Genomic DNA, 55,124 nt, shown 5'->3' on the forward strand with positions numbered 1-55,124 from the left:
GGCTGCTGTTTTTCGACGAGGTGCCGAAGATCACCACCGTTCTCGGCGCAGTTTTGATCTGCGGAGCGGGGCTGTTCACCCTAAGATCTGCGAGGTGAAGCGCTGTGCCCTAGGTGGCCGCAGGCTCCCCGATGGCCCTCGCCTGGCCGGGAAAGACGCTCGCCGCGACGCCCGCCCCGCTGACGCGCACCATCCCTTCCACCGGCGAGGCGATTTCGGCGGTCGGGCTTGGCACCTGGATCACTTTCAAGGTTGGCGACGACCCGGTGCAGCCTGGTGGTTGGTTCTACGCGACAATTGTCGACCTCCCGCTTGAAACCAGCTGCGGTCTTGCAGGGCAGCAGCGCTTCCTCTGGGGAATTATCAACTGCAGCGCTTTTCCTTTTCGCCACAGACTGTAGCTGTGGTGCATGCTGCTTTCGATCGAAGACCTGCTGAAATCCTATCCCGGCCCGGAAGGCCCGGTGCCGGTCCTGCGGGGCGTGACACTCTCGCTCGACGCCGGCGAGACGCTGGCGCTGACCGGCGAATCCGGTTCGGGCAAGAGCACGCTGCTCCACCTCGTGGCAGGACTGGACGCTGCCGACGGCGGGCGCGTCGGGCTTGATGGGCAGGAGGTCACCGCGCTCGACGACAGTGGTCGCGCCCGGCTCAGGCGAAGCACGGTGGGCATCATCTTCCAGCAGTTCAATCTCATCCCCTCCCTGGACGTCGCCGCCAACATCGCCTTTCAGGCACGTCTGATCGGCACGCCGGAACCGCAGGAGCTTTCACGACTGGCCCACGCACTGGGCCTGGAGCCGCAACTGCGGAAATACCCCGAGCAGTTGTCCGGCGGCCAGCAGCAGCGCGTGGCGATCGCCCGCGCGCTCGCGGCGCGGCCGAAGCTGATCCTCGCGGATGAGCCGACCGGCAACCTCGACGAGGCGACGGCGGACGGGGTGATGGAGCAATTCCTCGCGCTCGTGGCGGAGACCGGCGCAGCGCTCCTGATGGTCACCCACTCCCCGCGTCTTGCAGCACGTCTCGGGCGCCGGGCGCATCTCAGCCAGGGCCGCCTTGCATGACCGGCGCTGTCCTCGAGGCACTGGCTTCGCACTGGCGACGCAACCGGCTTCAATTGCTGACGCTGGTGCTCGGCCTCGCGCTGGCGACGGCCCTCTGGTCAGGCGTGCAGGCGATCAACGCCGAGGCACGCGCGAGCTATGATGCAGCTGCCGCTACGCTGGCCGAAGGCCGGTTCCACCAGCTGATGCCGCGCGAGGGGGATTCCATGCCCCAGGCGCTTTTCGTCGCGTTGCGCCGTGCCGGCTGGCTGGTCAGTCCGGTGGTGGAGGGAAGGCTGCGCGTCGGCGGCACCGCCGTGAGGCTGGTCGGCGTCGATCCGCTGACCGCGCCGCCAAGTTCCGCTGCAAGCGAAGCACTGGCCCGCACCGACCTCAACCGCTTCTTGCGCGCGGAAACGCTGGTCGCCGGCCCGGAAATGGCCGCTCTCCTTGAGGCGAACATGCCCAACCCGGTTCTGGTCGATCAGGCGGTCGCGCCGGGCAGCGTGCTCGCCGATATCGGCGTCGTCCAGAAGTTGCTTGGCCGCGCCGGGCGCATCAGCCGCCTGATCGTCCTGCCGGAGCAGCCCTTGCGGCAACAGCCGCTGGCGGATATCGCACCGGACCTCGTACTCCAGCGTGCGGGCGGTGCGACCGATGTCGGCCGGCTCACCGACAGCTTCCATCTCAACCTCACGGCGTTTGGCTTCCTCAGCTTCGCGGTAGGCATCTTCATCGTCCACGGTGCGATCGGCCTTGCTTTCGAGCAGCGGCGTGGCGTGATCCGCACCCTGCGCGCCCTCGGCGTGCCGCTCCGCCGCCTGGTCGTCCTGATGATCGCCGAGCTTGTCGTCCTGGCGACGCTTGCCGGCGCGCTCGGCATCGCGCTCGGCTATCTCATCGCAGCGCTCCTGCTGCCGGACGTGGCCGCGACGATACGGGGCCTCTATGGCGCCGACGTTGCAGGCACGCTGCAGATCCGCCCGGCATGGTGGCTTTCGGGAATCGCCATGGCACTCGGCGGCGCATTGCTCGCCGCCGCGAGCGCGTTGTGGCGGCTGGCGCGGATGCCAGTCGTTGCGAGCGCCGGCGGCCGCGCCTGGGCGCTGGGCTCGGGACGGACGCGAACGCTCCAGGCTGCAGCCGCGGTCGTGCTGCTCGCGGCGGCGGGCGTGCTGGCCGTCACTGGGGGCGGGCTGGCCGCCGGCTTCGCGCTGCTTGCCTGTCTACTGCTCGGCGCAGCACTTGCACTGCCGCCTTGCCTGGCGGCAATCCTTCGTCTTGGCGAAGCACAAGCCGTTCGCGCCATGGCGCAATGGTTCTGGGCCGATACGCGTCAGCAACTGCCCGGCCTCGGGCTTGCACTGATGGCCCTGCTGCTAGCCATGGCTGCGAATGTCGGCGTTTCCACCATGGTCTCGAGCTTCCGCCTGACCTTTGTCGGCTTCCTCGACCAGCGCCTGTCAGCCGAACTGTACGTCGATGCGGACGCGGTCGCGGACCGGGCGGCTCTGGAACGTTTTCTCGAGGCGCACGCTGACGCCGTGCTGCCGATCATGTCGGTCGAAGCGACGCTCGCCGGCCTGCCGGCGGAGATTTTCGGGGTGCGTGTCGGCTACACCTACCGCGAAAACTGGCGCTTCCTCGACGCAATCCCCGCCGTCTGGGACGAGATCGAAGCGGGCAGGGCGGTCGTAATCAACGAGCAGCTCTCGCGCCGCGCCGCGTTGCACGTCGGCCACACGCTGGCGCTCGGCCCCGGGCTGTCGCTGCCGGTCGCGGGCGTCGTCGGCGATTACGGAAATCCCATCGGCCAAGCCATCGTCGGCGAGGCGCTGTTTCGCCAGACGTTCCCGGCCATCGAGCCGAGCCGCTATGGCGTTCGCACCGGCAATCCTCAGGGCCTGCGCCGGGCGCTCACGGAGGCGTTCGACGTTCCACCCGCGCGCATCATCGACCAGGCGGCGATCAAGGCGTTCTCGCTGTCGGTGTTCGAGCGCACCTTCTCCGTAACTGATGCGCTGAACGTGCTGACGCTGGCGGTTGCCGCGTTTGCAATCCTGATGAGCCTGCTCACGCTGGCGGCGATGCGACTGCCGCAGATGGCGCCCGTATGGGCGATGGGGACCACCCAGCGCCGGCTTGCCGGGCTAGAAATCCTGCGTACCGTCCTGGTTGCCGCGATCACGGCCGTGTTGGCCTTGCCGCTGGGCCTGGCGCTCGCCTGGGTCTTGCTTGCCATTGTCAATGTCGAGGCGTTCGGCTGGCGCCTGCCGATGTACCTGTTTCCAGTCGAATACATCCGCCTGATGCTCTTCGCGCTCGCCGCCGCGCTGCTCGCCGCGCTCTGGCCAGCGTGGCGGCTGTCGCGCATGGAGCCGACCGGGCTCCTGAGGATATTCGCCAATGAACGCTAGGCCGCTCATTTTCCTGCTGCTGGGTGTCGGCAATGCCTTCGCCCAGGGCTTTGCCGGGCTCGGCACAGACGCCGAAGGCTTCGCCGTTCCGGAACCGGGCAAGCGGTTCGAGTTCCCGCAGGATCATGGAGCCCATCCGGACTACCGGATCGAGTGGTGGTATCTGACCGCGAACCTCACCGGGCCCGACGGCGCGGACTACGGCCTGCAATGGACGCTGTTCCGCTCGGCGCTCGCGCCGGGCGAGGCCGAGGGATGGGAGAGCCCGCAGGTGTGGTTCGGCCATGCCGCTGTGACCAGCGCCGCGACCCACCTCTTCACGGAGCGTTTCGCGCGCGGCGGCATCGGCCAGGCGGGTGTGATTGCCAAGCCCTTCGCGGCCTGGATCGACGCGTGGCAGATGGGGGGCGACAGCCTGGACCGACTTCGGCTCAGCGCGACCGGCAATGACTTCGCCTACGACATCGCGATGCATGCCGAAGGCCCGCTCGTCTTCCACGGCGCCGGCGGTTACTCGGTCAAATCGGCGAAAGGGCAGGCGAGCTACTACTATTCCCAGCCCTTTTTCTCAGTTGAGGGAAAGATTATTCTGCCGGAAGGTGAGATCCAGGTGCGCGGCACCGCGTGGCTCGATCGCGAATGGTCGTCGCAGCCGCTGGCGGACGACCAAAACGGTTGGGATTGGTTCTCGCTTTCCTTTGACACAGGCGAGAAGCTGATGGGTTTCCGCCTGCGCGATGCCGCTGACAGCGGCTTCACTTCCGCCACCTGGATCGCGGCGGACGGTGCCGTGACGCCCTACGGCGACGGCAAGCTCGTTGCGACCCCGCTGGAGACGAGCTGGGTGGAGGGACGCGAAATTCCTACGCGCTGGCGTCTCGTCTTACCCGACCGTGCGCTCGACGTCACCGTCGTCGCGCTCAACTCTCAGGCCTGGATGGGTCTCAGCATACCCTATTGGGAAGGTCCGGTGCGGGTGGCCGGCGCACACCCTGGCAAGGGCTATCTCGAGATGACGGGCTACCAGCGGCGATGACCGTGGACCCCGGCTGTGCCTGCGCGTCAGATCGTCATGGACAACTCCCGGGATACCAAGTCGCGGCAGCGATAGTTAGCGATGCGATATATCGGATCACCCAGCATTGGCTATTGTTGTCGCTTGGCAGTTTAATTGTAAGAATGCGGCGATTTGGTTGAGCCTTGGCATTTAATTGTAAGAATCCAGGTGATCTGATTCTCAAATTAACTGCATTTTAGACGAGACTCTCGACCTGCGGGCTTGGGCTATCATGTTCTCGGCAGCGTCAGTGAATCGGACCTTGTTGTCACCCGTCATGTGACCACGCAACATTCGGAGCATCTCCGGTCCGGCACGCTCGACGATGGCCACCCCGGCCAGCAGAGCTGGCCGCAGATCGGGATGGATTACGTCCGTCTCATGCTGCCGATGGAGTTCGAGCCCGAGCGGGCCTGCGAGACCGAGATCGGGTTTAAGGATCCTCCCAAGCATGATGGCGAGTTGCTGGATCCTGCCAGGTTCCCGGCGGATGCCGTTGCCAAGCTCAAGCGCGACATGGGGTCATATGCCTATGCCGGTCAGTACCAGCAGAGGCCAGCGCCGCGTCGGGCGGCATGTTCCAGCGCAGCGACTTCGAAGTCGTTGACGCGGTTCCCGCCGGCGCACGCCCGCTGCAGGGCGTGGGACTTCGCGGCGTCGAAGGAAAAGCCAGGCAAACAGCCGGACTGGACCGTCGGGCTCAAGATGGCTCACTATGCCGGCATCCTTTACATTGAGGACGTCGAGCGCGGCCGCTGGTCTCCTGGCGAGGTCGAGACCAAGCTGAAGAACATCGCGAGGCACGACGGTTTGGAAGTCACCATAAGAACGCCGCAGGACCCCGGATCGGCTGGCCTGGCGGATGCAGCGACCAAGACAAAGCTGCTGGCAGGCTACGCCGTAAAAGTCGAGACCGTCACCGGCGACAAGGCCACGCGGGCGAAACCGGCATCGGCCTAAGCGGAAGCCGGCAACGCAAAGCTCTTGCGAGGCCGGTGGAACGAGACATTCCTCGACGAGGTCTGCTCGTTTCCGAATGGGCAGTTTGACGACCAGGTCGATGCCTTCGCCGATGCTCTGAACGAACTGGCGCTGGGGTCGACCTTCACGCTCGACAATGTCTGACGGTTAGGCTGCTGACGTCAGTCAATGTGCTCGGGCAACTGCTTCAACTGGTCCGTGGTCATTTGCGTGATGGCATGCACGGTGCCGTCTTCGTCCCGCATGAAATCGAGCTGGCTCGCATATAGCGCGACGCGCTTTGAGCCAATGCCGAGGAACCCGCCAACATCGAAGACGACCTGGGCCTGGTCTCCGGTTCCATGGACGTGGTCTACGGAACTGATTTCCTCATCATCGCGACCGTAGATGGTCGCCCCTTCTAGCAAGTCCGCGCGCAGTTCAGCCTTCGTAAGCCGTACGTGATTGGTGTGATCCATCTGTGGGGTTCTCCTCTCATATGGTCTGAGGTAACCCCCGGCAGGGCCAACCGTTCCGAACGATCATTCAAAGGATAGGCCGCGGCGAACGTCATTGCGCTGTTTTCGCGACAGCCTGACCAATCTCGTCTCTCGCATGGGGACGGAGCGAGACAAGGCGTCGAGCAGCTACTATGGCGTGCCGCTCCTAGATGACGCGTCGAGTTGGTCATGAAGGATTAGGCGGGCGGTGTGCCCGGTGCGCAGAAACATTACGCACCCGGCGGCGCACGTCTACCCAACTCAGTTGGAACGACTTCCTGCCGTCGAAGCTTGCCGTCATCCCGGATCGTTGCCGGCCGAAACTAGACGGGTATCGGAAGTGGTTGCGGATGTGCTCGTTGAAATAGCGGCCCTTGGCAAAGGCGGCTTTGAACGAAGGTCTCCGGCGGCACGTCCTCCTCAAATTCGTGGCGTTTGCCGCTGGCGACGAACCACACCGAAAGGACTTTGCGCTCCGGATCGAGGTGTTGGCATGACGGGTCGCTCGATTAAAAGCCGCCAGCGATCGGAGAAGCCGTCGCGTTCCTTTGATAGGGCTATCTTATGGGACTCACCTTGAGGGCCGCCGCTAGCGCGGCTGTCGCATCCGGCGTGGTGAGCGACCGCGACCAAACTTGGTGGCCGAGCTAACCACCCTGAATGCGCGGCTACAGCGTTTATCCGCGGCCGATCAGAACGATCGTCCTTATAATAATATTCGCGAGGGGATGTGGATTGTTGAAAGGAAACGGATTATTTGCTTGGCGGAGCGGGTAAATCACACTTCTTTAGTGAATCCGGTAGGTTAGTGAATCCGATAAGACAAGGAATATTCGATGACCAATTCTCCCGAACACGATGGCCAAACGGATATCGTGTCGATTGCCGCCGACATTGTTGCCGCCTATGTGTCGAACAATCCACTGCCGGTCGTCGAGTTGCCGAAGCTAATCGGCGACATCCATGCCGCTCTGCACGGGATCGGCACGCCGGCAACGAAACCTGTGCTCAAGCAGGAACCGGCAGTCTCGATCAGGAAGTCGGTCACAGCGGATTACATCATCTGCCTGGAAGACGGAAAAAAGTTCAAATCCCTGAAGCGCCATATCGGAGTTAACTACAATCTGAACCCTGACGAATACCGGCAAAAGTGGAATCTATCGGCCGACTATCCAATGGTGGCGCCGAGCTACGCGGCCGCGCGCTCTGCGATGGCGAAAGCAATTGGACTCGGGCGCAAGGCCGCGGTGCCGGCATCGGCACCGGCAGCAAAACCAAAACGGGCTGCTCGGACGGCGGCAGCAGCAATCAAGTCGCCGGTGAAGAAGGCGCGCAAGGCACCCGTAAAAGCGTAGCGGCTGAACCTGATAGCGGTGGCGAACCTGAATATAGCGGCCCCCGTCGTGCGCAGAACGCTATGCTGAGGGCTACTACACCGATGATGGTCGTCTGATGTACGCGGGCGCGCCGGCACGGGCATCACGGTTGCAGAGCGTCAAGCGATTGGCTGGCCGGGGCTTGAACCACTTCAGGCAGCTCGAATGCCCCCTCGAGGCCCCACCGCCACGTGAGAGCCGGGCTCGCCGCTTGAGCTGTCGCGCGTGCATTGGGTCAGGCCTGAAATGGCGGTCGAGGTCGCCTATCTCACCTGGACGGAAGACAATCTCCTGCGTCAGGTCTCGTATCGAGGTGAGCGGCAGGACAAGCCGGGCCGGCAGGTGGTGCGTTCCGTGCCCCATCCCTGATCGGCATCGGTCGCCGATCGCTTCATTTCATCCGACTTGCTCCACGTCCTGGCTCCATCGTCAGCATGGTGAATGCCTCGCCGATCTCAGGCGTTTCACGCCAGATGCCGGCGATGCAGAAGATCGGCTCCTCCTTCTTTGTGAAGAGCCACTTGTCCTTGCGCTTCTTCTTGGGGTCTTCCGGATCAGTGAACTCGTAGAAGCCGTCCGCCACGATGAGGCACCGGTTCGACGAGAACTCCCGGCCCTCTGAACGGAAATTATAGACGGGTCTTTGTTCGGTCCGGCCAGCTCCAACGCCGTTGCACCAAGTCGCCCTCGCCGAGCACGCCCTCGATCGTCCTGATGATCGGCGCCATGTCCGTGATCTTGATGTCTTCGCGCGCCTCGATGTTCGGCGCGCCTTCGCCGAAACGGATCTTGATCTTGAGGTCGGCAAAGTCCTCCACGATCGAAGCGACATCCACCATCAATCGATAGTCGTTGCACATCGGTCCTCCGTCCGACCGCATTGCAGCGCGGTCGTGTTCCTGTTATGTTCTAGCGCGAAGGTTTTCGATTGGCCCAGGGAGCCCGCTGAGGGAAATTGCCAGAAATCGTTCATGCCCGGATCATCTTTTCTGGCCTAGTTTCGTTATTCCATCCCAGCAAGCCTGACACGCGATCAGCAAGCAAGTGGGCAAGTCCGCGTGCGCTATACACAAAAAAATTTAGCCAGCTACCGACAATACGAGCTAAGGTCTCAGCGAAAATGGATGGCCGGGCGTTTGAAGAAAAGGAAGCTGGGAAAGCGAGCGCGCCGTGGTAAGCCCATCGCACAGGTTGCCGCTTTGCCTTATCGCCGCGCTGCAGACGGAGACACTGAAATCTTGCTGCTAACGTCTCGGCAAACGGGCCGCTTCATCTTGCCCAAGGGGTGGCCGATGAAGGGTCGACCAGACCGCGAGGCTGCAGCTCAAGAGGCGGGTGAGGAAGCCGGAGTAGTGGGCACTTTGCATGAGCAATCCGTTGGCAGCTTCCATTATTGGAAACGATTGAAGGACACGTTTGTCCCGGTAACCGTTGAAGTATACCCGCTTCACGTGCAGCAGGAGCTGGACGAATGGAAGGAGCAGAAGTATCGAAGACGGGCCTGGCTCAAGCCGGATCAAGCAGCACTCCTGGTCGATGAACCTGAGTTGGCTGCCCTACTGGAATCTATAGCGCCTGAATTGGCTCATTTCTGAACGCTACAGGATAAAACATGCTCAACTGGTTTCGTGCGCTGTTGCCCCGCGAGGACAAGTTCTTCGACCTCTTCGAGCGCCATTCCCGCATCCTGGTCGCCGGCGCCGAGGCGCTGCAGAAGCTGCTCGATGGCGGCGAGAACGTCGAGCACCATTGCCGTGAGATCGTCGAGCTTGAGGACCAGGCCGACGTGGTCACCCGCGAAGTGCTGCTCGCCGTGCGCAAGAGCTTCATCACCCCTTTTGATCGTGGCGACATCAAGGACCTGATCCAGTCGATGGATGACCCCATCGACATGATGCACAAGGTGGTCAAGATGGTGAGGCTGTTCGAGCAAACGAGCTTCGAGCCGCGTATGCGCGAGATGGGCGCCGTCATCGTCGAGGCCGCGCATCTGACCGCCGAGGCGATTTCGCTCTTGGAAAAAGTCGGTGCCAACGTCACACGGCTCGGCGCCCTTGCCGAGGAGATCACCAAGGTCGAGGAGCGCGCCGACGGGCTGCACGACGCTGGCCTGAAGGAACTGTTCCAGAGGCACGGCAGGACCGACGCCATGGCGTGGATCGTCGGCAGCGAGCTCTATGGCCAGCTGGAAAAGGTGGTCGACCGCTTCGAAGACGTCGCCAACGAGATCAGCGGCATCCTGATCGAGAACGTTTGAGCGGATGGACCCCACTCTCGCCTTTCCGCTTCTCGTCGGCCTTATCGGCGTCGCTCTGTTCTTCGATTTCCTGAACGGCCTGCATGACGCTGCGAACTCCATCGCCACCATCGTCTCGACGCGTGTGCTGCGCCCGCAATATGCGGTCTTCTGGGCTGCCTTCTTCAATTTTATAGCCTTCATGTTCTTCGGTCTCCACGTCGCCGAGACCATCGGCAGGGGCATCGTCAGCGCCGACATCGTGACGCCGCAGGTCGTGTTCGCGGCGCTCGTCGGCGCAATCGCCTGGAACATCATTACCTGGCACTACGGCATACCCTCGTCGAGCTCGCATGCGCTGATCGGCGGGCTGGTCGGCGGGGCTGTCGCCAAGGCGGGAAGCGTCGCCATCGTCTGGTCGGGGCTGCTGAAGACGGTCGCGGCCATCGTGCTGTCGCCGCTCACCGGCTTCGTGCTGGCTCTGGTGCTGATACTCACCGTCTCCTGGATTTTCGTGCGCCAGACGCCGTTCGCGGTCGACAATACCTTCCGCACCCTGCAATTCGTGTCGGCGTCGCTCTATTCGCTCGGCCATGGCGGCAATGATGCGCAAAAGACGATGGGCATCATCGCGGTGCTGCTCTACTCGCAGGGCATGCTCGGCGGCGAGTTCTACGTGCCCTTCTGGGTGGTGATCACCTGCCAGGCAATGCTGGCGCTAGGCACGCTGTTTGGCGGCTGGCGTATCGTCCACACGATGGGCTCGAAGATCACTCGGCTCAATCCGATGCAGGGTTTCTGCGCCGAGACCGGCGGCGCGATCACGCTGTTCGGCGCGACCTGGCTCGGCATCCCGGTCTCCACCACGCACACCATCACCGGCGCGATCGTCGGCGTCGGCGCGGCACGGCGCATCTCTGCCGTCCGCTGGGGCATAGCCGGCTCGATCGTGATCGCCTGGGTCATCACCATGCCCTCTACGGCGCTGATTGCTGCTTGCTGTTATGGAATCGTGGCACTCTTCAGTTAATGCGGAGCCCGGAAGTTTGACTGACGATCGCGAGATTGACGCGACAGTTGAGCGATTGGTTGAGACTTGCAGGCCGACCTGAGCGAGGCCTCCTGGCGCACGGCGACCGACCGTCTGTTCTTGGGCGATGCAGTCGCCACGGGCTGCTCCGGCGGGGCCAGTCGCACCAGCGACGTGGCGAGCTTGTGGTTGATTGGTCCTTTGGCGAGGCTGCCGTGAGAAGGCCAACGTCGGAGCGCTCGACTCTACGAAACGGCCGCTCGAGGCAAACGGTGCCTCAATCAGGCCGCACAGGACGTCGTCGCCGGCACCGACGCTGGCCGTCCAGTGCTGCGAACGCGGCTATTGGTGCGATGGCTGCCAAACGCTTCGCGCAAGGTCTGAGACGCCTTGTCGCGATAACGGTTCCTCATGGACCCATGCGATGTACTTATTTGCCGTAGTGCTTCCACCAAACTAGCGTTTTGCATCGGCCAAGGCTCGCTCAGAGGAAGTCGGCGCCGAGTTTCCAACCAATGGGAGTGGCGGAAATGAGATATCGCTTAATACGTCGCGTGCTGGGTTTGTCGCTGTTGGCGCTTACAGCGCTTTGTTCGAATGCAGCGCGGGCGCAAGACACGCTTTCGGTCATGAGTTTCGGTGGCGCTTACCAGGAAGCGCAGCGCAAGGCCGTGTTCGAAACCTACACCGCCAAGACTGGGGCCAAGATTGACGAGCAGGAGTACGGTGGCGAAATCGCCAAGATCAAGGCGATGATCGAATCTGGCAATACCACCGTTGATGTCGTCGACGTCGATGCGCCGACGCTGCTGCAAGGATGCGACGAGGGCATTTTCGAAAAGATCGACTGGTCGAAAATCGGACCAGAGGACGACTGGATCAAGGGCACGACCTCGGAATGCGGCGTCGGCACGATCGTCTATGCGACGATCCTTGCCTATGACGGCACTAAGCTGCCGGACGGGCCTAAGGCGATCAAGGACTTGTTCGACACCAAGAAGCTTCCGGGAAAGCGCGGCCTCTGGAAGAACCCGGCAACCAACCTGGAATTCGCATTGCTTGCCGATGGCGTAGCGCCTGACCAGGTCTACGAAATGCTGTCGACACCGGCGGGCGTGGATCGGGCCTTCGCCAAGCTCGACACGATCAAGGACAGCATTGTGTGGTGGGAAGCTGGCGCCCAGGCGCCGCAGTTGCTCGCTTCGGGCGAGGTGACGATGACGACCGCGTGGAACGGCCGCATCTACAATGCCAACAAGGAAGGCAAGGATTTTCGCATCGTCTGGGACAACCAGATCCTCGATTCAAATTACTGGGTAATCCCCAAGGGTGCCAAGAATGCCAACGGATCGCTCGCCTTCATCAAATACGCGGTCGAGCCCAAGGTGCTCGCGGGCATCACCAAATACATTCCTTACGGCCCGGTGAGGAAATCGGCGGCCGAGTCCGTGGCGCCGGAGGATGCCAAGAATCTACCGACCAGCCCGCAGAATCTGACGGTTTCGCTAACACTCGACAATGGCTTCTGGGCTGACAGCGGGGACGAAATACGCAAGCGGTTCACGACCTGGCTCGCGCAGTAGTGAGGACTTGCGGAGGAGAGCATCGATGAACTTTTCGCAACGAATGTCACTTGCGGCGGACAAACCAGTCGATGCCCTCGTTCGGTTCGCGGACGTAAAGAAATCCTACGACGGCATCAACTTCGTCGTGAAGAACCTCGACCTCGCCGTCTTCCGCGGCGAGTTCCTGACGATGCTGGGGCCGTCCGGCTCCGGCAAAACCACGACGCTGATGATGCTGGGCGGTTTCGAGCAGCCCACGCTCGGCCATATCCTGCTCGACGGCAAGCCTGTCGAGCGGTTGCCGCCGGAGAAGCGCAACATCGGCTTTGTATTCCAGAACTATGCGCTGTTTCCACACATGACAGTGGCGGAGAATGTTGCATTTCCGCTGCGCTATCGTGGCATCATCGGCGCGACCGCGAAGGAAAAGGTACGTCAGGCGCTTGGCCGCGTCAGTCTCGAAGCGCTCGGCGATCGTCGTCCGGCGCAGCTTTCCGGCGGGCAGCAGCAGCGTGTCGCTTTGGCTCGCGCTTTGGTGTTCGAGCCCTCGCTGGTGTTGATGGACGAGCCCCTCGGGGCGCTTGACAAGCAATTGCGCGAACGCATGCAGATCGAAATCAAGCAACTCCAGACCTCGCTCGGCATCACCATGGTCTACGTTACCCACGACCAGTCGGAAGCGTTGACCATGTCGGACCGCATCGCTGTCTTCCACGACGGCCGTATCCAGCAGCTTGCGGATCCGAAAACGCTGTACGACGAGCCGTCCAATCGCTTCGTTGCCTCCTTCATCGGCGAGAACAACACGATGCCATGCACCTTGCTCGGGCGAGAAGGAGGCGTGGCCATCGTTCGCATGCCCGACGGCACGACGTTGAAGGCCGCCAGCGCCAATGTGTCTGGCACAGGCGCGGACATGAGCATATCGGTGCGGCCCGAGAATATTTCGCTGGCCGGCGAGGCTGTTCGCCCCGATTTCAACCGCTTCTCGGGCAAGGCCCGCGACGTCTTCTTTCTCGGTGACCATATCCGTCTCTCGGTCGAGATGTTTGGTGGCCATTTCGTAACAGCGCGCATCCCGGCGCGGCAGGCGCGACATTTCGCGTTGGGTGAGGATGCCGTCCTCGAATGCGGCATTTCCGAATGCCGTCTGCTGGAGATGTGACGCCATGACCGTAGCGGAAATAGACAGCGTCAACGTCTTCATGGCCGTACGTCGGGCCGAGAGACCCGCCCGGCGTGCCGCGCTTTCTTTAGCCCTGCCGCTGATCGTCTTCCTGGTGGTCGCCTTCGTCGCTCCAATCCTTTACCTGCTGGTCACGGCGGTAGGCAATCCGGAGACACGAGAGGTGCTGCCGCGCACGTTGGGGGCTCTCGAAAGCTGGGATGGCGCTTCGACACCGGACGAACCTGTCTACGCCGCGCTCACCGCCGACCTCAAGGTCGCCAAGGACAACAGCACGGCTGCCTTGCTAGGCAAGCGTCTCAACTACCAGATTTCCGGCATGCGCAGCCGCGTGCTGGCGGCAGCACGGTTGGTCGAGAAACTGGATACGGGTCCGTACAAGGAGAAGTTCCTCGCGTTAAACCAAGATTGGGGCTCGCCGGAGACCTGGGCGATCATCAAGCGCAACGGTGCCTTTTTCACACCTTACTATCTGCTGACCGCGCTCGACCTCAAGCAAGCCGCTAACGGATCGGTCGAGCTCGTCCAGGGCGACCAGGCGATCTTCCTCGACGTGTTGGGGCGGACGCTTTTCGTAGCCGGGTTGGTGACGCTGTTTACCCTTATCCTAGGCTATCCGGTCGCTTATGTGTTGACCATCGCGCCCAAGGCGATTGCCGGCATCATGATGCTGATGGTGCTTCTGCCGCTGTGGACGTCGCTGCTCGTTCGCACAACTGCATGGGTGGTGCTGCTGCAGTCCGACGGCATCATCAACGACGCGCTGATGGTCTTGCATCTGACAGGCGAGAGACTTCAGCTCATCTTTACGCGCGTCGGCACAGTCATCGCGATGACGCATATCCAGTTGCCCTTCACCATCCTACCGATTTACAGCGTGATGCGTTCGATCCCGACCACGCAGCTCAGGGCGGCTCGCTCGCTCGGGGCTCCGCCATCCTCCGCCTTCTGGCGGATTTATGCGCCGCAGACGCTGCCTGGCGTCGTTGCCGGGTGCCTCATGACCTTCATCCTGTCGCTCGGCTACTACATCACGCCGGCACTGGTTGGCGGGCCGCGCGACCAGATGGTCTCCAACTTCATCTCGACCTACATCAACCGCGATCTCAACTGGGGCCTGGCCGCCGGTCTTGGTGTGGTCCTGCTGGTCGTGACACTTGCCATCTACATGTTGTTCCTGCGCCTCGTTGGCGCCGACAAGATCAAGCTCGGGTGACGCCATGTGGCTGCCTTCCTATGCGACTCCCTCTGAACGGATGATGCGCACGCTGGTGGTGGCGTTCGCCGTTGCGGTGCTCTTCTTCCTGATTGCGCCACTGTTCATCATCGTGCCGTTATCCTTCTCAAAGGACCCGTTCTTCACCTTGCCCGTGCGGGAGTATTCCCTGCGCTGGTATGCAGACTTCTTCGGCAATGCGCGCTGGATGAACGCCATCTTCAACAGCGCCGTCGCGGCGGTGATGACCACGATGCTGGCCACCACGCTCGGGACGCTGGCGGCACTCGGCATCTCGCGTCCGGATTTCCCGGCGCGGCGGCTGATCATGGCATTGCTGATTTCGCCGATGATCGTGCCGATCGTTATCGTGGCTGTCGGCAGCTATCTTTTCTTCGGTCAGTTCGGCCTGACGAACACGCGTACCGGCCTCGTCCTGGCGCACACCGCGCTGGCGACGCCTTTCGTTGTCATCACCGTGACGGCGACGCTGTCCACTTACGACACAAATCTGACCCGGGCGGCATTGAGCCTCGGCGCGCCGCCGTCGGCGGCGTTCTTTCGCGTCACGCTGCCGAACATCATGCCGGGGGTCATTTCCGGCGCGATCTTCGCCTTCGCCACCTCGTTCGACGAGGTGGTCGTCGCGCTGTTCATGACGGCGGCCGAGCAGCGCACTCTTCCAGTGCAGATGTTTTCCGGCATCCGCGACCAGATCAATCCGACCATCATGGCCGCTGCGACGCTGCTGCTTGCGCTGTCGATCATCCTGTTCGCGATGCTGGCGCTGCTGACCCGACGCAGGGTGAAGTAGCCGACCGGCCGCCCGCTTTCTTTGGGCTGGAATTCGCCGTCCTCAGCTGATCTTGGCGGTGCCTTCGCCAGCGACGAACATATCGGCGAATCGGGCGGCAAAGCTCTGCGCCACGGAGGACCGCCTGCGGTCGGGACTGACATAGATGCCGACGACGACATCGGCGAGCCGGGGCAGATGGCTCGACGGTTCGATGATCCGCAGCTTCGTCGGAATGATGCGGCGCGCCAGCACCGTAACGCCGAAGTCGGCGCCTACCGCCGCCTCCAGGCCCGAGAGGCTAGGGCTTGTGTAGACGATTTCGAAATTGCGGCCGTCGCGCTGCAGCGCGGTCAGCATGTTGCGGCGGTAAAGGCACCCCTCGGGGTAACAGACGATGCGCAGTTCCCCCTGTCTTGCGACTTCCTCCGGCAGATCCGGGGACTGGGCTCCGGAGACCCAGGCCAGCGTCTCTTTCCAGGTCATGAACGCGCCTTCGGAAGGCCCGTCGGGCGTCATCGCCACGACAATGTCGAAGAGACCATTGCGCAGGCCCTGCAGCAAATTGTGCGATAGGTCGCAGACGACGTCGAAGGTAAGTTCGCCGCCGTCGCGCGCCAGGCTTGCCATCAGCTTAGGCAGGAAATGATCGGCGTAGTCGTTAGGGATGCCGAGTCGTAGCCGGCCCTTGTTGTCGCGCTTTGAGAGCTTGAGCATCATGTCGTCGTTGAGCGCAAGGATCTGGCGAGCGTAGCCGGCGACGAGTTCACCCTGTTCGGTGATCTGTGCGCCGCCTTCCTTGGCGAAGAGCGAGACGCCAAGCAACTCTTGAAGCCGCTTCATCTGCAGGCTGATCGCCGGCTGCGTGCGGCCGAGCTTTTCTCCGGCCCGCGTATAGCCGCGCAGGTCGATGACGGTGACGAAGGCGCGGAGAAGGTCGGTCGGGATGCTGCGCATGGTTAGCTCCACCTTGCCGATTAGATCACGCCGCTCCAAACAAACGCAAGCGAGCCTTCCTTTCCAGGAAGGCCCGCCAGGATTGGAGACCGTCGGCGGTTATGCCTTGACGAAGTTATGCTCCGGACCAAACGGGAACTTGGTGATGTTTTCGGCGCCGTCCTCGGTCATGACAAGAATGTCGTGCTCACGGTAGCCGCCAGCACCAGGCAGCCCCTCCGGGATGGTCAGCATCGGTTCCATGGAGACAACCATGCTCGGTTGCAGCACCGTATTGATGTCTTCGCGCAGTTCGACGCCGGCTTCGCGGCCATAATAGTGCGACAGCACGCCAAAGGAGTGGCCGTAGCCGAACGAACGATAGCCGAGCAGATTGTGGCTGCGGTAGATTTCGTTCAACTCCGTCGCCACATCGCCGCAGCGTGCTCCGGGCCTCAGGAGTTCCAACCCACGACGGTGGACATCGCAGTTGATCTCCCAGATCCGCAAGTGTTCGTCGCTGGCATGGTCGAGGAACAGCGTGCGCTCAAGCGCTGTGTAGTAGCCCGAAATCATCGGGAAGCAGTTGAGCGACAGGATGTCGCCCTTCTGAACCTTGCGCGAGGTGACCGGGTTGTGTGCGCCGTCGGTGTTGATGCCCGACTGGAACCAGACCCAGGTGTCCATCAGTTCGGCATGCGGAAAGGTCTTGGCGATATGCCGTACCATGGATTGTGTGCCGGCCAGCGCGACTTCATACTCGGGAACGTTCTCGCGAATTGCATTGCGAATGGCGTCGCCGCCGATATCGGCGGTGCGCGCGCCTTCCTTGATCAGGACGATCTCCTCGGCCGATTTGATCGTGCGCAGCCACATGGTCGGCGCACCGACATCGACGAACTGGACGTCCGGGAAGGCCTCCTGCAGGAGCTTTCTGAACTCGAGATTGACGTGATCGAACTCGATGCCGATACGCTTCACGCTGGGCAGCGTCTGCTGCAAGGCATAGAAATAGTTGTCACTCTGCCAGTCGGTGTAGGTGATGTTGTCGCCGAAGGTACGGCGCCATGGCTGGCCGGCATCGATGCCGGCCGAGACCGACACTGCCTTCGCCGGGGTGACCACGAAGGCATAGCGGCGGCCGAAATAGCAGAACATAAAGTCCGAGAAATAGCAGATATTGTGGTAGGAGGTCAGCACCGCCGCGTCGAGCTTCAGCTCGGCCAGAATGCTGCGCAGCCCATCCTGACGGCGCGTCATCTCGGCGGCACTGAAGGTGGCGACAGCCTTCTCGCCATTGTGCATCTCCTGCAAACGCAGCAATTCGTTAGGCATGCCCTTGGCGTAGACGTTCATTCTTTCCTCCGCATCCAAATCGGGTTTCAGTTGGAAGCGGACTATAAGAATACGGTCCAGCCGCTGGAAATTAGAAGTCAATATCGGGGGATTAGTATTCCTAATCGAGGTCAGAGCCCCGCGCCCAGCGATTTCCATAACTTCTCTTAATGCAGGCATCAGGTGATTAAATTGTCCTTGATGCTCTCGCTGATAGTAGCTTCCTTGCATCAATATTGCAGGAAGCTCCCAGATGACCGACGACATGTTGCATGTGATGGCGTGGCACAATGGCGAAAAGGAGTATTCGCCCTTCTCGGACGCTGAGATGAATCGCCGGCAGGCAGACGTTCGGCGCTGGATGGCCGACAACAATGTGGACGCGGCCCTATTCACTTCCTACCATTGCATCAACTACTATTCCGGCTGGCTCTACTGCTACTTCGGCCGCAAATACGGCATGGTCATCGACCACGACAACGCCACGACCATTTCGGCCGGCATCGATGGCGGCCAGCCCTATCGCCGCAGCTTCGGCGACAACATTACCTACACAGACTGGCGTCGCGACAACTACTACCGCGCCGTGCGCCAGTTGACGGCGGGCGCCAAGCGCGTCGGCATCGAGTTCGACCATGTCAACCTCGACTTCCGCCGTCAGCTCGAAGAAGCGCTGCCAGGTGTCGAATTCGTCGATATTGCTCAGCCCTCGATGTGGATGCGCTCGATCAAGTCGATGGAAGAGCAGACGGTGATCCGCGAGGGCGCGCGCGTCTGCGACGTCGGCGGCGCGGCCTGCGTGGCGGCGGTGAAGGCCGGCGTTCCGGAGCACGAGGTGGCGATCGCCACCACCAATGCGATGGTTCGCGAAATCGCGAAATCGCACCCCTTCGTCGAACTGATGGACACCTGGACCTGGTTCCAATCGGGCATCAACACCGATGGCGCACATAATCCGGTCACGAACCGCGTCATGCGGGCCGGCGACATCCTGTCGCTCAACACCTTTCCGATGATCTTCGGTTATTACACCGCACTCGAACGGACGCTGTTCTGCGACTACGCCGACGATGCCAGCCTGGGCGTCTGGCAGAAGAATGTCGCCGTGCATCGCCGCGGCCTCGAGTTGATCAAGCCTGGCGTCCGTTGCAAGGACATCGCAACCGAGCTCAACGAAATGTACCGCGAGTGGGATCTCCTTAAATACCGCTCCTTCGGATATGGCCACTCCTTCGGTGTGCTCTGCCACTATTATGGCCGCGAGGCTGGCGTCGAGTTGCGTGAGGACATCGAAACAGTGCTGGAGCCCGGCATGGTGGTGTCGATGGAGCCGATGGTTATGCTGCCAGAAGGCACGCCAGGTGCGGGCGGCTACCGCGAGCATGACATCCTGATCGTCAAGGACCACGGCGCCGAAAACATCACCGGTTTTCCCTTCGGGCCGGAACACAACATCATCCGGAACTGACCAGGATGCACTACATCCCCCATGATTGGCATCGGGAGTGGTCGAGCCGGCGTGTCCGGCCCGACCCTTGTGCGACAGCACCGATCTATGGCCTGGCCTGTGAGATGATTGCCTTTCTCAGGCGAACATTTTTGGTCACAGCCCTGCAAGGCAAGGCGGCTTCCTCCACGCAACCAGTGCTCGCGCCACTAAATAAAGATGATGCCTGCCACAGGCCGGCCGACGTGCCGCGGAGCCCGCCCTTGGAGGGCTAACGAAGCGACAAGCTACGTAGCAGTCGCGGCGTCCTCGACCCCAGTCGATCTTTCCAGATGGAGACTGGGGTGGCCACAGACGGTTCCCACACCATCGATTGCTGGAGTTGCCGCAGCCTTGGCTTTGCGGTGCGATTGCCTGTCTCGGCCATACAAAGTCGGGCATCCGGAAACTCGTCTTGCGGGCCGGCAAGAACCTCAGCGCGGGAACTCTGTGTTAAGTGCCTCTACGATGCCGGCGACGCAGACATCCAGGAGGATCTCTCCCTTTTCCCGCGACGCTTCCTTGGGCGAAGACAGTGTGCCGCTCTTTGGCGTCCACTCCGGCTTGGGCGGATAGACGTCATAGGGCGGGAAACTGGCAGGGGGATGGTCAACGGCGCGCTCGAGATGGACAAGGTCCGGGTACAGCGCCAACATCAACGAGGTCTCCAGCACACCGCCGTGTTCCAGATCCCAACCGGTGAAGCCGTTCGGATAAAGCCGTGCGATCGTCGCCTTGTCGACGAAGTCCCAATAAGACAGCACCACGATCTTCATGTCGTCGATGCCGCCCCAGCGCAATTCGCGCAACGCAAGATCGATACCCTCGACGATGAACCATGAATTCTCGAAATGGCCATTCATCAGGCAAAGCCGCCGCACGCCGTGGCGGGCGAATTCCTTGATGACGTCGCGCAGTGCCGCAACCAGAGTCGCGCCGTCGAGGCTGGTGGTCCCTGGCAGATGGTTGCCGCCGCCCGATTTCTGATGCGACTTGTAGCCATAGGTAAAGGGCGGCGCGACGAGGGCGCCAGTCTGGACGGCAACCCGGCGTGAGAACTCGGTGGGCAAAAGCACATCGACATGCATCGGCATGTGGCATCCATGCTGCTCCATCGAACCGATCGGAATCAGGACAGGCACCGAACCGTCACGCACTTTGGCGTCGTAGTCTGGCCAGGTCAGTTCGGCAGCAAAGACCGTATCATTTTGCATTTTCATCTCCGCTTTCGAACGTTTGGGTTGATGATTTCGCTCAATTCATGCGATATGGAAAATTTATAATCGTCATTCTTCCATAAGGAATGGAAATCCGTGCGAAACATCGTCAACTTCCAGACCGACCTGTTGCGGACATTCGTCTCGGTCATCGATCTCGGCGCCTATACCAAGGCCGGCGAGGCGCTCGGCCGAACCCAACCGGCCATTTCGCTGCAGATTCGCCGTCTGGAGGATCTGGTCGGTGCTCCAATCATCAAGCAAGTCGGCCGTACGCTGCTGTTGACCGGCGAAGGCGAGATGCTCTTGAGCTATGCTCGCGAGATGCTGCGTCTCAATGACGAGGCAGCTTCCTATTTCAACCGCTCGAAGATCGCCGGCGTGCTACGCGTCGGCTTGCCCAACGACTATGCCGTTTCATTCCTTCAGGGCGTCATCACCGAGTATACGCGCCAGCACCAAGGCATTTCGCTGGAAATCCATTGTGGCTGGAGTGCCGAAATCCTCGATCGGCTTCGCGCCGACGAACTCGACCTGGCGGTGGCCATGGTCAACAATGAGCGTGCCCAATATCTGTCCCGCTCCTGGATCGAGCGGCCGATCTGGGCTGCAGCCGCCTCCAGCGAGCTCGACCTCGCCAAGGGCATTGCGCTTGCAGCCCACCCGGAAGGATGCGCATACCGCGCGCGCATGATCCAGGCACTCGACGCGGCGCAAATCCGCTGGCGCGTCGCTTACACGGGCTCCGGCATCGGCGGCTTGCAGAATGCGGTCGTCAACGGGCTCGGTGTCAGCGCGCTGACCCGGTACACCATGCTGCCCGGCATGCGAGCGCTCGACGACAGCGACGGCCTGCCGCCGCTCGCGGAAATCCGCGTCGGGCTGTTCTACAAGCACCCGCGCCTGTCTGACGCTGGCATCCGACTGGTCAACCACATCATCGCGCGGCTGGATGAAGCAGGCGTATCCGGCGACCCGGTGCGCCGCCCCATCGAACTCGATCGGCAATAAGGTTTGCAAATGCATTTATTATAAGAATTAATTTTTCAAATACATAGGAGCTTCTACCTTAGCGGAAACCAAAGCGCGAAGGGGAACCCCATGACAATAAGCAAGACCTTATCCGGCGTGCGTACGCGCCGCGACCTTTTGAAGGGCGCAAGCGTTCTCGCTGGTGGCGCTCTCGCTCTGCCGTACCTGAGCCGGCTGGCCTTTGCCGAACCTGTAGAGCTCAACATGCTCGCCTGGTATGGCCACGCCGAACCCGACGTGGTGGCGGAGTTCGAGGCGGCCAACAACGTCAAGTTCAAGCCAAAATACTATACCGGTGGCGACAACATGCTGGGCCTGATCTCGCAGTCGCCTCCCGGCACGTTCGACGTCATTCTGTCGGACGCCGAATATGTGCAGCAGCTAAACGCTGCCGGTTATATCGAGAAGCTCGATCCGGCTGACTATCCGTTTGACGATTTCTTTCCCGAATTCCAGCATTTCCCCGGCCACTGGCAGGGCAAAGACCTCTATTCGGTCATCACCCGCTTCGGCTTCCTGGGGGTCGCCTACAACACCGAGGCGATTACCGAAAAGGAAGCCTCGACCTACAACGTGTATTGGGCCGACAAGCTGAAAGGCAAGGTGGGTCATTTCGACTGGCACTTGCCCAATCTCGGCCAGATCAGCCTGTTGAACGGCAACACCACGCCCTATGACATCGACAGCGATGCCTGGGGCGCGCTGCAGGAGAAAGTGAAGACCCTGCGCCCGCAGATCGGCGGCTTTTTCGACTATGGCGGCACGTTCTCCTCACTGCAAAATGGCCAGATGTTGGCCATGGCCGGCATCGGCGACTGGATCACCGGCGCATTGGAGAAGGGTGGGGCGAAAGTCCGCACCGCCATTCCAGAGGAGGGCGGCCTGCAGTTCACCGAGTCCTTCTCCATCGGCAAGGGCTCCACCAAGGCCGACCTGGCCAAGAAATGGATTCAGTACATCACCTCGGCAAAAGGCCAGGTAAAGTCGGCCAATATGGCCGCCTATCCCTGTCTCATACCCAACAAGAAGGGCTGGGAATTGCTGGCCAAGGAAACACCGGCGGAAGCCAAGCGTCAGGGCATGCTGCTCAACGAGAGCAACGCCATGGATCTGATCCGCGCCGGACGCATCAAATACCGGCAGCTTCCGGTCCAGCAAAGCCTTGAGGACTGGAACGATTTCTGGTCCGATTACAAGGGCGCCTAGAATACTGAACCCGCGGTTCGGATAAGTTCGTCAAGCAGGAGGGGCGGGCCAATGCGCCCGCCCTTCACATTTGCGGTCTGTTGTGACCGCCCCATCAGATCAGCCATATTCAATCGGCAAAGCTCGCTCTCATGCGCAAATCGATCACCCTCTATGGCCTGACATTCTCACTGCCGATGCTGGCCTGGCAGGTGCTGTTCTTCCTTGCGCCGCTTGTCTTCCTGATCGCGCTCAGCTTCTGGACGGTCAAGAACTTCCGCATGGAACCGGATTTCAATCCGGACAACTGGACGAGGATGCTCGGCCGCGGCGTCTTCTGGGATGCCTATTTTCGCACGCTGTGGCTGTCTACAGTCGCCGCAATCATCACCAGCGCACTGGCTTTCCCCTGCGCCTATGGGATTGCCTTCAAACTATCGGAAACGGCACGGCGCTGGGCAGTGTTTCTGATGGTCATCCCGTTCTTCACGTCCTATCTCGTGCGGGTCTATTCCTGGCAAATCTTCTTGTCCGACAACGGCATCTTCAACGCGCTCTTTACCTATGTCGGCCTCGGCCCGTTCGGCATGCTGAATACGACCTTCGGCACGATGATCGGTTACCTGACCTTGAGCTTTCCGCTGGTGGTGCTTTTGCAATTGTTCAGCCTCGTTTTCGTCGACAGAACGCTGATCGAGGCTGCTCACAATCTGCGTTGCGGGCGGCTGCGCACCGTGTTCGAGATCGTCGTGCCTGCGGCAAGGGTCGGACTGGTGATCGCAGCCCTGTTCTGCTTCATTCTGACGTTCGGCGATTTCGTCACCCCGCTTTATCTCGGCGGTGGCGATCCGCCGACGCTCTCGATCCTGATTACTGATACGACCAAGTCGGGCCAGCAATGGCCGCGTGCTGCCGTCATCGCCCTGACCATGATCACGACCCTGCTTGCGGTGGCGTTCGCGGTCGTGACCTACGCCTACAGGGAGCGCGGACGATGAACGACTTGAACCGCAGCCGGCTGGTCGACTGGGCCTTGAGGCTCTACATCGTCCTGTCATTCGCCTTCATCTTTGCACCAATCGCGGCAAGCTTCGTCTTTTCGCTCAATGTCGACCGCTTCCCGTCGCTGCCGCTTGGTGGCTTCTCGACCATCTGGTACGAGGCCGTCTATGCCGACCCGCTGGTCTGGGAAGGTCTGCGCAACACCTTGATCGTCGGCGCCACAGTCTCGGTTTTGGCCACTGCGATCGGCTTTGGGGCGGCTTATACGGACTTCCGCTACAAATTCTTCGGCAAGCCGCTTTATGTGGCATTGGCGCTGCTGCCGCCGACCATTCCGGTGGTCATCCTCGGTCTCGCGATGCTGGCGTTCCTGTCGAACGTCCATCTGTCGGGTGAAATCCACTCCGTCATCATCGCCCATGTGGTGATGTGCGCCCCCTTTGCCATGGCGATCTGCCGGCTGCGCCTGTCGCAGATGGACCCCTCACTGGAAGCGGCGGCCTGGAACCTCGGCGCTTCCGAATGGATGGCCATGCGGCATGTCATCGTCCCCTTCTGCCGGCCTGCGATTTTCGCCGCTTTGTTCATCACCATGGCGGTGTCGTTCGACGAATTTGCCGTCGCCTGGTTCGTATCCGGCCTGCACGAAACGCTGCCGGTCAAGGTGCTCGGCTTCCTGCAAGGCCAGGTCAGCCCGCGCATCAACGTCATCGGCACGTTCGTCTTCCTCGCTTCGATGACGCTGGTAGTTCTCGCCCAGCTCCTCCTCATGAAACGCAATCCCGCCAAGACCGGCGGCAAAGCGGAGTCCAAGACATGACCGAAGAAGCACTTGTTGTCTTTGACGGCGTGGTCAAAACGTTTGGCAACTTCGTCGCCGTCGAACCTATGGACCTCGACATCCGCAAGGGCGAATTCCTGGCCATCATGGGCTCGAGCGGATGCGGCAAGACGACGACGCTCAGGATGCTCGCCGGTCTTGAGGCACCGACCGAGGGCGAAATCCGCTTGGCCGGCAAGCGCATCAACGACCTGCCGACCTGGCGGCGCGACACGCCAATGGTGTGGCAAAGCCTCGCGCTATTTCCTTTCCTGACCGTGCGCGAGAATGTCGAGTTTAGCCTGCGAATGCGCGGTATCGACAAGATCGAGCGTGGCCGGCGTGTCGACAAGTGGTTGGAGCGCATGCAGATCACTGAATTTGCCCAGCGCAACGTCGCGCATCTTTCCGGCGGGCAGCGCCAGCGCGTGGCGCTTGCCCGTTCGCTGGTGACAGAGCCGGAGATCCTGCTGCTCGACGAGCCACTGTCGGCGCTCGACGCGCATCTCAAGGTGCGCATGCAGACAGTGCTGTCGAACCTGCAGAAGGAGCTCGGCATTACCTTTGTCTATGTCACACACAGCCAATCCGAGGCCTTCTCGATGGCCGACCGCGTCGTTATCATGAGCCGTGGCCGTATCGAGCAGATCGGCAATCCGCAGGAAATCTACCGCGCTCCACGCACGCGCTTCGTCGCGGAATTCCTCGGCTCTTCGAATGTCTTCGCCGGCAAGGTGTCTGAGATCACCAGCAATTCTGTCAGGATCGCCACGTCGGCCGGACAGTTTGACGTCGCACCGAACCCTACCAAGGCGTTGGCGAAGGGCGACAAGGCGACCTTCGTTGTGTCGGGCGATCGCGTGCAGCTGAGCAATAGCCAGCCGAGCACCAGCAACGCCATGCGCGCCTCAGTGGTCGGCGAGGAATTTGTTGGCGCTACCGCCGTCATCCATCTGGAGGGCGACGACGGCCTGGAACTCAAGGCGCAGAAGAGCCACGACGAGTTGGAGCAGATGAACCTGACGCCCGGTGCCACGATCTGGGTCTCTTGGCGCGCTGAAGCGAGCCACATCCTGCCCGGAGAATAGGAGGCTGGCATTGCGGTTCGGATTCCTGCTCGCCCGAAATTTTACACTTTCGCCAATGTCGCTGTTCGTCGACACCCTGCGACTTGCTGGCGATGATGGCGACCGCAGCCGACGGGGTCGATTCGACTGGCAAATTCTCGGTGAGAAAGGCCTTCCGATCCGCTCGAGTTGCGGTGTGGAATTACTGCCCACCAAGCAAATCACCGATCCACAGGAATACGACAATATCGTTGTCGTCGGAGGGCTCCTCGACGGGCCCCCGAGCCTCAGTGCGGAAAAAGAGACCTTCCTGCGACGAGCGGCGCAGCGCAACATCCCGCTCACAGCTTTATGCACCGGCAGTTTCATACTGGCGCACCATGGTCTGCTCGACCAATATCGAGCCTGCGTGAGCTGGTTTCACATCAAAGAATTTCGGAATTCTTTCCCGCACGTTCGAGCGCATGCGGACACGTTGTTTTCAATCGACGGAAACCGGGCCACCTGCGCTGGCGGCGCTGGAGCAGCCGATCTTGCCAGCCACTTTGTGTCGAAGCACGTGGACAATAGAGCTGCCGAGAAGGCTGCAAAAATATTGGTTCTCGACAGAATCAGAACAGGCCGGGACGTGCAGCCAAACGGCGAGCTGTTCCCCAAGGCCAGAAGCCGCCACATAAGGCGCGCCTTGCTTCTGATGGAGAGCAATCTGCAGGAGAAAATCACCGTAGAAGGCTTGGCGGCCAAGCTTGGGATCTCGCGCCGCCAACTGGAGCGGCTGTTCGCGACTGAGGTGCAAACCAGCCCTATGGTGGCATATCTCGCGATACGTCTGCAGTATGCAAGAACGCTTTTGGAGACGAGCGATCTCCAAATCGGCGACATAGCTTACAGGTGTGGGTTTCCAAATGCCGGTCATTTCAGCCGGGTATATCGTCAGTACAAGGGGGTTGCGCCGTCAGAGCTTCGACGAGCCTAGGCCGTGTGCTGAGAAACGATGTCCGGCCTACAAGCGTCAGTTCGGTGGCCGGTAGCGTCCGCTTTAAGACAGTGGCACAGCTAACTTTGACGACCGAGTTCCGGCGCAGAGCTGCCATTCGCAACGCGGACAATGAATGTCACCGTTGGGTCACGGATTGGCGCTACCCGAAACAGAACCAGTGCGGCGTGTGCCTTTTCTCAGCGGATTTTCAAAACAGGTCCGTGACGCCTCCTGCGGTTAACCTCGCCTCGAGTGAACAAAATGAGAACAAATTTGTCAAGCCAGCCTTGACTGACGAGGAATATGTTCCTTATCTCAGATGCATCTGAGCAGGATGGGTTATGGGCAAGCGCCAAAACACGCCGGCCGGCGAAGCTATTTGTGAATTGGAACTAGTTGCCCAGCAGGCCATAGCTGCGGCAGGCGGAGATGCCGTGATTGCCCTGCTGAACGTGCTCATCCGGAATGCCGAACTCGAGCGCGAGCTTGCCTTGTCGCGGGCAGCTGTCTCGAGTGGCTTTTCTCGCGGCTGGCATAAGGCGCGACCCTAGCCATGGCAACAACAGCAGAGGACAATTTCCGGATCGAGGTTTGGGACCGCGAGGAGAAGGCGCTTGTCGAGACCATCTGTCGATCACCGGACTCATTTGTCAGCCAAACGGCCTGGCAAACCGCCATCCGACGTCGACCCGGTATGCTCCTGATCCACTACAACAGCCGGCATGTGATGGAAAAGATCATCACGCCGGGCGAGCCTACAGTGCCGCCGCAGACGATCGTTGAGGGCAGCGTACATGCCGGGCTGGACGTATCGCTGGGCGATCTTCGCGAATGGCACACATTACGCGCCTGGTGCAGAAACTGCTCACACCATGCGGAGGTAAAGGCGCCGGCCCTCATCGGGCGATACGGCAAGGACGCGCTGTTCAGCACCGTGGAAAGGGCGCTGATTTGCAAGAGCTGCGACCGAGGCGGCCCGGTGCGGCTGGAGATTCACAAGCTGCCGAGGAACTGAAAGGGATATGAGAGATGCAGAACCTGATCGTTTTTCTACAAACGAATTCGGCGCTTGTGCTGGCTAACCCAATAGCGTTTGCTACGGTCGCGGTCCTCTTTGGAGGTGGAGGCTTCCTAGTCGGGCGCTACTTTTTGACGGAGCGCATCGCAAATCTGGAAAGCCGCATTGCCAGGCGGGATGACGAGATTACGGCTCTCAAAGAGGGACGGTCATCCGCAGAGGAATCCAATCTGCCGATGGTGCCCATTATAGCCACCAAAGCCATGTGGGGAGAGGAAGAGATTACGTCGCTCACTGGGAGTCTATTCACCCACACTGAAGACAAGATACGTCTAAGTCAGTCGTGATAGGCAATTTGTTGCAAGTGGCCCGGCACTCCCTGCGATCCTGCGAGGATATGCGACAGGTGGATGCGCGTCTGGACGGAGGCTGCATTAGGGCAGCGTCGTCAGATCTGGTTAGGCGAACGATGCTGCCGACAAGCGCCAGTCGGCGACAAGCTCGACCCGAAAGCCGACCCGCTCGCCCGATGAGCGCAACGCGTTCTGGCGCATCGGCTTATGCCTTCGGCCCGAGAGATCAGCGACTCGCGGCCTGGCATGAATGGCTGCATACGGTCGGCAGTGAAAAGGGACGCCGTGCACTCCTCGCCTGGGTCCAGTCTAGAGGGCCGGGTTACTTCATGCGAACCTGTGCCACGCTGTCCCTGTAGTCCGCTTTCGGGTCGCCCATCCCGAGGAAAAGTTTCACCCCGGCGACGACGCTGGATGCATCTTTCCAGATTTCGGCGACCGCACGATCGAACCTGAGTAAGCACAGCTTCGGCTCTTCCTTGCCCCCTTCGAACCAAGCGGCGACAAAGCGGTTCCACAAGCGGTCGATGACTGCCCGATCATTGTCGATCCTCAGTGTGCCTTCGACAGTGGCGAATAGGTCGTGTCCCTTGGCGACATAGACTAGTGTCGCATCCTTTTCAGCTGCAATGGTTTCGGCCAGGTCGGTGTCCTTCGCCGTGAAGAAATAAATGACGATGCGGTCCCCATCGAACTGCGCTGTCATGGGACGAGGGCGGATGCCGGGGACGCCGATCGTTGCCGTCATGTCCGAACGGATCGAGTCCCAAAACTAGCTTTTGAATTCCGGATCTTTGTCGGGCATGGCTTCTCTCCTGTGAAATGCCAATCGCCGCGCGTCTGCCGTGGTTCCAAGCGTCTGCAGGCAACAGGCAGATCTGGCCCGACGCAGACGTACATGCGGCACGAGACTTCTGGTGCAGGGAAGCGGCCTGACCGGTTCCGCTACGCGTTTTATTCCATCCTCTCCGCTACCTTTCTCCGCACAGTGAGCATTGGTTCTGTATTGACGCGTAGTCGAGCGTATGCAGCAGCGGAAGGACGCGCTGCGGTCGCCAAACCCAAGCGGAAGATTCCTATGCTCTTCGACACAGCCGCCGCACTGCTCGACTGGCTTGGCTTGATCGTTTTTGCGATTTCGGGCGCGCTGGTCGCCTCGCGCAAGCAAATGGACGTAGTCGGCTTTGTCCTGCTCGGCACGGTGACGGGCATCGGCGGTGGCACGCTGCGCGACCTTCTTCTGGGCTTGAGCCCCGTTTTCTGGGTGCGGGAGCCTGCCGTTCTTCTCGCATGCGTCATCGTATCATGCGCAGTGTTTTTCACCGCTCACATCCCGCAGAGTCGCTACCGCTTGCTCCTGTGGCTCGATGCCCTCGGTTTGGCGCTCTTCGCGGTCACGGGTGCGGAGCGCGCTTTGCTTGCAGGCTCAGGCGCGGTGGTGGCGGTGGCTATGGGTGTGGTCACGGCCACCTTCGGCGGAATCATTCGTGACGTGCTGGGCAATGAAAGTCCAATAGTGCTTTCCCGTGAAGTCTATGTCACGGCAGCCCTTGCTGGGGCGATCGTCTTTGTTGTGCTTACGAATATCGGCTTAAGTCGCGAGGTCGTGCTCGGGGCAGGTCTCATTGCCGGGCTGCTCGTGCGCGGAATGGCTTTGCATAAGGGATGGTCGCTGCCACGCTATCGCGAGCGGCGGGGGCGAACGCCCGATGAGATCGACCGCCTGGATCGAAGTGCATAACGTCTCGAGACCTGAAGTCCGCCCCGGTCGTGCCTTCCCCAACGGGTCGAAACCCTCAGCCCACGTTGTCCGTGCTGTCCGGATCGATCGTCGTGATTGTTCTCTGGCACCGATCACGCGCCCTTGCTCGGCCCTTATCTGGCCGCACAACGCGAGATTAAGGGCGACGAATCCGCCCCACATGCAAAAGAAAGCGAACATCGGAGGGAATTGCGCTGCTTGTACTATCCGATGACGGCTTCAGGTGTTATCGACGCCTAGATGGATGACAGCAGCTTATGTGCGGCGCATCCCACCCGCCAAGATATATCTATAGCCGTGCGTCCTGCGAGATCGGATTGTCCGCGTCCTCTTGCCCTCCCATTTTCGATCGCCGAACTTTTCCATCCTGTCGGGCAGGAATGGAGACCATCCTCGTCCGGCGTCGGCGAAGGAAACGGGCCGAGCTGATCGTGACCGGTATAGCGGGGACCGGCACGCTGGCCCAGTTGCTGATCGGCAGCACCATAACCGCTCCTGTGCGGACGTCGCCGGTGCCGGTCCTGGTCGTGAAGAAGGGAGTGCTGGAGACGGAGGGCCGAGCGGCCGTGGCTACCGACCTATCGGACTCGTCAAAGCCTGCCTTGGTCGGGCTGCGATGGTTTGGGTTTCGACGTCTTGAGCTGTTCAACGCGTTCGATCCGCCCTATCGCCGTTTGGTGGACGACAAGGCAGCTTACGACAGCCGGTTCGAGGAGAGTGCGGTCGAGCAGTGCCGGGATTTCGTCCGAGATGTAGCAGGCGCGGATGCAGTCTCCATGACTGTGGTCATTGCCCGGTGGGGGGACCCGGTGAGTGGACTCAAGGCCCTGACGAATGAAGCCGATACCGATCTCGTCATCGCAGGCACGCACGGACGAACCGGCTTGATGCGCGCCCTTTTGGGTAGCGTCGCCTCACGCATACTGCATGATGTCCCCTGCGATGTACTGGTCGTGCCGAGCCGTGCGCGTTAACACTCCCGCTGCGCTCGACGCATGATGCGTGCGTCCAGCTTCTCATCTTGCTACTGAGGATGGTTCCCACGCGGGCGTTGATGCCTGAACCTCCGCGCGGCTAGCTCATCTGGTAGCCGCTGGAGGGATGGCGCGCCGACCTAGGACGCAGCTAGTCTCAGGAAGTTGTGACATTGCCTTCACAAAGGTCCATAGTCGGTTGCGGGCGTGGGAAACACCGAGCGCAATGGATTGCTCCCATGGCTAAATTCGATGTCGGCTACCTCGTAGGCAGTCTTGCCTCCCGATCGATCAACCGTCGGCTGGCATCAGCTCTCGTCAAGCTGGCTCCGCCAGATCTGGCGCTCCGGGAGATCCCCATACGGGACCTGCCGCTCTACAGCTACGACTATGACTCCGACTATCCAGAGGTGGCCAAGCGTTTCAAGGAAGCTATCACGGGCGTCGATGCCGTGCTGTTCGTCACGCCAGAATATAACCGCTCTATACCCGGCGCTCTGAAGAACGCGATCGACTGGGCGAGCCGCCCGTACGGCCAGAACGTGTTCACGAGAAAGCCTTCCGCCGTGATCGGAACATCGCCTGGCTCGATCGGCACTGCCGTCGGGCAGCAGCACCTTCGCAGTATCCTCAGTTTCTGTAATTCCCCGCAGATGAACGCGCCGGAAGCCTACATCCAGTTCACGCCAGACTTGATCAGCGATGACGGGCAAGTGTCCAAGGAATCCACGGCCGAGTTCCTGAGAACGTTCATGGCGGAGTTTCGCGTCTTCATCGAGCGGGTGCTTACTGTGCTCCCGCGCCAGAGCTGAAGCGGCCGACCCGTCGACAGGGCGCGGCAGATAGCCACGTGCGGCGGCACGATGATTTCGTCAAAGTCACCACCCGCCACGGTCGTAGCCGGAATCCGAGTCGCGGGAAACGGCACGACAGCGGCCACCCACGAGCATCATGGCGCGAGCGGTATTGTGGCGCTTGACTTTCCGTCCTCGCCACCCCACGTTCTCAGCATGTCGACCGAGCGCTTCACACTTTTCTTTACGCGGGTGTGCCCCATCGCGGGCTACTGACCCCCGGCTCGGTCGCGTCGCGATCCGGCCGCGGGGCATAGGTTCCTTGCTACCGTACTCCGGGACGCGACGAGCTTCACACGGCGACACCAATCCAACGACGAAAATCAATACCGCGGGCGCGCTGCGCACGGCGGTGGAATTCTTTAGGAGGCCGAGATGGCTCCCGATAACAAGAGACAGCGCAAGCCGGCGATTTCGATAACGCGCTCCGACTACGAGCGGCTGTCGCGTCTGGCCCAATCCTATGCCGCGAGAAATCCAGATGTCGCGGATGAACTTCTGGCCGAACTCGATCGCGCGCGTGTCGTGGGAGATGGGCGGATCGCCTCGGAGACGGTTCGCATGGGCTCGACCTTGCGCTTCACGAGCGATCTTGGTGAAGACATGCGCGTGACGCTGGTCTTCCCCGGCGAGGCGGATATCTCAGAAGGCAAGATCTCGATCCTCACGCCCATTGGCGCGGCGCTGATCGGCCTTTCGGCGGGGCAGTCAATCGACTGGACCGCTCGTGACGGGCGTATCCATCGCCTGAAGGTGGAATCCGTCGAGGCTCCGATTCAGCCTTCGGCGCAACCAGCCGCCATCGAACTGCGGCCGGCGACATGACGAAGGTCCGGCCGACCTGCCGCCTCTCGCTGTTCGGAGGCTGCCTCATCGCAGGATCGTAACCCCTGCGCCGCCAAGGGCGGCCAGGGGATTCTCCGTTCCGTTTCAATGCAACCGCTCCCGGCAAGGAGCGATGGAGAACTGCGATGTCGACCGAAACCTGTATTCTCACCACGAAAGATCTCACCATCCTCGAGGTCATGCGGGATCGCTGCCTTGGCAGGGATGACCCGCTGGCACCGATCCTGAAGAGGAAAATCGAGAGCGCCCAAGTGGTTTTCCGCGATGACGTTCCCGTTGACGTCGCCACGCTCAGCAGCCGCGTTACGTTCAGGGTTGATGGGCGCGACCCCGATACGCGCATTCTCTCGCACGACCGCATGAACGGGGCAGCCGGCCTGTTCCTGCCTATCACCACGCCGAGAGCGCTGGCCCTCCTTGGACTCACCGAGGGTCAGGACTTCCTTCTGACAGACCGCGAAGGGCGAGAGGAGCGAGTCTTGCTCCAAAAGGTGCAATACCAGCCGGAAGCAGCGAGACGCGAAAGAGAAGCTTTGGCCAGCTTCTCCGCTCCAGCGCAGCGCGAGCCGTCGCTGAAGCTGATCCGTGGCGCCATCTACGACCAGCCCCGGCTGGAGCGTATCGGACCGGACGGTTTCGACGATCCAGGGCCCTCCGCAGCGTGACGTCGGCCCGAGGGGCGGGCCCACATGGCCCGTCCCTCGGCTGCCGTTTCGAGCAAGAGAGGGCATCTGGAGCAAACGGGTTTCTCTATCCCAGCCGGAGGCGAAGTGATGAACAAGCCGAATCTGCCCCCCGTCACATTGTCTAAAGGCGACCACAAGCGCCTGCAGATGATCGCGCGTTCACTTGCCGAACAGTGGCATCCGTTGGCTACTGCCCTCCTGCAAGAGCTTGGCCGCGCGGAATTGCGCGAGCCGGATGACATCCTGGAAGGGACGGTGGCCCTCGATGGCCTCGTTACCTACAGGATCGATGGCGCGGATCGTGCTGAACGGCAGTACCTGATTCACCCCGAATACAGGATGTGGCCGCCTGCGGAGATATCCGTGACCACGCCGCTCGGAATCACGCTGCTGGGGCTGTCTACAGGCCACCGCATGCCCATCATCGGCAGCGCACTTCGAGAGCCGCCTTGGGTGGAGGTGGTCGCGGTTGGTCGTGCGGCAACGAGTGGCCTCGCGCGCCGGCCAGCCTTTGCGCGAGTATCGTCTCGATCGTTGGCGGATTGGTGTCGATAGCTTAAAGAACCCTATAGTGCCGCCCAGTCACAAGGAGAGTGATGGAGCTTTACACGCTACTTGTGATCATAGCCCTACCATTCGTGGCAGGCTTGGCGTCAATTCTTCTTCCGGCGGATTCGCGCACGCCTGCGACCTGGCTCGCAGGAGCGACGACGGCGGCTTGCCTCGCATTGACCCTTTCGCTCTATCCAGCGGTCCGTGGCGGAGGGATCGTAAGGCATCGCCTCGAATGGATCCCCTCGCTTGGTCTCGAGTTCACGCTGAGGATGGATGGTTTCGCGTGGATCTTCGCATCTCTGATCAGCGGCATAGGCTTCCTCGTCGTGCTCTACGCGCGATATTACATCTCGCCAGAGGATCCGGTCCGCAGATTCTATTTTTTTCTTCTTGGCCTTCACCGGCTCGATGCTCGGTGTCGTACTTTCCGGCAATCTGATCTTGCTGGTCGTTTTCTGGGAACTCACCAGCATCTTCTCGTTCCTGCTCATTGGCTATTGGCATCATAGTCAGGCGGGCCGTGACGGTGCCCGCATGGCGCTGACGACAACCGCCATCGGCGGCCTGGCGCTGCTGGCGGGCATTCTCGTGGTTGGCCACATCGTCGGCAGCTACGACCTCGACGCCGTTCTGGCTGCCGGCGACCGGGAACGTCGCCATGACCTGTATGTTCCCGCCCTCCTGCTGATCCTGCTCGGCACGTTCACCAAGAGCGCGCAGTTCCCTTTCCACTTCTGGTTGCCCAACGCCATGGCCGCGCCGACGCCCATATCGGCATTCCTCCATTCGGCGACCATGGTCAAGGCGGGAGTGTTCCTCATGGCACGACTATGGCCGGTGCTCTCGGGCACGCCGGAATGGTTCGTGATCGTGGGCCTTGCGGGCACGATCTCGCTGGTGCTCGGGGCCTATCTCGCCATGTTCCAGCAGGACCTTAAGGGACTGCTGGCCTATTCCACGATCAGCCACTTGGGGTTGATCGCACTGCTCTTGAGCCTTGGCAGTCCGCTCGGCCTGGTCGCTGCGATTTTCCATTGCTCAACCATGCCACTTTCAAGGCGTCATTGTTCATGGCGGCCGGGATTATCGACCACGAGGCTGGGACGCGGGATCTCCGGCGACTCTCCGGCCTGTTCCGCTACACGCCGGTCACGGGCACGCTGGCCATGGTGGCAAGCGCCGCCATGGCGGGCGTCCCACTGCTGAACGGCTTCCTGTCGAAAGAGATGTTCTTCGCGGCAGCGGTCGAGACCCATGCCGACTCGTGGGTAGACACTATCGCGCCGTATGCGGCCGTGCTCGGAAGCGCCCTTGCGGTCACGTATTCCATCCGCCTGATCCATTCGATCTTCCTCGGCGCGCCTCCTCCGGAGAGCTTTCCGCGCGCGCCGCACTGCGACTCCGTCCTTGCGACCCTGGACCACTTTCCGGTCGCCCGTTCAAAAGGCTCGGTCGGCCGACGAACGCGACCCATTGCGGTTGCAAATCAATACGGTCACCAAAGTGTCGCGACTGGCTCTGTTGTTCTCAGGTCCGCAGATCCGAAAATTGGCTGAAGGTGAGGAAGATATCTCCTGTCGTGCCGCTTGCGCGCGGCCGTCCGTCTTGAGGGAACTAAGCCTTTAGCTTCAGTGTCAAGTGCAAGGTCGACGGCACGGAGGGAGTTCATGGTCAACCCATTCTTTACGGTCGGACATTCAAACCTGAGCCTCTCCGCGTTCCTAGGTATCCTTCGCGCGGCTGAAATCGGGATCGTGGCGGACGTGCGTCGGGCTCCCGGGCTCGCGAACCAACCTCCAGTTCGACCAGGATCGACTCTCCCGATCGCTGGCCGAGTCCCAGATCGCCTATGAACACGTCCCGCTTCTTGGTGGCCGTCGAGGGAAGGCGAACTCCGCGCCGCCCGAGCTGAACGGGGGATGGCGGAACCGCAGCTTCCACAACTATGCCGACTACGCCCTCTCCCCGGAGTTCCGGAAAGGGCTCGCCATCCTCATCGAGCTGGGCAGAGCCCGGAGGTGCGCCATGATGTGCTCAGAGGCGGTGTGGTGGCGATGCCATCGACGTAGCGTTGCCGACCACCTTCTCGCTCGCGAAGAGGACGTTTTCCATTTGATGCACGGAGGCCGAGTCGAAAGGGCAGTTCTCACCGTCAGGGCGGTCGTCCGTGAAGACGCGTCGGTGGTCTATCCTGCCAACTCCTCTGAATGCCGCGGAGATTGAACGCCCTTTTCAGCGGGAGGGACCGGTATGGTGCAGATAAATTGCACTCAAACCGCAATAACATTCGTTGGACGTATGCGGCGCTCACTCCATTTCAATGGGATGAACATCGCACATCGGTGGCAAAAATGTCCCGCAAGGGCAGCTCACTTTCGCGATCATGCTTCAAGCTTTCGCCTGCGCCGGGCGGCCGCATTGCCTCGCTGTCGCGACAAAGCTCCCTCGCGCGGCCGGGACGGCAATAGAGGATCAACGGGCATGCTGAACCAGAAGCCGAGCCTTGCGGCGGTAACGGAGGCGACAAGGGCGCCGCTTTTGCTTCGTGATGTCTGCAAGTTCACGGCCATGGCCGCCTTGCTTGCCATTTTCGTGGACGCTGTAATCGCGCACGCGATGCTCTGGGGGAACGACCCTTACTGGACCTACTGGGTCACGGACACGCTTCTGATGACCGCGGTTTTCGCCTTGGGCACTGCTTGGATCGGGGTCGGACTCGCCCGTGGAGTCTTGATCACTGCGATACACATACTGCTGCTCACCACCTACTACTGGTCTCTCTCGCCGATCGGGCTTCCGTCGCAGCCCGAGTGGCTCGACCTCGAACACACTTGGGTGACCGGTCTCCCGGTCCACTTTGCGGTTTACTATCTCGGCTATGTCATAGCCTTATGGATTTGGCGCCATCGACAGGCAAGAGGCACTGAGCCGGATTACTCGACGGCGCGCCAGGCAGCTGCCGGGGTGGGGGTGGCTGTCGCAGTCGTGATCGGAACCGGCCTGCTGCAGGCGCTCGTGCTCGCAGATTTCCCTGGGGTCACCTGGTTCGTCATGCGCATCGCCGTTGCTAGCGCCTTCACAATTGGCTGGTGGTCCGTCGCCGGAAGAGCAGTGGTAGGCGGCATTATGCTGGGGTTCCTGCTGGTCGCCTACGGGCACTTCCTTGGTCCCGTGGGATTGCCTAATTCCGAGTTCCGGCTCCTTACGGCGGACCCGCCGTCCGCAGAGGTCCATTGGCTCTCTTATCGACAGGAGTTCCTGGTTATTCTTCCGATGACGATTCTCCTTGCGATCGTTGGCTATCTCCTTGCTGCGTGGTCGCAAAGCGCAAGCGTGCGTTGGGGCCCCACGAGCGTCGCCGCGTTCACCGCTTCTACCTTGGCTCTCGCGGTGCTCGGCGGCGGGGTTGCGCTGTATACAGGACCGGAAGGAAAGACTGCCCTTGTTATGGCGGACGGTTCTGTGAGCATCGGAGAAGCGCAAGCGGACGGAGTCGACATGGCATCCGGCAGCGCGACGCTGCGGATGCGGGTAGCAGACAGGAATCCGCAAAGGACGCCGTTGCCGCCGCATGATCTTGTGGACATCAAGGCATCGGTGTCGGCTCCGGATGGGACAGCATACACGATCCGAGCAACCGAGCCGATGGTAGCCGAGCCGCGCGGACTTTTTACCACGTGGTATGGAGTCGGCTTCGACGTCTGGCATCACGGTAGAAGTGGAATCGGCTACGCCAGGCTTCCAGCGACGAAGTCAAACGTTGCGGTGTACGCGCTTGGGACAGTGGGAATGGGAGAGCAGGTCCTTGCTACCGGAGTGCCCATCCATGTGATGACTTCCTCCCGGGAGGGCGAGCACCTGGAGCTTCATGTCGGACAGACTGGGTTCCCGGTGCCGGGGATTCCAGGTGGCTACTTGCGCGTGACTTGGCCTGAATACCAAGGCGGCCATGATCAGGCACTGTCGTATGCCCGCTATGCTTGGGGTGGCGGGGTGCTGGTCATCCTACTTGGCTTCGCGATATCTGCGGCCCGCCGTGAACAAGGCCATGCATCAATAATGGAGGTCTGACAGATGACAACCTGTGGACACCGCACACCCGCCGAAGTCTTCGAGGACCACCTGAGACTCAGGCTGGGAGGCAAGCTTGAGGAAGATCTTCGCCGGAATTACTCGGAAGAGGTGCTTCTCCTGACGGTCAACTCCAATGCGAGGGGACATGACGCCATACGGATGTCGGCGGAGCGCTTGGGGCATCAATTGCCCGAGGCGCGATTCCAGGTCGCCGCCAAGCAGGTAACCGGCCAATATGCGCTGTTGGTCTGGTCCGCGAAGTCGGCGCGCTTCGATGCGGTCGAGGGTGCCGACAGCTTCGTGATCGAGGATGGCAAGATTGTCTTTCAGTCAATCCACTATGGTCTTACGTGGAGAGGCGGGGAGCTTGACGCCGGTGTGACAAAAGGATCGCCGACGCCTTAACGAGGCGGCGCGGGCTATAGGCGCGAAACCGTGCTGCCAACCTGATCGGCGAAGCAGCAGTTTCACCCAATTCGCTCCGGCTGAACTCAGAGTCGCACTCGGGGAAGGAGTCGGTTTCGCCCGGGCGCTTTGAACATACGGGCCGGGTCTTCTACGGCACTCTATCGCTTGCGACTATGCCGCCCTCGCTTTCCAGCCGTGCGATTCGTCTTCCTTCCGACCGGGTGAATTTCAGACGCACGCCAATGCCGCCACCGTTCTCTTCGATAAATACCGCGCCGAGCAACTCAAGCGCCGTTTGAAGGGCTGCTATTGAATCCGGATCCGGCTCTTCGAGCTTGCGCTCGAAAGCCTCGATAACAGCTTCGTCGACGCCGGAGCGCATGCTTAACTTGCCTCGTGTTACTTCGACGAGTGCGCGTCCCCGATTAAATTCCTTTGCGTGATGCCCGAAACGGTCGGACACTCGCTTAAACGAAGCCCCACCCGGCTCGAAGGACATGGTACGCGGCGGACAAGGCCAAGGTGCCGGCAGAGAATCCGAAGCTCGAGCTTCCAGGCGCAAAGGCCGATTCTCGACCAGATCACCAAGGGAGATGGAAAATGGCTGAAGGCCAGAACAGACCGGATCTCGTTAAGGGCATCGCGCTTGTCGATCTCCCCGATGGTGGCAAACTCGTCGGTCGATGCGGCGACGAACAGGTGCTGTTGGTGCGCTGCGGCAACGAGGTGTTCGCAGTCAGCGCCACCTGCACGCATTACGGCGGGCCGCTGGCCGATGGTTTGGTGGTCGACGACACCGTTCGTTGTCCATGGCATCACGCTTGCTTCGATTTGCGCACAGGCGAAGCTTTGCGTCCCCCGGCTTTCAGTCCGCTCGCGTGCTGGTCCGTGGAACAGCGGGATGGCAAGATATTCGTAGGCGAGAAACGCAAACGGGTGACACCGAAGCCGCATGATGAAGATCCCACCAGGGCTCCCGATAAAATCGTTATCGTCGGCGGCGGCGCGGCCGGTTTTGCCGCGGCCGAGAAATTGCGCCGCGAACGATATCAGGGCAGCATCGTCATGCTCAGCGACGACAAGGCGCCGCCCGTCGATAGGCCCAATCTGTCCAAGGACTATCTGGCCGGCAAGGCGCCGGAGGACTGGATTCCGCTGCGCGGGCAAAGCTTCTATTCGAAGAACGAGATCGACCTGCGTCTCGAGACGAATGCGGCCGGCATCGACGCCGATTCCGGCGAGGTCGTGCTCGCGGACGGAAGCAGGATTGCCTACGACAGGCTGCTGCTCGCAACGGGAGCCGAGCCGGTTCGCCTGACCATCCCGGGCGCCGACCAGCCGCATGTTCATACGCTGCGTTCACTCACCGATTGCCGAGCGATCATCGCCAGCGCCAAGACCGCGCGCCGCGCGGTCGTGCTGGGCGCCAGCTTCATCGGTCTCGAGGTCGCAGCGGCGCTTCGCGCCAGGGATCTCGAAGTTCACGTGGTGGCGCCCGACAAGCGGCCCATGGAACGGATACTTGGCCCGCAGATGGGCGATTTCATCCGCACCCTGCATGAGGAAAACGGCGTCGTCTTTCACTTGGAGAACAAGGCGAGCAGCATCGACGGCGAAACGGTGAGACTCGACGACGGCGGCGCGTTGACAGCGGATTTCGTCGTCGCCGGTATCGGCGTGCGTCCGCGGACGGCGCTTGCCGAAACGGCGGGTCTGAGCCTTGACCGTGGCGTGATCGTGAATGCCTTTCTCGAAACGAGCGTGCCGGGGATCTTCGCGGCTGGCGACATCGCCCGGTGGCCCGATCCGCACACTGGCGAGAACATCCGAGTCGAGCATTGGGTGGTTGCGGAGCGGCAGGGGCAGACTGCGGCGCTCAACATGCTTGGCCGGCGCGAGAAGTATGCCGGTGTACCATTCTTCTGGAGCCAGCATTACGATGTTTCGATCAACTATGTCGGCCATGCCGAGCATTGGGACATGGTCGAGATCGACGGCGACATTGCGGCCAGAGATTGCCTTCTCCGGTTCAAGCGCAATGGGCGAACACTGGCAGTCGCATCAATCTTCCGGGACATCGAAAGCCTCGAAGCCGAGGTACAGATGGAACGCCAAAGAGGGCGGGCTAGCGAAGGCCTCTCGGCCAACCAGCTCGCATAGAAGCGGAATCATGAATGTCGCGGTGATCGAAAGGAATAGCCTCATGGCCACAATGCAGCAGGAACCGAATACCACCAGCGGCGTGCGCTCGGTTACGCCCCCGCAGCGCTATTCGGCGATCGTCAAGTTCATCGACAAGGTCATGGACAGAGAGTCGAGCCCGACATCCGTGGAAATCTATGCGGTCGGTAACAACTGGTATTGCAATGTTCGCTGCGGGGACAAAACGACCCGCCCCATGGGGCCTTATAGCAAACAGCAGGCAGAGCGAATGCAGGATATCCGCAGGAGGCTGATTGCAAAGGGGGGCACTGCCCGTCTGATGTTCGACCAGAATGGAAGGGACCCACAAGCCTCGTAGCGCGTTGCAGTCAGCTGCGTGACCAGCGCTGCCTTGGGGGTATTTTTCAGCTGGGGAGCCCCACGCTCCCGCGCCGCAGTGTGCCGGCTTCTCCCGTCGACAGTTAGCCCGAGGGATCAGGGGCCATCCGTAGCGACAATCTTCCAATTGAGATTGCTTGATGGAGCGCGGCGGGCAAATGTCCACAAATCCGTCACGGCAACAATCCTGGTGGGGTCACCGGCGATAACTGTATTATCGGCCGCGTGCGTTGCCGTGACCAGTTCGCTGACGAAGCGCACGGTGATTTCCGCCAGATCCGCCTCGAGCCACGCGTCGGCAATGTCCAGTTCCCGAATGCGGACAAAACTGAGCGTGAGAACTTCGCCTTTCTCCCTGCGCTCGCCTATGGCGCCATGGAAAGCGGCAGCAACATCGGAGTCAAGCAGGCCATCCAACTTCGATATATCTCCCTTGGCATAGGCGTTCACGACGACTTCGTAGGCTTGTGATGCCCCGACAAGAAAAGTACTTTCGTCGAAATGTTCGTCCGCCGCGCGGATCCGTTCAAGCGGTTCGCCCGGCTGCACTGCTTTGGTCGACGGACTCTGCTGACCATTGTCGTCGGGACGGGGCGGAGCTATCTGCCGGACGGTCGCTCGGGATGACAGTCCATCCGGAGCTACGGCCTTGTCGTCGCCGGCCTCTTCGCGCCTCTCCGACGGCGGAGGCGGCAGCCATAGCCGAAGCATGATCACGTAGTATGCGGCAATCAGGACGTAGGACATGTAGGCGCTAAAATCGACAGTTTCGTTCATGTCGGTGCACTCCTGTTCTAGCCTTCGCAAAACGCAACGCCGGCTACCGAATGCGAGGTAGCGATTCGAACTGATGGAAGGGCGGAGGTGAAGACAGCGTCCATTCGAGCGTGGTCGCCCCTTCGCCCCAAGGATTGGCGCCGGCGATGCGTTTGCGGCCGAAGGCCTCTGCCACAGTGATGAAGAAGACGATGAGCCCGGCCGCGGAGATATAGGAGCCTATGGAGGAGACGAAATTCCAGCCTGCGAAAGCATCTGGATAGTCGGCGTAACGACGCGGCATGCCGGCCATGCCGAGGAAATGCTGGGGGAAGAACACGAGGTTCACGCCGACGAACATCAGCCAGAAATGCAACCTGCCCAGCGTTTCGCTGTACATGTAGCCGGTCATCTTCGGGAACCAATAGTAGAAGCCGGCGAAGATCGCGAAGGCGGCTCCTAGCGACAGCACGTAATGGAAATGCGCCACAACGTAGTAGGTGTCGTGCAGCATGCGGTCGACGCCCGGGTTGGCGAGGACCACGCCGGTAACGCCGCCAATGGTGAAGAGCAAGACGAAACCGAGTGCCCACAGCATCGGCGTCTTGAACACGATCGACCCGCCCCACATCGTCGCCAACCAGGAAAAGACCTTGACCCCGGTCGGCACCGCGATGACCATCGAGGCGAAGGCAAAATAGCGCTGCGTGTCGACTGACAGACCGGTCGTGTACATGTGATGCGCCCACACCACGAAGCCGATCGCGCCGATCGCTACCATCGCATAGGCCATGCCGAGATATCCGAAGATCGGCTTCTTCGCGAAGGTCGAAATGACATGGCTGATGATGCCGAAGCCGGGCAGGATCATGATGTAGACCTCCGGATGGCCAAAGAACCAGAATAGATGTTGATAGAGGATCGGATCGCCTCCTCCGGAGGGATTGAAAAACGTAGTACCGAAATTGCGGTCGGTGAGCAGCATCGTGATGGCGCCGGCGAGCACCGGTAGCGACAGAAGCAGCATGAACGCTGTGACCAGCATCGACCAGGCGAACAGCGGCATCTTGTGCAGCGTCATGCCGGGCGCGCGCATGTTGAAGATCGTGGTTATGAAGTTGATGGCGCCAAGGATGGACGAGGCTCCGGACAGGTGGATCGACAAGATGACGAGATCAACGGCGGGGCCTGGCTGGCCATCAGTTGAATAAGGCGGATAGAGCGTCCATCCGCCGCTATGACCGAACGAGCCGGAGGCGCCCGGCATGAATAGGGACAGGATGAACAGAAGGAGTGAACCGGCCAGAAGCCAGAACGAGATGTTGTTCATCCGCGGGAACGCCATGTCCGGGGCGCCGATCATGATCGGGACGAACCAGTTGCCGAAGCCGCCGATCAAAGCCGGCATGATGACGAAAAAGATCATCACCAATCCGTGCGAGCTGACGACGACATTGAAGAGATTGGGGTCGGCGAAAATCTGCAGACCAGGCTCCTGCAACTCGGCGCGCAACAGGACCGACAGTCCGGTGCCTAGGATCCCGGACAGAATGGACAGGACGAGATAGAGCGTCCCGATATCCTTGTGGTTGGTCGAAAACAGCCAGCGCTTAACGAACGGCGGTTTGTGATCCCTCGCGGTCCTGGTTGTATCCGACATTGTGTCCCGCCTTTCAGTTGCGGCAGCCCGGTGGTTGGAACGCGATAGCGTCCCACGGGCCGCGGTCGTGTTGCCCAGGCCTGCCCGCGTCCCCGATCAGTCCGTGACGATCACATCCATCGGGATGTCGTGGGACTGAGGGTAAATGGTCGGTATCCGGCTCTGGGCGTAGCTCACTCCGATGATCAACGGCTTGCGCTGCATGATGGCCAGCGTCCGGTCAAAGAAGCCGCCGCCATAGCCCAGGCGATAGTGGGCCTCGTCGAAACCGACGACCGGCGCGATGACGATGTCGGGCTGCACGGAGGGGCCTTGCGCCGGAACGAGAATGTTCCAGACGCCGCGTTCAAGCGGATCGCCCGGCATCCATATCCGGTATTCGAGTGGCCAACCTTTCTGGATAACGACGGGCAGAGCGATGCGTCCGCCTCGCTCGACGACTTGGGTGCCCCACTTACGCAAATCGGGTTCGCCCCGAAATGGCCAGTAGGTACCAACGATTCGCCCGCTATAATCGCTGATTGTCACATCGAGCATGCTGGCGATGCGGCTGGAACGGGCTTCCCGATCGTGCTGTGCCAACGCCAGCCGCTCGTCGAGAAGCCGTTTCCGCTCGGCTTTCCGCCATCTGAGGACATCGCTCCATGCGTACGAGCGCACTTCCTGGACGCGGTTTTCCGGCGAGAGTTCATGCATGAAGCACGGGGGAGATGCGTATTCCGCGTCAACTGCTGGTAAGTCGTCTTGCATGGCTCAGATCCGTTCTGTGCCAGCCTGCGCGTCGCGAGAATCGAAGGCAAACGGAATTAAATGCTTCATAAGTGCAAAAATTTTGCACTGAGCGGGCTGCCGATGTTGAACAGACGAGCTCGTGCATTCGGGCACGCGCCGAGGCGCACTATTCCGGGCTTTGTGTCTTGGTGGAAACTTAGAGGCCGAGGCAAACTGGAGCGCACTGCGCGGCTCAGGGAAGCTGTCCGTTGACGGCCGGAACGATGTCAGTCCTGGTTGTCCCCGACCAGCCGAGCCGCTAGCAGAGTGTTGATGACCAGTTCGCGGCCGCGCCGGCTGATGCCGATCCCATCGGGCCTTATGACGGCAAGGCCGAGACTCACCAACCGTGCGCCCATTTCCTCCGTGAGCCCGGGATAAGGTCCGCGATTCATCCGTTTCAGAGCCGTCTGTTCGGCTTCGGTGAGCTCATTCCATTCGACAGTGGGGGTTGCGGCCACAATCGCGTCATGTTCGGCGGCAGGCCGCTTCCGCAAACGAAACCCACGAGACTTTGTCAATGAAGATCACCCTCTGGCTCGGTCTCGTATGTGTTCGATCACGGTCGGTGTTGCCTCCATGTGTTTAGGCAGACAGGATGTGGGCAGGAACCTTTTCTTGCAAGCGCCATCTAACATCGATGTGGATGGACACGCAGGAGACCACCATGCAGCGAGCCGAAGCGAAAACAGCTACATTCGATGCGCGAAGCAGCGACATGCATCTCGTGTCCCTTGCCATCTCGAGGGACCGCCACGCGTTCCGCACCATCATGCAGAGGAACAACCAGCGGCTCTACCGCATCGCACGCGGCGTTGTCCGCGACGACTTCGAGGCCGAAGACGTGGTTCAGGAGGCTTATGTGCAGGCGTTCTCGCATCTGGAGGCGTTCAGGGGCGACTCCAGCCTCTCGACATGGCTGTCTCGGATCACAATCAACGAGGCCCTGGGCAGGCTCCGCAAAAAACGGCGCGCACCCGAAGCCAGTCTTGTGCCAGGTGGCACGACGGAAGCCGAGATCATCCGATTCCCTGGCAGTCCAGACGTCGAGGATCCTGAGCGGACGATGGCGCAACGCCAGATCCTGCGGCTCGTCGAGCAGGCGACGGATCGTCTCCCTCAGGGCTTCCGTAGTGTCTTTGTCGCCCGGGTAATCGAAGGCATGAGTGTCGAGGAGACGGCGGAACTGCTCGGGCTGCGTCCGCAGACCGTGAAGACGCGCCTTCATCGGGCGCGGGCCCTAGTGCGCAAGGAACTCCACGCAAAGATTGGGCCGATCCTGCTGGATGCTTTCCCGTTCGCCGGACGGCGCTGCGATCGGCTGACCTCGGCCGTGATGACGCGCCTCGGCTTCGTCTCGTGATTTTGCCGGGAACCCTTTCGCGCGAGTGACGTCCAATGGGCGTCGACTGAAGAGGCACCCCGCGTCTTTCGTCGCCGGAAAAGGAGATTCACATGTTTGGAAGATCACTCGCGGCGTTGGCCGCGCTTTGCCTCATCGGGGCTGCGCCCATTGCCCACGCGCAGGACAAGCCCACGGACCCGCAAATTGCTCACATCGCCTACACGGCAGGGGTCATCGACATCGAGGCGGCAAAACTCGCCGTCGAGAAGTCGAAGACAAAGGACGTCGTCGATTTCGCCAACGGCATGATCCGAGACCATGACACCGTGAACGTGCAGGCGCTGGACCTGGTCAAGAAGCTTAACGTCACGCCCGAGGACAACGCTACTAGCAAGGCCCTGACCGAAGCGGCGGCCAAGAAGCGCGGCGAACTCGCCGGCCTCGACGGTGCCGCCTTTGACAAGGCCTATGTCGACAATGAGGTGGCCTACCACGCCCAGGTGAACGAGGCGCTTGAGAAGTTGCTGATCCCCTCCGCTCAGAACGCGGAGCTGAAGGACTTGCTTGAGACCGGACTAAAGCTGTTCCAAGGTCATCAGGCACATGCCGAGCATGTGGCTGCTGGGTTGAAGAAATAGGGTGGCTCCCATGTTCATCGCGCGCTCCGCATGGCGCCTTGCCATTGCGTTGGTTCTGCCCCTGGGCGTTGCCCAGGGACAGGCCGAGACAATTCAGGTGGTCATCGACAAGCTGGTATTCGCGCCAGCGACCATCACCGCCAAAGTCGGCGATACGATTGAGTGGGTGAACAAGGATGCGATCGTCCATACCGCGACGGTGAAGGGCGCATGGGAGGTGATGATCCCCGCCAGGAAGACGGTGAGTCAGCGCCTCGACAACCCCGAGGCAGTGGACTTCTACTGCCGTTTCCATCCCAACATGAAGGGCAGCCTAACGGTTGAAGAGTAGCGGCGTGGCTGTCCGGCTCATGCGGCCGAGGTCTGAGCAGGCGGCGTGTATACAACGCATTGAAACATGATCAGTTCACTTCCGGGTGTCACATGATAAGCGTCACGCGTGAATACATCCCCTTCAGGTTGCCATCGTCCCGTGATAACCACCTTCATGCCGACCATGATGGTCTCGTTGCTCGCCAGGCGGTGGTCTCGACAGTGCTCCTGTCGATCTTCCGTGGAAAATTTTGCGACGTAATCCTTCCCAACCGCAAGGTCACCAACTTCGAGAAGAACGAAGTGATCTACAACGTTGGAGACAGAAGCCGCATGCTCTACTTTCTGCAGAGCGGCTTCGTCAAAGTGGGCACTATTACTTCGAGAGGCCATGAGGTGATTTACGACGTGCGGCAACAAGGCGATGTGGTCGGAGAGCTTTGCGTATCGGAGCCCGAGCGTCCGGATCGAGCCGTCGCCCTGGAGCGCGCAACCGCGGTGTCGGTCCCGTATCAGGAAATCAAGGACATCTTGATCGCCAAGCCGGAGTTGATGGGCACGTTGATCGATGTTTTTTGCCGCGCGTTAAAAGAAGCCTATGAGCGGATCAATACGTTGGCGACAGATGACACCGTTCATCGCCTCGCCAAGGTTCTGTCGGCTCTTGCTCACAAAATTGGTCGACAGTCGGGTTCATTGATTGAGATCCCAACGTACCTCACGCAAGAAGAAATCGCCCAGATGGCGGCCGCGCGGCGCGAGCGCATTTCGACGGCCCTCAATTTTCTGCGCCGGGAGGGAGCGGTGCACTACACGGTGCACGGCCACTTGATGATTGATCCAGTCAAGCTTGGGGCGGGCTTCGTCGACTGACGTGTTGCCGGTTCACAGCTGTTACAAAAGTAACTGACCGCGCGCGCCGCCTCTCCTAGGCTGGCGGATTGTATATCTGGCCGTCTTCTGCAGGAAACAGGGCCGTCGGCGAATGTCATTATGGAACGACATTACCGAATTCGAGAGGGTGTCATGAAACGGAAGGCTTTGGTCGTCGGCTCCGTCACGGGGATAGGGCTGGGTTGGGCAGCATTCACCGTCGTTGCTCAGCAGGGTGACAATGATTTTGACGCCGTGGCCGCGCTGCACGCGCAGACGATGCTCGAAGAGGGAAAGAAGACCTTCCGCTACGACACGTTTGGCAGCGAGGCATTCTGGGGTGATGCGCTCCAATTGCACAAGGCCATCGCCGGCGAGAAGAACGGCGGCGTAGGCCCCGGCGTTTCGCCGAAGACCGCGCTCTCCGTCGGACTGAAAGTGGACGCCGACGCGCTGCCAGCGACTTTGAAAGACCAGATCGCTGCAGGTGACGTTGATCTCGACGATCCGGCGACCACGATCGCCCTTCTCAATTTGAACGCCGTCGTCGGTGTCACCGCCTTCGCCAATCCCGACGGGAGCGTCAAGTCGATAGGCATCCAGTGCGCGTTCTGTCATTCGACTGTCGACGACTCTTTTGCGCCGGGCATCGGCAAGCGACTCGACGGCTGGCCAAATCGAGATCTGAACATCGGCGCGATTGTCTCGCTGGCCCCCAACCTTACGCCGTTCACCGATCTGCTGGGCGTCGACGTCGAAACCGTGAAGAAAGTGCTCGCGAGTTGGGGGCCTGGTCGCTACGACGCGGAGCTCAACAAGGATGGCAAGGCCTTCCGTCCCGACGGGAAGCAGACGGGAACATTGCTCCCGCCAGCTTTTGGCCTCGCCGGCGTCAACCTCGCCACCTGGACCGGATTTGGATCGGTCACCTACTGGAACGCTTATGTCGGGGTGACCCAGATGCACGGTTTGGGAACGTTCTTCGACCCCCGCTTCGACAATGCGGAACAATATCCGGTTTCGGCCAAGAGCGGCGCGGGAAACACGCGAGACAAGCCGGACACGGTCACCCCTAAATTGGCCGCACTGCACTTCTACCAGCTCTCGCTCCCCGCGCCGAAAGCGCCGGCCGGGTCCTATGACGAGGCTGCATTCGAACGAGGCAAGGCGATCTTCAACAGTGTTGGATGCGCCACCTGCCATGTGCCGCCTCTCTTCACCGAGCCGGGACATAATTTGCATACCCCGGAAGAGATGGGTATCGACGCTTTCCAAGCTGACCGCTCGCCGACCCACATGTACCGCACGGCTCCACTGGCAGGGTTGTGGGCGCATCAGAAGGGTGGGTTCTTCCACGATGGACGGTTCGCGACCCTGCTTGACGTGGTGAACCACTACGATGGGCATTTCAAGCTGAAGCTGACCGACGCGGACAAGAACGATCTGGTCGAATACCTCAAGGGAATCTGAGCCCGACGTGCCCAGCAGTGGCCGATCATCGGCGCGGCGGCGTCGATGACAAGGGCTCGCCGAACCCGAAGCGGTAGTTCCGCTTTCAGGCACCAAGCACTAGATTTTCACAAGGTGATGGTGGTTGCGTGGCCGGTGAGCCTAGCGGCGAGAAGAGACACGATGGCGATGCTTCCTCCCGATTTGTACCCCCTGCACGACAGTCTGCAGAACCTGCGAAAGCCGTCCTCGTCCGACAGCAGCAACGCTTTCAACTCCGAACCGCGTAACCTATTCTCTCGCTTGGTCATGGCACTCCCCTTCTACCGGAATCGGTGATCGCACCGTCACCAGCGTGCCATGGCCGCCACTCGCTTCAGAGCCAGTGCCGGCCTCTCTTCAGAGGTTTTTGCAGAACCTTCAAGGACACTATCCCAAATCGCACAGCCTCGCGGTCACTGGACACGCGGTCAGTCAAATCCCTTCGCAAACGGCAACGACAATTGCAGCCAACCCCCAGTGAATCCTGCCTTGCGCAGACCCTCGACAATGAGCGGGCATTTCTTCATCAACTCCCAAAGAAATCCCGTGCGGTGGTTCTCGATCATCAACACGATCGGTCCTTGATCGAGTCCGTAATAACCTTTTGAGATCCAACCCGGCTCGCTTTGATGCCCTGATTCGAAGGTTGGATTAAAGCTGCACTTGAAGCCATACTCACTGGTCACTTCGGGGTATACTTCGTTAAAGTGCCGCAACGCTGGCAAGACAATCTCGGGGGCGAAAGGTAGCGATGCAATCGCGGCCCAGGGCGCGATGGTGCCATCGTCCGGACCAAATGGGATGCCGCGCGCCGTGTAGGCGAAAAAGTGACGCTCAACGCCCTCGATCTTCACACAGGTTGGACCAGGACCATCACTCGCGCTAATGCCCCAGCAATGCTCGTTGTACCCTTTGTAGTCCAATGGATTATGGATCGCGTATTGCTGTTGCGCGTAAGTTGCACGGCGGCTGTTCTCGAAATAATCAATCCCCTTCTCACGCATGAATTCGTCCTGAATGCCGCGAAAGTCGATCCACATGTGTGAGAGCTGATGAATGAATAATGGGCCGGCATAGAGAAACTCCAAGCCATAGAGATTCTTCCAGCAGTAAGTGCGAGTTTGCGCCTTGTAGCTCTCCGCAGGAATTGCATGGAGTGGCGAAGCCAGTGCCAACACGTAAAGTATCAGGGCTTCGTTGTAGCCCTCCCACCGATACGGCAGAAACCCGCACTCCGGCTTCCAACCCATCGATACGGTTTCTCCACCGTCAAGCGCCCACTGCCAATCGGCCCGCGCGTAAAGTTCTTGAGCTAGAGAACGCAATTCGCGCTCTTCGGGCGCATCTCCATTAAAGTACGCAGCGGCGGCCAACATGCCAGTGAGCAGAAATGTCGAATCAATCGTCGACAACTCCGACTCCCAAGCGCGACGGCCGGTGTCCATGTATAGAAAGTGGTAATAGAAGCCTTTGTAACCCGTCGCATCCGCGTCCTCGCTCTGCTCACTGTCTCTAAAGAATCGAAGTGTCGTGAGTGTGCGCTCGATAGCTTCGGCGCGTGTGATAAAGCCGCGCTCGACGCCGATGGTGTAGGCCGTTAATGCAAACCCTATTGCGGCAATGCTCGCATGCGACCCCGTGCGCGTGTTGTCGGGGACCATTCCATTGGCGCGATTGCTCTCTTTCAGGAAATATTCGATCGTGTCACGCTGGAGTCTATCCAACGTTTCCTCACTCTGACTCATGCGGCCTCCTGGGTCGCGGAATTTCAGTCTCGATATGGGACTTGGCGATCACGCTCACTGAGGGAAGAGTATCGTATTTTCCCTTGGGCTTCACGCCCGTCTTGCAACCGGCTTCGAGGGTGCGATGAACCGGACTACTTTCTGCAATTTCGGCAATCCTTCACCCTAATGGTCGCTGCGGTGGCTCCGATCGCCGGCGCTTCGCATATCGCGCTTTCCGCGGGGGATCATTCAGGACCGAAATCCTCGCGTCCTCATTCGCACGCCTTCCACCTCGAAGCAGGGGGCGATGACAAGCGCCGTTTCTGCGACCGTGCCGCCAACGGTACTCAGAATCTCGCCAAACACCTGCTCAGCGACAGAGGTTCGCATCCTTTCTCTGATTTTCCGGGACAATCCGGCGATCTGGGCATAATTCGCAGCCAGTATATGGGACAGCTCGAGAGTGAGGTCGCGGCAAGCCGGGTGAAGCCCGCCGCGCGGATGCGACTGGACAGTTGGTCGGATCGCGCTTGAGTCTTCCTGTGCCTGCGGAGGAAACACTGTGATGTTGTGTGCGGTCTGATTCAAGGTCAGCAAAGGCACGAGCCTCCTGTTGGGGAACGGGAAGAATTGACCCCGATGCGGACCTCCCTGCCATCTCATGAAGGTCTGCATGGGGCGACAGACAAGGCAACTTAGCCACAAATTTGAGGCGCGGTCATGAACGTCCGGTGGTAGTAAGCTGACGGTGCGCCTGCGGACGTCCAGAAGCAGCGAGCGCCAAGCGTCCAGCCACAAAGTTCCTGACCTGCAGAACGGCCTGTTCGCTCGAAATACCGCTCTTCTGCAGTTCGAGGCGCAGCCACAGTCCATCGATCAGCGCCGTAGTCCAGCGGGAAGGGGAGGTGGTGCTTCTCGTCGCCCACGAGCTGACCGATCTGTCGGCCGAGCTGGCGAGCGTGGGAAATCGCGACACACCGTTTCCCCTGCCATACGGTCGCGGTGACGAAGCCTATCACGGCGCGCCGAGTGTCGATCCGCGGAGCCTGCCGAAGAGCCGAAATATCGTCGATTGATACGAGCACATCGACCGGATCAAGGTGAAGACGCGAGATTTCCGATAGAAGCGGCAGCGGATATACCGTCATCATGTGGTAGTCTGGCCCGCATGAGGACGCTTTATCTCAATTGGCGCGGAAGACGGTGAATCCCACAAAGCCGAATAAAACGCATCCGCCGAAATGGATCGAGCCTCAGTTGACGCGCCTCGTCGACGAAGCGCCCGACGGCCCCGGTTGGGTTCATGAGATCAAGTACGACGGATATCGCATGCACGCGCGGATCGACGGCAGCGACATCCGCTTGCTCACCCGCACCGGCCTTGATTGGTCGCATCGCTATCAAGCGACGATAGCGGCCCTCCGCGCGCTCCCGGTGAAAGAGGCATATGTCGACGGGGAGCTGTGCGCCGTTCGGGCAGACGGCGTCACCTCCTTCAGCCGCCTGCAGGCCGCTATGGACGAGGGCCGCACAGGCGATCTTGCCTTCTTTGCTTTCGATCTTCTGTTCCTGAACGGAGAAAGCATTGCGAAGCTGCCGCTCATCGACCGCAAAGCGCGACTGGAAGGCCTGTTTTCGACCGACATCCCCGGCCTGCGCTTCAGCGATCACGTGATCGGCGACGGGCCTGTGTTCCGCAAGCACGCCTGCAGGCTTGCACTCGAGGGCGCTATCTCAAAGCGCATCGACAGCGCCTATGCATCCGGCAATCGCGGCCTATGGGTCAAGTCAAAGTGTCTCAACAGAGAGGAATTCATCGTCGTCGGCTGGACCGATCCGACTGGAAGCCGCCCGCATATCGGCTCGCTGCTTCTGGGCTACTACACCGATGATGGTCGTCTGATGTACGCGGGCCGCGCCGGCACGGGCATCACGGTTGCAGAGCTCAAGCGATTGGCTCGCCGGCTTGGGCCACTTCAGACAGCTCGAATGCCCCTCGCCGTTCCGCCGCCGCGCGAGAGCCGGTTCGGCTCGCCGCTTGAGCTGTCGCGCGTGCATTGGGTCAGGCCTGAAGTAGTGGTCGAGGTCACCTATCTCACCTGGACCGAAGACAATCTCCTGCGCCAGGTCTCGTACCAAGGCGAGCGTCAGGACAAGCCAGCCCGGCAGGTGGTGCGCTCCCCGCCCCATCCCTGATCGATATCGGGCGGCCGTTTCGTTTCAAGTTACCCGACTTGCTCCTACCTGCAGTGTGCCGGGGGGAAGGGCCTTGATCAGCGACTTCGCCGACACCGAAGGGTCGAGCCAATCCGCCCACGCGCTGCGATCGAGGATAACAATCTGCCTGTCATGATAGGGCGCGATATCGGGCCCAGGCTCCATCGTCAGCATGGTGAAGGCTTCGCCGACCTCCGGCGTGTCACGCCAGATTCCAGCAATGCAGAAGATCGGCTCGTCCTTCTTTGTGAAGAGCCACTTGTCTTTTCGCTTCTTCTTGGGGTCTATCGGATCGGTGAACTCGTAGAAGCCGTCCGCGACGATGAGGCACCGGTTCGACGCGAACTCCCGGCCCTCCGAACGGAAATTATAGACGGGCCGCTTGTTCGGTCCGGGCCAGCTCCAGCGCCGTTGCACCATGTCGCCTTCGCCTCGGACGCCCTCGATAGTCCTGATGATCGGCGCCACGTCCGTGATCTTGATGTCCTCGCGCGCCTCGATGTTCGGCGCACCTTCTCCGAAGCGGATCTTGATCTTCAGGTCAGCGAAGTCCTCCACGATCGAAGCGACATCCACCGTCAATCGATAATCATTGCACATCGGTCCTCCGTCCATCCTCCGTCCGATCGCATTGCACCGCGATCGTGTTCCTGTTATGTTCGCGTGACCATGAGCGCGAAGGATTTCGATTCCGACGCATCGCTCGACGAACCCCGCGTGATCATAAGGCGCTGCGGCGGCGATGTTGAGATGGCAGAGCTGCCTTGGGGCCTTCAGCCCAGCGAAGTTGGAGGCAGGCCCTTCACCGTCGTGCGCGCTGAGGGCAGGACGTTTCCCAGACACCGTTGCCTCGTTCCGGCATCCGAGTTCCGGCACCGGAGCAGGGGCAAGGCCTATAGCTTCTCGCTCGCCGACGGTGACTGGTTCTATTTCGCTGGCGTCTGGCGCCCGGCGACACGGGACTGGCCTGAGGCTTATGCCATCCTGACGATCGAGGCGAACGACGACGTGGCGCCCTTCCACGACCGGCAGATGGCGGTGCTGCGGCGCGATCAGCGAATGGCTTGGCTCGACCGGACCTGCTTGGAAGAAGAGCTGCTTCGGCCGTTGCCTGCCGGCACGTTCGTGGTTTCGCAGCCGCGCAAAGCATCTGCACAGGCGGCGCTCGCATTTTGAACCAAAAGCCCGAACTTCGTGATTGGCGTCGCCCTGCGGGCCGGGCTGTTGGCGGAGCTGAAGCCCCCAAAGGGGTCTTCACCCGTTCGGGCAGCCATCCCTGACGCGCCCTGGGACTGTCGTGCGAAGAGGGAGGGTTCCATGTTTACCGCGATCCGGCGATGGGTCGAACACAGACGGGCGATTCGACAGCGTTGGCAAGCCGACGCCCGTAGGCTCGCCTTGGCCGAAGAGGTCAATGCCTATTACGAGGCACAGCGCCGCACGACCTGGGCGCGCCTGCGAGGTGACGCGGGCGAGTTCTATCACTGGGCCAAGGTCGCCGCCGAGATCGCCCGAATCGCGCCGCAAGCGGCGATGGATATCGACGTGGTGCGCGCGATCGTGATCGAGGAAGAGCGCCGCGGTACCTGATCGTGGGTGGTGTTGCCGCTTGCGCGCTGCGGCCGGCAAGGGAAGCTGCGCCGCGGCCTGAAATTCGTGCAACCCGGCACTATCGCCGGGTTGACGGCCGCGCCCTTGCCCGCCTTGCTCTTCGCGGCATCCGGTTCATGCCCCATAAGCTAGGGGCGGGAATCGGATAGGAAGGAGCGCGTCAAGGCACGTGCAGGCGAATATGGAAAAAGCAGAACTGGAAGAGCTGAAAGAAAATGTGCCATGCGGCGCTGTACTGGAGCATTGCGGGTTTGCGCTCGATCTAAAGGAGAGCACGCGCAGGGCGATGAAATATCGCCGCGGGGACGCAATCATCATCGTCATTCATGACGGCAAGGGCTGGTTCGACCCGCTTTCAGACGCCAAGGGTGATGTCTATTCGCTGATCCAGCATCTGGACGGTTGCGATTTCCCGGAAGCATTCGTTCAGGTCGCATCCTTGGTCGGCTTGGTGCCCTCGGAGCCCGCTTGGACGCGGCAGCCCCGGGAACGCGAGCCGGATCTTTCCATTCCCGAACGCTGGCGAGCCCGGCGCAAGCCATGGCGTGGCTCGGCGACCTGGCGCTACCTGCACGACGAACGGCATATTCCCGAACGCATCCTCCGCGCCGCGATCGCTGCCGGCGTCCTGCGCGAAGGCCCGCATGGCAGCATGTGGGCGGCACACATCGATGCGGGAGCTGTCACCGGTTGGGAGGAACGCGGCCCGGAATGGCGCGGCTTTGCGACGGGCGGCAGCAAGGTGCTGTTCCGGCTCGGTCCGGCAGACGCCGGCCGCGTCTGCGTGACCGAAGCCGCCATCGACGCCATGAGCCTTGCTGCGATCGAGGCAAACAGACCAGATACGCTTTATGTCAGCACCGGCGGCGGCTGGTCGCCAGCGACTGACGCGGCCATTCGCCTGGTGGCAGAGCGGTCGGAGGCACGGCTTGTCGCGGCCACCGACAACAATGTGCAGGGCGACATTTATGCCGATCGCCTTCTCGCCCTGGCCGAGGAGGTCGGATGCGGCGCCGCGCGACTGCGCCCCATTGCGAGTGACTGGAACGTCGATCTGAAAGTGAGGCGGAAGCAAGAGGAATGCAGGAAGGAGGCCGACTGCCGCATGCCCGCCGGGCGCGTCAAGGGTGAAGCTCCGCCCGGCTGCGCCGGCCCTTGACCCGCCCGGGCGGAGAGGCGGCCGCGGGGGAGGGGTCCGGAAGGGCTGAAGA

59 protein-coding genes and 3 pseudogenes are annotated in these 55,124 nt (G+C 61.0%); 48 read left to right on the forward strand and 14 right to left on the reverse strand.

Annotated elements, in window-relative coordinates; all coding sequences use genetic code 11:
* Nucleotides 1-131: 131 nt before the first annotated feature.
* The 6 genes and pseudogenes from AC0L25_RS20180 to AC0L25_RS20205 form a co-directional block, all read left to right on the forward strand.
* Nucleotides 132-269, forward strand: a pseudogene (locus tag AC0L25_RS20180) (aldo/keto reductase); the annotation flags it as partial.
* A 141-nt stretch (nt 270-410) separates the two neighbouring features.
* Nucleotides 411-1,067, forward strand: coding sequence for an ABC transporter ATP-binding protein (locus AC0L25_RS20185; RefSeq protein ID WP_254021557.1), 657 nt, complete (start codon nt 411-413; stop codon nt 1,065-1,067).
* The gene (locus AC0L25_RS20190; protein WP_473597137.1) at nt 1,064-3,463 is read left to right on the forward strand and encodes an FtsX-like permease family protein; all 2,400 of its coding nucleotides are present in this window, start codon (nt 1,064-1,066) and stop codon (nt 3,461-3,463) included. The genes AC0L25_RS20185 and AC0L25_RS20190 overlap by 4 nt, the downstream gene beginning before the upstream one ends.
* Nucleotides 3,453-4,499, forward strand: coding sequence for a lipocalin-like domain-containing protein (locus AC0L25_RS20195; RefSeq protein ID WP_473597138.1), 1,047 nt, complete (start codon nt 3,453-3,455; stop codon nt 4,497-4,499). The genes AC0L25_RS20190 and AC0L25_RS20195 overlap by 11 nt, the downstream gene beginning before the upstream one ends.
* A 243-nt stretch (nt 4,500-4,742) precedes the next feature.
* A complete protein-coding gene (locus AC0L25_RS20200) occupies nt 4,743-5,480 on the forward strand; it encodes a phage terminase large subunit family protein (protein WP_473597139.1) in 738 nt (245 codons plus the stop codon).
* 24 nt (nt 5,481-5,504) lie between these two features.
* A complete protein-coding gene (locus AC0L25_RS20205) occupies nt 5,505-5,645 on the forward strand; it encodes a hypothetical protein (protein ID WP_473597140.1) in 141 nt (46 codons plus the stop codon).
* Between the two features lie 17 nt (nt 5,646-5,662).
* Here the strand turns inward: AC0L25_RS20205 and AC0L25_RS20210 are convergent, their stop codons facing one another.
* On the reverse strand, nt 5,663-5,959 hold the full coding sequence (locus tag AC0L25_RS20210) for a PRC-barrel domain-containing protein (RefSeq protein WP_473521550.1): 297 nt from the start codon (nt 5,957-5,959) through the stop codon (nt 5,663-5,665).
* An 857-nt stretch (nt 5,960-6,816) separates the two neighbouring features.
* Here AC0L25_RS20210 and AC0L25_RS20215 point away from each other — a divergent pair.
* Both AC0L25_RS20215 and AC0L25_RS20220 read left to right on the forward strand, forming a co-directional pair.
* Nucleotides 6,817-7,335: a Ros/MucR family transcriptional regulator gene (locus tag AC0L25_RS20215; protein WP_473597141.1), complete on the forward strand. Its 519-nt coding sequence runs from the start codon at nt 6,817-6,819 to the stop codon at nt 7,333-7,335.
* 246 nt (nt 7,336-7,581) lie between these two features.
* Nucleotides 7,582-7,725 carry an ATP dependent DNA ligase gene (locus tag AC0L25_RS20220; protein WP_473597142.1) on the forward strand — a complete coding sequence of 48 codons (144 nt, stop codon included), beginning with the start codon at nt 7,582-7,584 and terminating at the stop codon, nt 7,723-7,725.
* Nucleotides 7,726-7,771: 46 nt separating this feature from the next.
* On the opposite strand, the pseudogene AC0L25_RS20225 reads toward AC0L25_RS20220, so the two are convergent.
* Nucleotides 7,772-8,216, reverse strand: a pseudogene (locus AC0L25_RS20225) (SOS response-associated peptidase family protein); the annotation flags it as partial.
* Between the two features lie 198 nt (nt 8,217-8,414).
* On the opposite strand from AC0L25_RS20225, the gene AC0L25_RS20230 reads away from it, so the two are divergent.
* From AC0L25_RS20230 to AC0L25_RS20260, 7 genes are all read left to right on the forward strand, one after another.
* Entirely contained in the window at nt 8,415-8,951 is a 537-nt protein-coding gene (locus AC0L25_RS20230) for an NUDIX hydrolase (protein WP_473597143.1), read from the forward strand.
* A gap of 17 nt (nt 8,952-8,968) precedes the next feature.
* Nucleotides 8,969-9,613, forward strand: a complete 645-nt coding sequence (locus tag AC0L25_RS20235; RefSeq protein WP_473597144.1) for a DUF47 domain-containing protein — start codon at nt 8,969-8,971, stop codon at nt 9,611-9,613.
* Nucleotides 9,614-9,617: 4 nt separating this feature from the next.
* Complete coding sequence (locus AC0L25_RS20240; RefSeq protein ID WP_473597145.1) at nt 9,618-10,622, forward strand: anion permease; 1,005 nt, start codon at nt 9,618-9,620, stop codon at nt 10,620-10,622.
* Between the two features lie 530 nt (nt 10,623-11,152).
* The gene (locus AC0L25_RS20245) at nt 11,153-12,205 is read left to right on the forward strand and encodes an ABC transporter substrate-binding protein (protein WP_473597146.1); all 1,053 of its coding nucleotides are present in this window, start codon (nt 11,153-11,155) and stop codon (nt 12,203-12,205) included.
* Between the two features lie 25 nt (nt 12,206-12,230).
* On the forward strand, nt 12,231-13,352 hold the full coding sequence (locus AC0L25_RS20250; protein WP_473597147.1) for an ABC transporter ATP-binding protein: 1,122 nt from the start codon (nt 12,231-12,233) through the stop codon (nt 13,350-13,352).
* A gap of 4 nt (nt 13,353-13,356) precedes the next feature.
* Nucleotides 13,357-14,589, forward strand: coding sequence for an ABC transporter permease (locus AC0L25_RS20255; protein WP_473597148.1), 1,233 nt, complete (start codon nt 13,357-13,359; stop codon nt 14,587-14,589).
* A 4-nt stretch (nt 14,590-14,593) separates the two neighbouring features.
* The gene (locus AC0L25_RS20260; RefSeq protein WP_473597149.1) at nt 14,594-15,403 is read left to right on the forward strand and encodes an ABC transporter permease; all 810 of its coding nucleotides are present in this window, start codon (nt 14,594-14,596) and stop codon (nt 15,401-15,403) included.
* Nucleotides 15,404-15,445: 42 nt separating this feature from the next.
* Here AC0L25_RS20260 and AC0L25_RS20265 read toward each other — a convergent pair whose 3' ends face one another.
* Complete coding sequence (locus AC0L25_RS20265; RefSeq protein WP_473597150.1) at nt 15,446-16,339, reverse strand: LysR substrate-binding domain-containing protein; 894 nt, start codon at nt 16,337-16,339, stop codon at nt 15,446-15,448.
* 99 nt (nt 16,340-16,438) lie between these two features.
* The gene (locus tag AC0L25_RS20270; RefSeq protein WP_473597201.1) at nt 16,439-17,653 is read right to left on the reverse strand and encodes a M24 family metallopeptidase; all 1,215 of its coding nucleotides are present in this window, start codon (nt 17,651-17,653) and stop codon (nt 16,439-16,441) included.
* Between the two features lie 253 nt (nt 17,654-17,906).
* Between AC0L25_RS20270 and AC0L25_RS20275 the strand changes: the two genes are divergently transcribed.
* Nucleotides 17,907-19,121: a M24 family metallopeptidase gene (locus AC0L25_RS20275; protein ID WP_473597151.1), complete on the forward strand. Its 1,215-nt coding sequence runs from the start codon at nt 17,907-17,909 to the stop codon at nt 19,119-19,121.
* 452 nt (nt 19,122-19,573) lie between these two features.
* Here AC0L25_RS20275 and AC0L25_RS20280 read toward each other — a convergent pair whose 3' ends face one another.
* Complete coding sequence (locus AC0L25_RS20280) at nt 19,574-20,353, reverse strand: creatininase (RefSeq protein WP_473597152.1); 780 nt, start codon at nt 20,351-20,353, stop codon at nt 19,574-19,576.
* A gap of 99 nt (nt 20,354-20,452) precedes the next feature.
* Here AC0L25_RS20280 and AC0L25_RS20285 point away from each other — a divergent pair, with 99 nt between their 5' ends.
* The 9 genes from AC0L25_RS20285 to AC0L25_RS20325 all read left to right on the forward strand — a co-directional run bounded on the left by AC0L25_RS20285 (nt 20,453) and on the right by AC0L25_RS20325 (nt 27,806).
* Nucleotides 20,453-21,367 carry a LysR substrate-binding domain-containing protein gene (locus AC0L25_RS20285; protein WP_473597153.1) on the forward strand — a complete coding sequence of 305 codons (915 nt, stop codon included), beginning with the start codon at nt 20,453-20,455 and terminating at the stop codon, nt 21,365-21,367.
* Between the two features lie 90 nt (nt 21,368-21,457).
* Nucleotides 21,458-22,594, forward strand: coding sequence for an extracellular solute-binding protein (locus tag AC0L25_RS20290; RefSeq protein WP_473597154.1), 1,137 nt, complete (start codon nt 21,458-21,460; stop codon nt 22,592-22,594).
* Between the two features lie 131 nt (nt 22,595-22,725).
* A complete protein-coding gene (locus AC0L25_RS20295; protein ID WP_473597155.1) occupies nt 22,726-23,571 on the forward strand; it encodes an ABC transporter permease in 846 nt (281 codons plus the stop codon).
* Nucleotides 23,568-24,395 carry an ABC transporter permease gene (locus tag AC0L25_RS20300; protein ID WP_473597156.1) on the forward strand — a complete coding sequence of 276 codons (828 nt, stop codon included), beginning with the start codon at nt 23,568-23,570 and terminating at the stop codon, nt 24,393-24,395. Before AC0L25_RS20295 ends, AC0L25_RS20300 begins: the two co-directional genes overlap by 4 nt.
* On the forward strand, nt 24,392-25,483 hold the full coding sequence (locus AC0L25_RS20305) for an ABC transporter ATP-binding protein (RefSeq protein ID WP_473597157.1): 1,092 nt from the start codon (nt 24,392-24,394) through the stop codon (nt 25,481-25,483). The genes AC0L25_RS20300 and AC0L25_RS20305 overlap by 4 nt, the downstream gene beginning before the upstream one ends.
* A gap of 10 nt (nt 25,484-25,493) precedes the next feature.
* Complete coding sequence (locus tag AC0L25_RS20310) at nt 25,494-26,438, forward strand: GlxA family transcriptional regulator (RefSeq protein ID WP_473597158.1); 945 nt, start codon at nt 25,494-25,496, stop codon at nt 26,436-26,438.
* 344 nt (nt 26,439-26,782) lie between these two features.
* Nucleotides 26,783-26,992 (forward strand): hypothetical protein, encoded by a 210-nt coding sequence (locus AC0L25_RS20315; protein ID WP_473597159.1) that lies wholly within the window; start codon nt 26,783-26,785, stop codon nt 26,990-26,992.
* 2 nt (nt 26,993-26,994) lie between these two features.
* Nucleotides 26,995-27,456, forward strand: coding sequence for a hypothetical protein (locus tag AC0L25_RS20320; protein WP_473597160.1), 462 nt, complete (start codon nt 26,995-26,997; stop codon nt 27,454-27,456).
* Nucleotides 27,457-27,470: 14 nt separating this feature from the next.
* The gene (locus AC0L25_RS20325; RefSeq protein ID WP_473597161.1) at nt 27,471-27,806 is read left to right on the forward strand and encodes a hypothetical protein; all 336 of its coding nucleotides are present in this window, start codon (nt 27,471-27,473) and stop codon (nt 27,804-27,806) included.
* A gap of 328 nt (nt 27,807-28,134) precedes the next feature.
* On the opposite strand, the gene AC0L25_RS20330 is transcribed toward AC0L25_RS20325, so the two are convergent.
* Nucleotides 28,135-28,560 (reverse strand): pyridoxamine 5'-phosphate oxidase family protein, encoded by a 426-nt coding sequence (locus AC0L25_RS20330; protein WP_473597162.1) that lies wholly within the window; start codon nt 28,558-28,560, stop codon nt 28,135-28,137.
* A 330-nt stretch (nt 28,561-28,890) separates the two neighbouring features.
* On the opposite strand from AC0L25_RS20330, the gene AC0L25_RS20335 reads away from it, so the two are divergent.
* From AC0L25_RS20335 to AC0L25_RS20380, 10 genes and pseudogenes are all read left to right on the forward strand, one after another.
* Nucleotides 28,891-29,553: a trimeric intracellular cation channel family protein gene (locus AC0L25_RS20335; protein WP_473597163.1), complete on the forward strand. Its 663-nt coding sequence runs from the start codon at nt 28,891-28,893 to the stop codon at nt 29,551-29,553.
* Between the two features lie 401 nt (nt 29,554-29,954).
* Complete coding sequence (locus AC0L25_RS20340; RefSeq protein ID WP_473597164.1) at nt 29,955-30,548, forward strand: universal stress protein; 594 nt, start codon at nt 29,955-29,957, stop codon at nt 30,546-30,548.
* Nucleotides 30,549-30,787: 239 nt separating this feature from the next.
* Nucleotides 30,788-31,360 (forward strand): NADPH-dependent FMN reductase, encoded by a 573-nt coding sequence (locus tag AC0L25_RS20345; RefSeq protein WP_473597165.1) that lies wholly within the window; start codon nt 30,788-30,790, stop codon nt 31,358-31,360.
* A 417-nt stretch (nt 31,361-31,777) separates the two neighbouring features.
* Complete coding sequence (gene rnk, locus AC0L25_RS20350) at nt 31,778-32,227, forward strand: nucleoside diphosphate kinase regulator (RefSeq protein ID WP_473597166.1); 450 nt, start codon at nt 31,778-31,780, stop codon at nt 32,225-32,227.
* Between the two features lie 146 nt (nt 32,228-32,373).
* On the forward strand, nt 32,374-32,913 hold the full coding sequence (locus AC0L25_RS20355; RefSeq protein WP_473597167.1) for a GreA/GreB family elongation factor: 540 nt from the start codon (nt 32,374-32,376) through the stop codon (nt 32,911-32,913).
* A 108-nt stretch (nt 32,914-33,021) separates the two neighbouring features.
* Nucleotides 33,022-33,489, forward strand: coding sequence for a GreA/GreB family elongation factor (locus AC0L25_RS20360; protein ID WP_473597168.1), 468 nt, complete (start codon nt 33,022-33,024; stop codon nt 33,487-33,489).
* Nucleotides 33,490-33,530: 41 nt separating this feature from the next.
* Nucleotides 33,531-34,883: pseudogene (locus AC0L25_RS20365) on the forward strand (proton-conducting transporter transmembrane domain-containing protein); the annotation flags it as partial.
* Nucleotides 34,884-35,316: 433 nt separating this feature from the next.
* A complete protein-coding gene (locus tag AC0L25_RS20370) occupies nt 35,317-35,712 on the forward strand; it encodes a DUF488 domain-containing protein (protein WP_473597202.1) in 396 nt (131 codons plus the stop codon).
* Nucleotides 35,713-35,970: 258 nt separating this feature from the next.
* On the forward strand, nt 35,971-37,560 hold the full coding sequence (locus AC0L25_RS20375; protein ID WP_473597169.1) for a hypothetical protein: 1,590 nt from the start codon (nt 35,971-35,973) through the stop codon (nt 37,558-37,560).
* A 3-nt stretch (nt 37,561-37,563) separates the two neighbouring features.
* Complete coding sequence (locus tag AC0L25_RS20380) at nt 37,564-37,968, forward strand: nuclear transport factor 2 family protein (protein WP_473597170.1); 405 nt, start codon at nt 37,564-37,566, stop codon at nt 37,966-37,968.
* A gap of 151 nt (nt 37,969-38,119) precedes the next feature.
* Here AC0L25_RS20380 and AC0L25_RS20385 read toward each other — a convergent pair whose 3' ends face one another.
* Nucleotides 38,120-38,470 carry an XRE family transcriptional regulator gene (locus AC0L25_RS20385; protein ID WP_473597171.1) on the reverse strand — a complete coding sequence of 117 codons (351 nt, stop codon included), beginning with the start codon at nt 38,468-38,470 and terminating at the stop codon, nt 38,120-38,122.
* A gap of 101 nt (nt 38,471-38,571) precedes the next feature.
* Between AC0L25_RS20385 and AC0L25_RS20390 the strand changes: the two genes are divergently transcribed.
* Together AC0L25_RS20390 and AC0L25_RS20395 are read left to right on the forward strand one after the other, a co-directional pair.
* Nucleotides 38,572-40,131 carry an FAD-dependent oxidoreductase gene (locus tag AC0L25_RS20390; RefSeq protein WP_473597172.1) on the forward strand — a complete coding sequence of 520 codons (1,560 nt, stop codon included), beginning with the start codon at nt 38,572-38,574 and terminating at the stop codon, nt 40,129-40,131.
* 10 nt (nt 40,132-40,141) lie between these two features.
* Nucleotides 40,142-40,492 (forward strand): hypothetical protein, encoded by a 351-nt coding sequence (locus AC0L25_RS20395; RefSeq protein WP_473597173.1) that lies wholly within the window; start codon nt 40,142-40,144, stop codon nt 40,490-40,492.
* Nucleotides 40,493-40,608: 116 nt separating this feature from the next.
* On the opposite strand, the gene AC0L25_RS20400 is transcribed toward AC0L25_RS20395, so the two are convergent.
* The 4 genes from AC0L25_RS20400 to AC0L25_RS20415 all read right to left on the reverse strand — a co-directional run bounded on the left by AC0L25_RS20400 (nt 40,609) and on the right by AC0L25_RS20415 (nt 44,160).
* The gene (locus AC0L25_RS20400) at nt 40,609-41,289 is read right to left on the reverse strand and encodes a Tim44/TimA family putative adaptor protein (RefSeq protein WP_473597174.1); all 681 of its coding nucleotides are present in this window, start codon (nt 41,287-41,289) and stop codon (nt 40,609-40,611) included.
* A gap of 43 nt (nt 41,290-41,332) precedes the next feature.
* Nucleotides 41,333-42,928, reverse strand: coding sequence for a cytochrome c oxidase subunit I (gene ctaD / locus AC0L25_RS20405; protein WP_473597175.1), 1,596 nt, complete (start codon nt 42,926-42,928; stop codon nt 41,333-41,335).
* A 96-nt stretch (nt 42,929-43,024) separates the two neighbouring features.
* Entirely contained in the window at nt 43,025-43,678 is a 654-nt protein-coding gene (locus AC0L25_RS20410) for a 5-formyltetrahydrofolate cyclo-ligase (RefSeq protein ID WP_473597176.1), read from the reverse strand.
* A gap of 248 nt (nt 43,679-43,926) precedes the next feature.
* Nucleotides 43,927-44,160: a hypothetical protein gene (locus AC0L25_RS20415; protein WP_473584324.1), complete on the reverse strand. Its 234-nt coding sequence runs from the start codon at nt 44,158-44,160 to the stop codon at nt 43,927-43,929.
* A gap of 206 nt (nt 44,161-44,366) precedes the next feature.
* On the opposite strand from AC0L25_RS20415, the gene AC0L25_RS20420 reads away from it, so the two are divergent.
* From AC0L25_RS20420 to AC0L25_RS20440, 5 genes are all read left to right on the forward strand, one after another.
* Complete coding sequence (locus AC0L25_RS20420) at nt 44,367-45,062, forward strand: RNA polymerase sigma factor (RefSeq protein WP_473493044.1); 696 nt, start codon at nt 44,367-44,369, stop codon at nt 45,060-45,062.
* 92 nt (nt 45,063-45,154) lie between these two features.
* Complete coding sequence (locus AC0L25_RS20425; protein ID WP_473597177.1) at nt 45,155-45,682, forward strand: DUF4142 domain-containing protein; 528 nt, start codon at nt 45,155-45,157, stop codon at nt 45,680-45,682.
* 10 nt (nt 45,683-45,692) lie between these two features.
* Nucleotides 45,693-46,013: a cupredoxin domain-containing protein gene (locus tag AC0L25_RS20430; RefSeq protein WP_473597178.1), complete on the forward strand. Its 321-nt coding sequence runs from the start codon at nt 45,693-45,695 to the stop codon at nt 46,011-46,013.
* 92 nt (nt 46,014-46,105) lie between these two features.
* Complete coding sequence (locus AC0L25_RS20435) at nt 46,106-46,867, forward strand: Crp/Fnr family transcriptional regulator (RefSeq protein WP_473597179.1); 762 nt, start codon at nt 46,106-46,108, stop codon at nt 46,865-46,867.
* Nucleotides 46,868-47,020: 153 nt separating this feature from the next.
* Nucleotides 47,021-48,337, forward strand: coding sequence for a hypothetical protein (locus tag AC0L25_RS20440; RefSeq protein ID WP_473597180.1), 1,317 nt, complete (start codon nt 47,021-47,023; stop codon nt 48,335-48,337).
* A gap of 107 nt (nt 48,338-48,444) precedes the next feature.
* Here AC0L25_RS20440 and AC0L25_RS20445 read toward each other — a convergent pair whose 3' ends face one another.
* Both AC0L25_RS20445 and AC0L25_RS20450 read right to left on the reverse strand, forming a co-directional pair.
* The gene (locus AC0L25_RS20445) at nt 48,445-48,627 is read right to left on the reverse strand and encodes a hypothetical protein (RefSeq protein ID WP_473597181.1); all 183 of its coding nucleotides are present in this window, start codon (nt 48,625-48,627) and stop codon (nt 48,445-48,447) included.
* A gap of 159 nt (nt 48,628-48,786) precedes the next feature.
* A complete protein-coding gene (locus tag AC0L25_RS20450) occupies nt 48,787-50,103 on the reverse strand; it encodes a glucoamylase family protein (RefSeq protein ID WP_473597182.1) in 1,317 nt (438 codons plus the stop codon).
* A gap of 168 nt (nt 50,104-50,271) precedes the next feature.
* Between AC0L25_RS20450 and AC0L25_RS20455 the strand changes: the two genes are divergently transcribed.
* The 3 genes from AC0L25_RS20455 (at nt 50,272) to ligD (ending at nt 52,281) form a co-directional block, all read left to right on the forward strand.
* On the forward strand, nt 50,272-50,619 hold the full coding sequence (locus tag AC0L25_RS20455; protein ID WP_473597183.1) for a hypothetical protein: 348 nt from the start codon (nt 50,272-50,274) through the stop codon (nt 50,617-50,619).
* Nucleotides 50,620-50,990: 371 nt separating this feature from the next.
* Nucleotides 50,991-51,161 carry a hypothetical protein gene (locus tag AC0L25_RS20460; RefSeq protein ID WP_473597184.1) on the forward strand — a complete coding sequence of 57 codons (171 nt, stop codon included), beginning with the start codon at nt 50,991-50,993 and terminating at the stop codon, nt 51,159-51,161.
* 181 nt (nt 51,162-51,342) lie between these two features.
* On the forward strand, nt 51,343-52,281 hold the full coding sequence (gene ligD / locus AC0L25_RS20465) for a non-homologous end-joining DNA ligase (protein ID WP_473597185.1): 939 nt from the start codon (nt 51,343-51,345) through the stop codon (nt 52,279-52,281).
* 24 nt (nt 52,282-52,305) lie between these two features.
* On the opposite strand, the gene AC0L25_RS20470 is transcribed toward ligD, so the two are convergent.
* Entirely contained in the window at nt 52,306-52,902 is a 597-nt protein-coding gene (locus AC0L25_RS20470) for an SOS response-associated peptidase (RefSeq protein ID WP_473597186.1), read from the reverse strand.
* Between the two features lie 69 nt (nt 52,903-52,971).
* Here AC0L25_RS20470 and AC0L25_RS20475 point away from each other — a divergent pair, with 69 nt between their 5' ends.
* From AC0L25_RS20475 to AC0L25_RS20485, 3 genes are all read left to right on the forward strand, one after another.
* A complete protein-coding gene (locus AC0L25_RS20475) occupies nt 52,972-53,478 on the forward strand; it encodes an SOS response-associated peptidase family protein (protein ID WP_473597187.1) in 507 nt (168 codons plus the stop codon).
* 141 nt (nt 53,479-53,619) lie between these two features.
* The gene (locus AC0L25_RS20480) at nt 53,620-53,892 is read left to right on the forward strand and encodes a hypothetical protein (protein WP_473597188.1); all 273 of its coding nucleotides are present in this window, start codon (nt 53,620-53,622) and stop codon (nt 53,890-53,892) included.
* Between the two features lie 202 nt (nt 53,893-54,094).
* Nucleotides 54,095-55,072: a DUF3991 and toprim domain-containing protein gene (locus tag AC0L25_RS20485; RefSeq protein WP_473597189.1), complete on the forward strand. Its 978-nt coding sequence runs from the start codon at nt 54,095-54,097 to the stop codon at nt 55,070-55,072.
* The last annotated feature ends 52 nt before the right edge of the window (nt 55,073-55,124 follow it).

The organism is Mesorhizobium sp. WSM4813, assembly GCF_055811555.1.

What these genes read in the sequence shown, in the direction of transcription:
- AC0L25_RS20185 (WP_254021557.1), top strand. Translation starts at nt 411, where the DNA reads ATGCTGCTTTCGATCGAAGACCTGCTGAAATCCTATCCCGGCCCGGAA.
- AC0L25_RS20190 (WP_473597137.1), top strand. Translation starts at nt 1,064, where the DNA reads ATGACCGGCGCTGTCCTCGAGGCACTGGCTTCGCACTGGCGACGCAAC.
- AC0L25_RS20195 (WP_473597138.1), top strand. Translation starts at nt 3,453, where the DNA reads ATGAACGCTAGGCCGCTCATTTTCCTGCTGCTGGGTGTCGGCAATGCC.
- AC0L25_RS20210 (WP_473521550.1), bottom strand. Translation starts at nt 5,959, where the DNA reads ATGGATCACACCAATCACGTACGGCTTACGAAGGCTGAACTGCGCGCG.
- AC0L25_RS20215 (WP_473597141.1), top strand. Translation starts at nt 6,817, where the DNA reads ATGACCAATTCTCCCGAACACGATGGCCAAACGGATATCGTGTCGATT.
- AC0L25_RS20235 (WP_473597144.1), top strand. Translation starts at nt 8,969, where the DNA reads ATGCTCAACTGGTTTCGTGCGCTGTTGCCCCGCGAGGACAAGTTCTTC.
- AC0L25_RS20240 (WP_473597145.1), top strand. Translation starts at nt 9,618, where the DNA reads ATGGACCCCACTCTCGCCTTTCCGCTTCTCGTCGGCCTTATCGGCGTC.
- AC0L25_RS20245 (WP_473597146.1), top strand. Translation starts at nt 11,153, where the DNA reads ATGAGATATCGCTTAATACGTCGCGTGCTGGGTTTGTCGCTGTTGGCG.
- AC0L25_RS20250 (WP_473597147.1), top strand. Translation starts at nt 12,231, where the DNA reads ATGAACTTTTCGCAACGAATGTCACTTGCGGCGGACAAACCAGTCGAT.
- AC0L25_RS20255 (WP_473597148.1), top strand. Translation starts at nt 13,357, where the DNA reads ATGACCGTAGCGGAAATAGACAGCGTCAACGTCTTCATGGCCGTACGT.
- AC0L25_RS20260 (WP_473597149.1), top strand. Translation starts at nt 14,594, where the DNA reads ATGTGGCTGCCTTCCTATGCGACTCCCTCTGAACGGATGATGCGCACG.
- AC0L25_RS20265 (WP_473597150.1), bottom strand. Translation starts at nt 16,339, where the DNA reads ATGCGCAGCATCCCGACCGACCTTCTCCGCGCCTTCGTCACCGTCATC.
- AC0L25_RS20270 (WP_473597201.1), bottom strand. Translation starts at nt 17,653, where the DNA reads ATGCCTAACGAATTGCTGCGTTTGCAGGAGATGCACAATGGCGAGAAG.
- AC0L25_RS20275 (WP_473597151.1), top strand. Translation starts at nt 17,907, where the DNA reads ATGACCGACGACATGTTGCATGTGATGGCGTGGCACAATGGCGAAAAG.
- AC0L25_RS20280 (WP_473597152.1), bottom strand. Translation starts at nt 20,353, where the DNA reads ATGCAAAATGATACGGTCTTTGCTGCCGAACTGACCTGGCCAGACTAC.
- AC0L25_RS20290 (WP_473597154.1), top strand. Translation starts at nt 21,458, where the DNA reads ATGACAATAAGCAAGACCTTATCCGGCGTGCGTACGCGCCGCGACCTT.
- AC0L25_RS20295 (WP_473597155.1), top strand. Translation starts at nt 22,726, where the DNA reads ATGCGCAAATCGATCACCCTCTATGGCCTGACATTCTCACTGCCGATG.
- AC0L25_RS20300 (WP_473597156.1), top strand. Translation starts at nt 23,568, where the DNA reads ATGAACGACTTGAACCGCAGCCGGCTGGTCGACTGGGCCTTGAGGCTC.
- AC0L25_RS20305 (WP_473597157.1), top strand. Translation starts at nt 24,392, where the DNA reads ATGACCGAAGAAGCACTTGTTGTCTTTGACGGCGTGGTCAAAACGTTT.
- AC0L25_RS20315 (WP_473597159.1), top strand. Translation starts at nt 26,783, where the DNA reads ATGGGCAAGCGCCAAAACACGCCGGCCGGCGAAGCTATTTGTGAATTG.
- AC0L25_RS20320 (WP_473597160.1), top strand. Translation starts at nt 26,995, where the DNA reads ATGGCAACAACAGCAGAGGACAATTTCCGGATCGAGGTTTGGGACCGC.
- AC0L25_RS20325 (WP_473597161.1), top strand. Translation starts at nt 27,471, where the DNA reads ATGCAGAACCTGATCGTTTTTCTACAAACGAATTCGGCGCTTGTGCTG.
- AC0L25_RS20330 (WP_473597162.1), bottom strand. Translation starts at nt 28,560, where the DNA reads ATGACGGCAACGATCGGCGTCCCCGGCATCCGCCCTCGTCCCATGACA.
- AC0L25_RS20335 (WP_473597163.1), top strand. Translation starts at nt 28,891, where the DNA reads ATGCTCTTCGACACAGCCGCCGCACTGCTCGACTGGCTTGGCTTGATC.
- AC0L25_RS20340 (WP_473597164.1), top strand. Translation starts at nt 29,955, where the DNA reads ATGGAGACCATCCTCGTCCGGCGTCGGCGAAGGAAACGGGCCGAGCTG.
- AC0L25_RS20345 (WP_473597165.1), top strand. Translation starts at nt 30,788, where the DNA reads ATGGCTAAATTCGATGTCGGCTACCTCGTAGGCAGTCTTGCCTCCCGA.
- rnk (WP_473597166.1), top strand. Translation starts at nt 31,778, where the DNA reads ATGGCTCCCGATAACAAGAGACAGCGCAAGCCGGCGATTTCGATAACG.
- AC0L25_RS20355 (WP_473597167.1), top strand. Translation starts at nt 32,374, where the DNA reads ATGTCGACCGAAACCTGTATTCTCACCACGAAAGATCTCACCATCCTC.
- AC0L25_RS20360 (WP_473597168.1), top strand. Translation starts at nt 33,022, where the DNA reads ATGAACAAGCCGAATCTGCCCCCCGTCACATTGTCTAAAGGCGACCAC.
- AC0L25_RS20375 (WP_473597169.1), top strand. Translation starts at nt 35,971, where the DNA reads ATGCTGAACCAGAAGCCGAGCCTTGCGGCGGTAACGGAGGCGACAAGG.
- AC0L25_RS20380 (WP_473597170.1), top strand. Translation starts at nt 37,564, where the DNA reads ATGACAACCTGTGGACACCGCACACCCGCCGAAGTCTTCGAGGACCAC.
- AC0L25_RS20385 (WP_473597171.1), bottom strand. Translation starts at nt 38,470, where the DNA reads ATGTCCTTCGAGCCGGGTGGGGCTTCGTTTAAGCGAGTGTCCGACCGT.
- AC0L25_RS20390 (WP_473597172.1), top strand. Translation starts at nt 38,572, where the DNA reads ATGGCTGAAGGCCAGAACAGACCGGATCTCGTTAAGGGCATCGCGCTT.
- AC0L25_RS20395 (WP_473597173.1), top strand. Translation starts at nt 40,142, where the DNA reads ATGAATGTCGCGGTGATCGAAAGGAATAGCCTCATGGCCACAATGCAG.
- AC0L25_RS20400 (WP_473597174.1), bottom strand. Translation starts at nt 41,289, where the DNA reads ATGAACGAAACTGTCGATTTTAGCGCCTACATGTCCTACGTCCTGATT.
- ctaD (WP_473597175.1), bottom strand. Translation starts at nt 42,928, where the DNA reads ATGTCGGATACAACCAGGACCGCGAGGGATCACAAACCGCCGTTCGTT.
- AC0L25_RS20410 (WP_473597176.1), bottom strand. Translation starts at nt 43,678, where the DNA reads ATGCAAGACGACTTACCAGCAGTTGACGCGGAATACGCATCTCCCCCG.
- AC0L25_RS20420 (WP_473493044.1), top strand. Translation starts at nt 44,367, where the DNA reads ATGCAGCGAGCCGAAGCGAAAACAGCTACATTCGATGCGCGAAGCAGC.
- AC0L25_RS20425 (WP_473597177.1), top strand. Translation starts at nt 45,155, where the DNA reads ATGTTTGGAAGATCACTCGCGGCGTTGGCCGCGCTTTGCCTCATCGGG.
- AC0L25_RS20430 (WP_473597178.1), top strand. Translation starts at nt 45,693, where the DNA reads ATGTTCATCGCGCGCTCCGCATGGCGCCTTGCCATTGCGTTGGTTCTG.
- AC0L25_RS20435 (WP_473597179.1), top strand. Translation starts at nt 46,106, where the DNA reads ATGATAAGCGTCACGCGTGAATACATCCCCTTCAGGTTGCCATCGTCC.
- AC0L25_RS20440 (WP_473597180.1), top strand. Translation starts at nt 47,021, where the DNA reads ATGAAACGGAAGGCTTTGGTCGTCGGCTCCGTCACGGGGATAGGGCTG.
- AC0L25_RS20445 (WP_473597181.1), bottom strand. Translation starts at nt 48,627, where the DNA reads ATGACCAAGCGAGAGAATAGGTTACGCGGTTCGGAGTTGAAAGCGTTG.
- AC0L25_RS20450 (WP_473597182.1), bottom strand. Translation starts at nt 50,103, where the DNA reads ATGAGTCAGAGTGAGGAAACGTTGGATAGACTCCAGCGTGACACGATC.
- AC0L25_RS20455 (WP_473597183.1), top strand. Translation starts at nt 50,272, where the DNA reads ATGGTCGCTGCGGTGGCTCCGATCGCCGGCGCTTCGCATATCGCGCTT.
- AC0L25_RS20470 (WP_473597186.1), bottom strand. Translation starts at nt 52,902, where the DNA reads ATGTGCAATGATTATCGATTGACGGTGGATGTCGCTTCGATCGTGGAG.
- AC0L25_RS20475 (WP_473597187.1), top strand. Translation starts at nt 52,972, where the DNA reads ATGAGCGCGAAGGATTTCGATTCCGACGCATCGCTCGACGAACCCCGC.
- AC0L25_RS20480 (WP_473597188.1), top strand. Translation starts at nt 53,620, where the DNA reads ATGTTTACCGCGATCCGGCGATGGGTCGAACACAGACGGGCGATTCGA.
- AC0L25_RS20485 (WP_473597189.1), top strand. Translation starts at nt 54,095, where the DNA reads ATGGAAAAAGCAGAACTGGAAGAGCTGAAAGAAAATGTGCCATGCGGC.